46 protein-coding genes and 5 tRNA genes (1 of these 51 only partly in view) are annotated in these 57671 nt (G+C 69.0%); 34 read left to right on the top strand and 17 right to left on the bottom strand.

All coding sequences use genetic code 11. The features are described from left to right. The 4 genes in view from R3I40_RS00550 to R3I40_RS00565 are tightly spaced (at most 3 nt apart) and all read left to right on the top strand, a layout consistent with a single transcriptional unit that may run on beyond the window. On the top strand, positions 1-1047 hold the 3' portion of the coding sequence (locus R3I40_RS00550) for a dihydrolipoamide acetyltransferase family protein (protein WP_285262016.1). Its footprint begins 393 nt before the window's first position; the window shows 1047 of its 1440 coding nt (coding positions 394-1440); its start codon lies beyond the left edge, outside the window; it ends in the stop codon at positions 1045-1047. Between the two features lie 3 nt (positions 1048-1050). Then, the gene (locus tag R3I40_RS00555) at positions 1051-1566 is read left to right on the top strand and encodes a fluoride efflux transporter FluC (protein WP_183376259.1); all 516 of its coding nucleotides are present in this window, start codon (positions 1051-1053) and stop codon (positions 1564-1566) included. Further along, on the top strand, positions 1563-1946 hold the full coding sequence (locus R3I40_RS00560; protein ID WP_239376208.1) for a fluoride efflux transporter FluC: 384 nt from the start codon (positions 1563-1565) through the stop codon (positions 1944-1946). The genes R3I40_RS00555 and R3I40_RS00560 overlap by 4 nt, the downstream gene beginning before the upstream one ends. Beyond that, entirely contained in the window at positions 1943-3631 is a 1689-nt protein-coding gene (locus tag R3I40_RS00565; RefSeq protein ID WP_239376206.1) for a CopD family protein, read from the top strand. The genes R3I40_RS00560 and R3I40_RS00565 overlap by 4 nt, the downstream gene beginning before the upstream one ends. On the opposite strand, the gene R3I40_RS00570 is transcribed toward R3I40_RS00565, so the two are convergent. Beyond that, positions 3589-4794 carry an NAD(P)-binding domain-containing protein gene (locus tag R3I40_RS00570; RefSeq protein ID WP_183376265.1) on the bottom strand — a complete coding sequence of 402 codons (1206 nt, stop codon included), beginning with the start codon at positions 4792-4794 and terminating at the stop codon, positions 3589-3591. The genes R3I40_RS00565 and R3I40_RS00570 overlap by 43 nt on opposite strands. A 111-nt stretch (positions 4795-4905) precedes the next feature. Between R3I40_RS00570 and R3I40_RS00575 the strand changes: the two genes are divergently transcribed. From R3I40_RS00575 to R3I40_RS00590, 4 genes are read left to right on the top strand one after another with little or no spacing between them, the layout of a single operon-like run. Continuing rightward, positions 4906-6186, top strand: a complete 1281-nt coding sequence (locus tag R3I40_RS00575; RefSeq protein WP_317700035.1) for an O-acetylhomoserine aminocarboxypropyltransferase/cysteine synthase family protein — start codon at positions 4906-4908, stop codon at positions 6184-6186. A gap of 9 nt (positions 6187-6195) precedes the next feature. After that, positions 6196-6888, top strand: coding sequence for an HAD family hydrolase (locus tag R3I40_RS00580; protein WP_239376202.1), 693 nt, complete (start codon positions 6196-6198; stop codon positions 6886-6888). Continuing rightward, positions 6881-8806, top strand: coding sequence for a redoxin domain-containing protein (locus R3I40_RS00585; protein WP_239376201.1), 1926 nt, complete (start codon positions 6881-6883; stop codon positions 8804-8806). The genes R3I40_RS00580 and R3I40_RS00585 overlap by 8 nt, the downstream gene beginning before the upstream one ends. Beyond that, complete coding sequence (locus R3I40_RS00590; RefSeq protein WP_285262015.1) at positions 8803-11022, top strand: hypothetical protein; 2220 nt, start codon at positions 8803-8805, stop codon at positions 11020-11022. The genes R3I40_RS00585 and R3I40_RS00590 overlap by 4 nt, the downstream gene beginning before the upstream one ends. 70 nt (positions 11023-11092) lie before the next feature. Here R3I40_RS00590 and R3I40_RS00595 read toward each other — a convergent pair whose 3' ends face one another. Next, positions 11093-13525, bottom strand: a complete 2433-nt coding sequence (locus R3I40_RS00595) for an ATP-binding cassette domain-containing protein (RefSeq protein ID WP_285262014.1) — start codon at positions 13523-13525, stop codon at positions 11093-11095. 110 nt (positions 13526-13635) lie between these two features. On the opposite strand from R3I40_RS00595, the gene R3I40_RS00600 reads away from it, so the two are divergent. Then, a complete protein-coding gene (locus R3I40_RS00600) occupies positions 13636-14901 on the top strand; it encodes a GmrSD restriction endonuclease domain-containing protein (RefSeq protein ID WP_285262013.1) in 1266 nt (421 codons plus the stop codon). Positions 14902-14956: 55 nt separating this feature from the next. On the opposite strand, the gene R3I40_RS00605 is transcribed toward R3I40_RS00600, so the two are convergent. Continuing rightward, a tRNA-Gly gene (locus tag R3I40_RS00605) sits at positions 14957-15030 on the bottom strand. Between the two features lie 84 nt (positions 15031-15114). Between R3I40_RS00605 and dcd the strand changes: the two genes are divergently transcribed. Both dcd and R3I40_RS00615 read left to right on the top strand, forming a co-directional pair. Then, a complete protein-coding gene (dcd, locus tag R3I40_RS00610) occupies positions 15115-15705 on the top strand; it encodes a dCTP deaminase (RefSeq protein ID WP_239375710.1) in 591 nt (196 codons plus the stop codon). After that, the gene (locus R3I40_RS00615; RefSeq protein WP_259922684.1) at positions 15702-16397 is read left to right on the top strand and encodes a hypothetical protein; all 696 of its coding nucleotides are present in this window, start codon (positions 15702-15704) and stop codon (positions 16395-16397) included. The genes dcd and R3I40_RS00615 overlap by 4 nt, the downstream gene beginning before the upstream one ends. A 21-nt stretch (positions 16398-16418) precedes the next feature. Here R3I40_RS00615 and R3I40_RS00620 read toward each other — a convergent pair whose 3' ends face one another. Continuing rightward, on the bottom strand, positions 16419-17798 hold the full coding sequence (locus R3I40_RS00620; RefSeq protein WP_285262012.1) for an MFS transporter: 1380 nt from the start codon (positions 17796-17798) through the stop codon (positions 16419-16421). 72 nt (positions 17799-17870) lie between these two features. Between R3I40_RS00620 and R3I40_RS00625 the strand changes: the two genes are divergently transcribed. Genes R3I40_RS00625 through mnhG form a run of 6 tightly spaced genes read left to right on the top strand, consistent with a single transcriptional unit; the run spans position 17871 to position 24310 of the window. Next, a complete protein-coding gene (locus tag R3I40_RS00625) occupies positions 17871-20750 on the top strand; it encodes a Na+/H+ antiporter subunit A (protein WP_285262011.1) in 2880 nt (959 codons plus the stop codon). Continuing rightward, entirely contained in the window at positions 20740-21333 is a 594-nt protein-coding gene (locus tag R3I40_RS00630; protein WP_183376286.1) for a Na(+)/H(+) antiporter subunit C, read from the top strand. The genes R3I40_RS00625 and R3I40_RS00630 overlap by 11 nt, the downstream gene beginning before the upstream one ends. Next, on the top strand, positions 21333-22895 hold the full coding sequence (locus tag R3I40_RS00635; RefSeq protein WP_239375717.1) for a Na+/H+ antiporter subunit D: 1563 nt from the start codon (positions 21333-21335) through the stop codon (positions 22893-22895). Before R3I40_RS00630 ends, R3I40_RS00635 begins: the two co-directional genes overlap by 1 nt. Continuing rightward, positions 22892-23461, top strand: coding sequence for a Na+/H+ antiporter subunit E (locus tag R3I40_RS00640; RefSeq protein ID WP_239375719.1), 570 nt, complete (start codon positions 22892-22894; stop codon positions 23459-23461). Before R3I40_RS00635 ends, R3I40_RS00640 begins: the two co-directional genes overlap by 4 nt. After that, positions 23454-23756: an MrpF/PhaF family protein gene (locus tag R3I40_RS00645; RefSeq protein WP_183376293.1), complete on the top strand. Its 303-nt coding sequence runs from the start codon at positions 23454-23456 to the stop codon at positions 23754-23756. The genes R3I40_RS00640 and R3I40_RS00645 overlap by 8 nt, the downstream gene beginning before the upstream one ends. Further along, positions 23753-24310 (top strand): monovalent cation/H(+) antiporter subunit G, encoded by a 558-nt coding sequence (gene mnhG / locus R3I40_RS00650; protein ID WP_239375723.1) that lies wholly within the window; start codon positions 23753-23755, stop codon positions 24308-24310. Before R3I40_RS00645 ends, mnhG begins: the two co-directional genes overlap by 4 nt. A 281-nt stretch (positions 24311-24591) precedes the next feature. Here the strand turns inward: mnhG and R3I40_RS00655 are convergent, their stop codons facing one another. Continuing rightward, complete coding sequence (locus tag R3I40_RS00655) at positions 24592-26265, bottom strand: formate--tetrahydrofolate ligase (RefSeq protein WP_239375725.1); 1674 nt, start codon at positions 26263-26265, stop codon at positions 24592-24594. A gap of 302 nt (positions 26266-26567) precedes the next feature. After that, on the bottom strand, positions 26568-27482 hold the full coding sequence (locus tag R3I40_RS00660) for a hypothetical protein (protein WP_239375727.1): 915 nt from the start codon (positions 27480-27482) through the stop codon (positions 26568-26570). A gap of 335 nt (positions 27483-27817) precedes the next feature. Between R3I40_RS00660 and R3I40_RS00665 the strand changes: the two genes are divergently transcribed. Beyond that, a complete protein-coding gene (locus R3I40_RS00665) occupies positions 27818-28597 on the top strand; it encodes a hypothetical protein (RefSeq protein ID WP_239375729.1) in 780 nt (259 codons plus the stop codon). A gap of 99 nt (positions 28598-28696) precedes the next feature. Here R3I40_RS00665 and R3I40_RS00670 read toward each other — a convergent pair. Then, positions 28697-28769, bottom strand: a tRNA-Phe gene (locus R3I40_RS00670). A 164-nt stretch (positions 28770-28933) separates the two neighbouring features. Here R3I40_RS00670 and R3I40_RS00675 point away from each other — a divergent pair. The 3 genes from R3I40_RS00675 (at position 28934) to R3I40_RS00685 (ending at position 31447) form a co-directional block, all read left to right on the top strand. Then, on the top strand, positions 28934-29719 hold the full coding sequence (locus R3I40_RS00675) for a PIG-L family deacetylase (RefSeq protein ID WP_183376305.1): 786 nt from the start codon (positions 28934-28936) through the stop codon (positions 29717-29719). Between the two features lie 80 nt (positions 29720-29799). Next, on the top strand, positions 29800-31017 hold the full coding sequence (locus R3I40_RS00680) for a glycosyltransferase (RefSeq protein ID WP_239375733.1): 1218 nt from the start codon (positions 29800-29802) through the stop codon (positions 31015-31017). A gap of 4 nt (positions 31018-31021) precedes the next feature. Next, the gene (locus R3I40_RS00685) at positions 31022-31447 is read left to right on the top strand and encodes a hypothetical protein (protein ID WP_239375735.1); all 426 of its coding nucleotides are present in this window, start codon (positions 31022-31024) and stop codon (positions 31445-31447) included. A gap of 145 nt (positions 31448-31592) precedes the next feature. Here R3I40_RS00685 and R3I40_RS00690 read toward each other — a convergent pair. Both R3I40_RS00690 and R3I40_RS00695 read right to left on the bottom strand, forming a co-directional pair. After that, positions 31593-31666 (bottom strand) — tRNA-Asp (locus tag R3I40_RS00690). A 94-nt stretch (positions 31667-31760) separates the two neighbouring features. Continuing rightward, entirely contained in the window at positions 31761-32561 is an 801-nt protein-coding gene (locus R3I40_RS00695; protein WP_285262009.1) for an HAD-IIA family hydrolase, read from the bottom strand. Between the two features lie 42 nt (positions 32562-32603). On the opposite strand from R3I40_RS00695, the gene hrpB reads away from it, so the two are divergent. Beyond that, positions 32604-35243 carry an ATP-dependent helicase HrpB gene (gene hrpB / locus R3I40_RS00700; RefSeq protein ID WP_285262008.1) on the top strand — a complete coding sequence of 880 codons (2640 nt, stop codon included), beginning with the start codon at positions 32604-32606 and terminating at the stop codon, positions 35241-35243. Between the two features lie 40 nt (positions 35244-35283). Here the strand turns inward: hrpB and R3I40_RS00705 are convergent, their stop codons facing one another. The 4 genes from R3I40_RS00705 to R3I40_RS00720 form a co-directional block, all read right to left on the bottom strand. Further along, positions 35284-35586 (bottom strand): hypothetical protein, encoded by a 303-nt coding sequence (locus tag R3I40_RS00705; RefSeq protein WP_285262007.1) that lies wholly within the window; start codon positions 35584-35586, stop codon positions 35284-35286. Beyond that, positions 35579-36796: an NAD(P)/FAD-dependent oxidoreductase gene (locus R3I40_RS00710; RefSeq protein WP_285262006.1), complete on the bottom strand. Its 1218-nt coding sequence runs from the start codon at positions 36794-36796 to the stop codon at positions 35579-35581. The genes R3I40_RS00705 and R3I40_RS00710 overlap by 8 nt, the downstream gene beginning before the upstream one ends. 208 nt (positions 36797-37004) lie before the next feature. Continuing rightward, a tRNA-Thr gene (locus R3I40_RS00715) sits at positions 37005-37077 on the bottom strand. 67 nt (positions 37078-37144) lie between these two features. Continuing rightward, positions 37145-38887 carry an alpha/beta hydrolase gene (locus R3I40_RS00720; RefSeq protein WP_285262005.1) on the bottom strand — a complete coding sequence of 581 codons (1743 nt, stop codon included), beginning with the start codon at positions 38885-38887 and terminating at the stop codon, positions 37145-37147. A gap of 126 nt (positions 38888-39013) precedes the next feature. Here R3I40_RS00720 and R3I40_RS00725 point away from each other — a divergent pair, with 126 nt between their 5' ends. The 3 genes from R3I40_RS00725 to R3I40_RS00735 all read left to right on the top strand — a co-directional run bounded on the left by R3I40_RS00725 (position 39014) and on the right by R3I40_RS00735 (position 41211). After that, on the top strand, positions 39014-40306 hold the full coding sequence (locus tag R3I40_RS00725) for a sensor histidine kinase (protein WP_239375748.1): 1293 nt from the start codon (positions 39014-39016) through the stop codon (positions 40304-40306). A gap of 51 nt (positions 40307-40357) precedes the next feature. Then, positions 40358-41047, top strand: a complete 690-nt coding sequence (locus R3I40_RS00730) for a response regulator (protein ID WP_239375750.1) — start codon at positions 40358-40360, stop codon at positions 41045-41047. A gap of 91 nt (positions 41048-41138) precedes the next feature. Continuing rightward, positions 41139-41211, top strand: a tRNA-Glu gene (locus R3I40_RS00735). Between the two features lie 56 nt (positions 41212-41267). Here the strand turns inward: R3I40_RS00735 and R3I40_RS00740 are convergent. Continuing rightward, complete coding sequence (locus R3I40_RS00740; RefSeq protein ID WP_239375752.1) at positions 41268-42209, bottom strand: NAD(P)-dependent oxidoreductase; 942 nt, start codon at positions 42207-42209, stop codon at positions 41268-41270. 97 nt (positions 42210-42306) lie between these two features. Here R3I40_RS00740 and R3I40_RS00745 point away from each other — a divergent pair, with 97 nt between their 5' ends. Together R3I40_RS00745 and R3I40_RS00750 are read left to right on the top strand one after the other, a co-directional pair. Continuing rightward, the gene (locus tag R3I40_RS00745) at positions 42307-42762 is read left to right on the top strand and encodes a Fur family transcriptional regulator (RefSeq protein ID WP_239375754.1); all 456 of its coding nucleotides are present in this window, start codon (positions 42307-42309) and stop codon (positions 42760-42762) included. 43 nt (positions 42763-42805) lie between these two features. Continuing rightward, positions 42806-44260: a catalase gene (locus R3I40_RS00750; protein WP_239375756.1), complete on the top strand. Its 1455-nt coding sequence runs from the start codon at positions 42806-42808 to the stop codon at positions 44258-44260. Positions 44261-44428: 168 nt separating this feature from the next. Here the strand turns inward: R3I40_RS00750 and R3I40_RS00755 are convergent, their stop codons facing one another. Both R3I40_RS00755 and R3I40_RS00760 read right to left on the bottom strand, forming a co-directional pair. Next, complete coding sequence (locus tag R3I40_RS00755; protein WP_239375758.1) at positions 44429-44815, bottom strand: universal stress protein; 387 nt, start codon at positions 44813-44815, stop codon at positions 44429-44431. Continuing rightward, a complete protein-coding gene (locus R3I40_RS00760) occupies positions 44812-45450 on the bottom strand; it encodes a lysophospholipid acyltransferase family protein (protein ID WP_239375760.1) in 639 nt (212 codons plus the stop codon). The genes R3I40_RS00755 and R3I40_RS00760 overlap by 4 nt, the downstream gene beginning before the upstream one ends. A 196-nt stretch (positions 45451-45646) precedes the next feature. Here R3I40_RS00760 and R3I40_RS00765 point away from each other — a divergent pair, with 196 nt between their 5' ends. The 7 genes from R3I40_RS00765 to R3I40_RS00795 all read left to right on the top strand — a co-directional run bounded on the left by R3I40_RS00765 (position 45647) and on the right by R3I40_RS00795 (position 56063). After that, on the top strand, positions 45647-46981 hold the full coding sequence (locus R3I40_RS00765; protein WP_285262004.1) for a Gfo/Idh/MocA family oxidoreductase: 1335 nt from the start codon (positions 45647-45649) through the stop codon (positions 46979-46981). A 368-nt stretch (positions 46982-47349) separates the two neighbouring features. Further along, positions 47350-47610 carry a glutaredoxin-like protein NrdH gene (gene nrdH / locus R3I40_RS00770; protein WP_183377191.1) on the top strand — a complete coding sequence of 87 codons (261 nt, stop codon included), beginning with the start codon at positions 47350-47352 and terminating at the stop codon, positions 47608-47610. A gap of 61 nt (positions 47611-47671) precedes the next feature. Then, positions 47672-48079, top strand: coding sequence for a class Ib ribonucleoside-diphosphate reductase assembly flavoprotein NrdI (nrdI, locus tag R3I40_RS00775; RefSeq protein ID WP_183377190.1), 408 nt, complete (start codon positions 47672-47674; stop codon positions 48077-48079). A 5-nt stretch (positions 48080-48084) separates the two neighbouring features. Continuing rightward, on the top strand, positions 48085-50217 hold the full coding sequence (nrdE, locus tag R3I40_RS00780; RefSeq protein WP_239375766.1) for a class 1b ribonucleoside-diphosphate reductase subunit alpha: 2133 nt from the start codon (positions 48085-48087) through the stop codon (positions 50215-50217). A 34-nt stretch (positions 50218-50251) separates the two neighbouring features. Then, a complete protein-coding gene (gene nrdF / locus R3I40_RS00785) occupies positions 50252-51223 on the top strand; it encodes a class 1b ribonucleoside-diphosphate reductase subunit beta (RefSeq protein ID WP_239375768.1) in 972 nt (323 codons plus the stop codon). 241 nt (positions 51224-51464) lie between these two features. Next, entirely contained in the window at positions 51465-55391 is a 3927-nt protein-coding gene (locus R3I40_RS00790) for a hydantoinase B/oxoprolinase family protein (protein WP_183377187.1), read from the top strand. A gap of 366 nt (positions 55392-55757) precedes the next feature. Further along, positions 55758-56063, top strand: coding sequence for a GlsB/YeaQ/YmgE family stress response membrane protein (locus tag R3I40_RS00795; RefSeq protein ID WP_183377186.1), 306 nt, complete (start codon positions 55758-55760; stop codon positions 56061-56063). Between the two features lie 132 nt (positions 56064-56195). Here R3I40_RS00795 and R3I40_RS00800 read toward each other — a convergent pair whose 3' ends face one another. Next, positions 56196-57593 (bottom strand): MFS transporter, encoded by a 1398-nt coding sequence (locus tag R3I40_RS00800; protein ID WP_259922739.1) that lies wholly within the window; start codon positions 57591-57593, stop codon positions 56196-56198. Between the last annotated feature and the right edge of the window lie 78 nt (positions 57594-57671).

Here is a 57671-nt window from a genome sequence, read left to right on the forward strand (position 1 = left end):
GCAGCGGAGGAGCCGAAGACCCTCGTCGGGTACGGCGCCGCCGCTCCCACCGCCCGCCGGCGCCGCCGCACCGCCCCCAGCGGTGATGACCAGAAGCAGGTGCCGATCGACCGCATCCTCGCCAAACCGCCCGTGCGGAAGATGGCGAAGGACCTCGGCGTGGCGCTGCACGACGTCCTCGCCACCGGTCCCGGCGGCACCGTCACCCGCGCGGACGTCCTCGCTGCCAGCCAGCGCGCCCTCGACGGCGACTTCTTCCCCGATGACGCCCCGCAGGCCCCCGAGGACCTGTCCGGGTCGATGAAGGCGCCCCGCAGTCAGCCGTTCCCCGGCGTCACCAGCGACGACTCCACCACCCGCGTCCCGATCCGGTCGGTCCGCAAGCGCACTGCTGAAGCCATGGTGTCCTCCGCGTTCACCGCGCCGCACGTCACTGTGTTCAACGAAGTGGACATGACCGAGACGATGGAGCTGATCGCTCAGCTGAAGGCGTCCCGCGAATGGTCCGACATCCACATCTCCCCGCTCGCGGTCCTCGCCCGCGCCGTGCTCGTGGCGATCCGCCGCAACCCGGAGGTCAACGCCTCCTGGGACGAGGACGCGCAGGAGATCGTCTACAAGCACTTCGTGAACCTCGGCATCGCCGCCGCCACCCCGCGCGGCCTCATCGTGCCGAACATCAAGGATGCGCACCTGATGACCCTGAAGGAGCTGGCGCAGTCCATCACGGAGCTCGCGCAGACCGCCCGCGCCGGCAAGACCACGCTGTCCGCCACCCGCGGCGGCACCATCACCATCACGAACTTCGGTGTGTTCGGCATCGACTCCGGCACCCCGATCCTCAACCCCGGGGAGTCGGTGATCGTCGGCTTCGGTGCGATCAAGGAGAAGCCGTGGGTGGTGGACGGCCGGATCGAGCCCCGGAGGATCTGTCAGCTCGCCGTCAGCTTCGACCACCGCCTCATCGACGGTGCGCTCGGCTCCGAACTGCTGCGCGACATCTCCGCCGTCCTCGAACGCCCCCAGCTGGGCCTGGTCTGGGGCTGAGGCATGACCGAACGGTCGTCACGCCGCTCCGACCTGATGCACACGGCGGAGTTCCACGCCGTCACCAGCGCGGACCTCGCCGATGACCGCCCCGCCGAGGCGCCCGAACCCGGCGCTGGGCTGACCGCCCTGCTCGTCGGCGTCGGCGGTGCCCTCGGCGCCGCGATGCGCTGGTCCCTCGAACTGCTCTACCCGTTCTCCGTCACGCCGACGCTCGCGGAGATCCCCGTCGCGACCCTCAGCGCGAATGTCATCGGCTGCCTGGTCGCCGGCCTCATCGCCGGTGTCCTGGACGCGCGCCCCGACACCCCCGGGTGGGTGCGGCCGCTGACAGTCGTCGGGTTCTGCGGCGGCTTCACCTCCCTGTCCACGTTCATCATCGGCGTCGGCTCCATCATCGGCGGTCACGCCGCCCTGGTGGCACTGGAGTACGCGTTCCTCACCGTCGGCCTGGTCGTCCTCTCGGTCGTGTTCGGCTTCGTCGTGGGCCGCGCCGGAGCGAAGAGGAGGGTCGCATGATGCCCCTGGCGATGGTCATGCTCGGCGGCGGCCTCGGCGCGCTCGCCCGCTGGTCGCTCACTCTCATCGACCGCGACACCGACGATGAGCGCATCCTGCTCGACTTCCCGTGGGCGACGTTCAGCGCGAACGTCCTCGCCTCCTTCGTGCTCGGCGTGGTGGTGAGGATCCTCGGCTCCTCCACCGACCCGCTGAAGGAATCGCTCCTGCTGCTGCTCGCCACCGGCTTCTGCGGCGGCATGTCCACCATGAGCACGTTTGCGCTCGAGCTGCTGATGCTGGTGCGCCGCTCCTCCACCGTCACCGCTGTGGGGTACCTGACCCTGTCGATGGGCTGTGCGATGGCGGCGTTCTGGGTGGGCACTATGTTGGTCCCATGATCGTCCTCGCCGCCGCTCTGATCCTGGCGCTCGCCGTATCCGCGGCGGGCGCTCTGTTCGCCGAGGGCAGCGCCGCGGTCCTGTTCGACGCCGCCGGCCCCCTCACCCAGTACGGTCTGCCGCTGGTCGGCACCGTGGTGGACACCGCCATGCTGCTGGTGCTCGGCGGCTGCGTCCTCGCCGCGTGGATCCTGCCCGCTGCGGCACCCGTCGGCCCTCAGCGCACCCGCATCCTGCAGATCGTCGCCGGCGCCGCCGTCGTGTGGACCCTCGGGGACATCGCCCACCTGCTGCTGTCCTACTCCCTCGCCACCGGGCAGTCCCTCGGATCCGGCCGCTTCGGCTCCGACCTGCCGGTCTACCTCGCCTCCGACCTCGGCCGCTGGCTCATCGTCGGCATCCTCCTCGCTGCTGCCGCCAGCGTCACCGCCCTCACCGGCACCAGCCGCAGCACCGCCGTCATCACCGGCGCCCTCGCGGCCCTGGCCCTGTTCGGCAAGGCCATGACCGGCCACGCCTCCGGCGGCTCCGACCACGAGACCGCCACCAGCTCCCTGCTGTTCCACCTCGCCGCGGTCGCCGTCTGGGTGGGGCCACTGCTGCTCCTGCAGCTCATCCGCGTGGACGATGCCGCCCTGCGCGCCCGCATCATCCGGCGCTTCTCCGCCGTCGCCCTGATCGCCTGGACGGTCCTCGCCCTCTCCGGTGTGTGGGCGCTCTGGGTGCGGATCACCTCCGTCAACGACCTGGTGGCGGCCCCGTACGGGCAGCTCGCCACCGGCAAGATCCTGCTGCTGCTCGTGCTCGGGGCAGCCGGCTGGGGGCAGCGCCGCCTCATCGCCCAGCGGGCCGACGGGTTCATCGCCCTGGCCCGGCTCGAGGCCGTGCTGATGATGCTCGCGGTCGGCCTCGGCGCCGCCATGAGCTCCTCCCCGCCGCCCGCCCCCGAAGCGGAGGTCGTGCCCGGCCCGGCGGGCCTGCTCACCGGGTTCCCGCTGCCGCCGAACCCGCAGTGGGGGATCCTCACCGAGCTGCGGCCGGACGTGTTCGCGATCTTCACCGCCGGCATCCTCATCGCCGTATGGCTGTGGGCGGACCTTCCGCACCGCCGAACCCTCGTCACCGCAATGGTCCTGTTCGCGCTGATCCAGTCCAGCAGCATCGCCGTGTACGGCAAGGTCCTGTTCTCCGCGCACCTCATTCAGCACCTGGTGCTGCTGGCCGCCGTCGGCCTGCCCCTGTCGCGCCTGCTGCCGTCGGCGTGGATCGCACGGATCACCGGGCGGCGCCGCTGGGTCCTCACCGCGGCGCCGCTGGCGATCATGGTCCTCTGGTACCACTGGCCGGCCGCGCTGTGGGCAGCGCTGGACACCCACACCGCGCACCTGGCGATGGTCCTCTCCGCCGTCGTCGCCGGTGTCATCTGGGGCGCCGTGTCACGGGCATGGGCCCCGTCGGTCCTCATCCTCCCGGCGCTGTTCGCCGCATGGGGCTTCGCGCTCACCATCAGCGACCGCGTGCTCGCGCCCTCCTGGTTCGGCGCCACCGGCCGCACCTGGCTGGCCGACGCGCTCGCAGATCAGCGAAGCGCCGCACTGGCCCTCGTGACCGGTGCGGCGCTCATCGCGATCGTGCAGGTGCTTCAGCGGCGCACGCGGCCCCGCGCGAAGATCGACCGGGCCTGATCCAGGCCCTCCTCGAGGCCGGCGCGGGACGACGTCCGCACGCGCGCGAACTCCTCGGCTGCGGCCGGGTCGATCGCCTGGGCGCGCAGCTGCAGGGCAGCGATCTCCGCCTGCGACTGCAGCAGCGGGATCGTGCCCGTGGTGGCGCTGACCTGGCCGAGGACCGCAAGGTCTCCGCGGTCGCGGGGGAACGTGTCGAGGTACATGTCCGCGGTCAGCGCTGGGTCGATGACATCCACCCCGGCTTCGTGGCCGGTCGCGAACACGACCAGGTCGAACGACTCCAGCGGCAGGTGGCGGCCGTCGAGTGCGAGGGCGATGCGGTGGTCCCGCACCAGCGGCAGCAGCTCATCGGACACCACCGGTTCGGACTCCAGCAGCGGCGTGGACGGCAGCGGCAGACCCGCCGCCTCCTGGTCGCCCTGCAGAGCGGACACCGCCTTCGCCGCGATCTTCTCGTTGAGGCGGCCGAGGAACCCGGGCTTCGCCGAAGCGATCGCATCCGCCGGGACGGGGCCGATCGAGCGGGGCACCACCCAGCGGCGCTCCTCCCACAGCATCGTGATGCGGCGGTCCGGGTCTCCAGCGAGATCCACGGCGACATCGGCGGCGGACTGCGTGGAGCCCACCACGAGGACGCGACCCTCCGGGGTCTGCTCGGAGCCGGCGTAATCATCGGAGTGGATCCAGCGGACACCCGCGTCCTCCACATCCCAGCGCAGCTGGGTGGGCAGGATGCGGCGCGTCGACGCCCCGGTGGCGACGATGACCGCGCTGTACGGGCGGACCTCACCGGTGGAGAACTCCACCTCCCACAGCCCCTCCTTCAGCGAGCGAGCGGAGCGCACCTGCGTGTTCGGCTCGAACTCCTCGGACAGGTCCGCGTGCGCCACGAACGCCCGCAGGTACATGCCGTACTGCTCCGCGGTCGGGAACGTCGGGAAGGAGACGGGCATGCGCAGGCCGTCGAACTCCGTCATCGACTTCGAGGAGTGCATCCGCATGCCGGGCCATGCCGGGGCGTCGGGCGCCTCGGTGCACCACACGCCGCCCACCTGAGGGCGACCGTCGACCAGATCGAACGGGAGGCCGGCCCGCTTCAGATAGGACGCGGCGGCCAGGCCCGCGGGGCCGGCGCCGATCACGAGCGTCTTCTTGGGCATAGGGAAAACCTTCCGTGCAGAGGCTGAGCTGAAGCCATCCTAAACGGGCGCCCCTGTCATGTTCCTTCACGGACCTCGACCCGCTCGCGCCTGCGCTGCGAGGATCGCTCCATGACCCACAAGTTCAGCACCCTCGCCATCCACGCAGGCCAGACCCCTGATTCCGATCACGGCTCCCGCGCCCTGCCCATCCATCAGACCACCAGCTACGTGTTCCCCGACCAGAACACCGCCGCCGCTCGCTTCGCCCTCGCCGAACCGGGCCAGATCTACACCCGCATCACCAACCCCACCCAGGGCACCGTGGAGGACCGCATCGCCGCCCTCGAGGGCGGAGCGGCCGGCCTCCTCGTCGCCTCCGGGCAGGCCGCCATCACGTTCGCCGTGCTCAACGTCGCCCGCGCCGGCGACTCGATCGTCGCGTCCCCGTCCCTGTACGGCGGCACCGCGAATCTCTTCACCCACACTCTGCAGCGGCTCGGCATCACCACCCACTGGGTGCAGAACCCGTCGGACCCCGAGTCCTGGCGCGCCGCAGCGGACGAGACCACGAAGCTGTTCTTCGGTGAGACGATCCCCAACCCGAAGCACAACATCCTCGACATCCGCGCCGTCGCCGACACCGCCCACGACATCGGCGTCCCCCTCATCGTGGACAACACGGTCGCCACCCCCTACCTGCTGCGCCCCCTCGAGCACGGCGCAGACGTGGTCATCCACTCCGCCACGAAGTTCCTCGGCGGCCACGGCACCGCCATCGCCGGCGCCATCGTCGACGGCGGCACCTTCGACTTCACCGCCCACGGCGAGAAGTTCCCGAACTTCACCGAACCGGACGAGTCCTACAACGGGCTGCGCTTCGCAGACGTCCCCGCGCCGTTCGCGAGCCGCGCCCGCGCGCAGCTGCTGCGCGACATCGGCGCCGCCGTCTCCCCGTTCAACGCGTTCCTCATCGCCCAGGGCATCGAGACGCTGCCGCTGCGCCTGGACCGGCATGTGGAGAACGCCCGCGCCGTCGCCGAGCACCTGGAGGGCCATGCGGGCGTGAAGTCCGTGACCTGGGCGTCGCTGGACTCCTCCCCGTACAAGGAGCTCGCGGACCGGTACGTCCCCAAGGGCGCCGGTGCGGTCCTCGGGTTCGAACTGGAGGGCGGCCTCGAGCAGGCCGCCGCGTTCGTCAACGCCCTGGAGCTGTTCTCCAACCTGGCGAACATCGGCGATGTCCGCTCCCTTGTGGTGCATCCCGCCTCCACCACCCACTCCCAGCTGACCGCTGAGGAGCTGGAGGCGCTCGGCATCTCGTCCTCGTTCATCCGCCTGTCCGTGGGGCTGGAGGACATCGACGACATCATCGCGGACCTGGAGAGGGGGTTCGCGGCCGTGGGCGCCTAGAGTGGAGGGATGCTCCCCGATTTCACGCCCCGAGCCCTCGTCTTCGACTGCGACGGCCTGCTGCTGGACACGGAGTCCCTGTGGAACCGCACCCAGCAGGCCGTCCTCGCCGATTACGGCACCACTCTCACCGACGAGCAGGAGGCCGCCATCATGGGCACCACCCTGCACGACACGGCCACGATCATCGCCGGTGCAGCCGGCCGCTCCGTCGAGCAGGTGAAGAGCGATGTGTCCGAGCACTTCACCCGGTCCCTGCACGGCAGCATCGAGGTGATGCCCGGTGCCCGCGAGCTTCTCGCCTCCCTGCACGGCCGCATCCCGATGGCAGTCGCATCCAACTCGTCCCCGGACGAACTGCAGCTGAAGCTGGAGGAGGGCGGCCTGATCGGCTTCTTCGACTCCCTGCACTCCGCCGGCAGTGTGGAGCGGCCGAAGCCCGCCCCGGACATGTACCTCGCCGCGGCCCGCGACCTCGGGGTCGAACCGGAGCACTGCCTCGCGTTCGAGGACTCACCCGTCGGCGGCCGCGCCGCGAAGGCCGCCGGCATGCGCCTGGTCGGCATCCCCTCCACCGCGCTGCCCGTGGACGTCGCCGACGTGCAGGTGCAGTCGCTGTGCGACCCCAGGCTGATCGAGTACCTCGCCGATAGGCTGGGCGCTGTTCCTTTCACCGCCGAGGAGACCCCTGATCATGACTGACACCCTCGCCACGCCCGAGCGGCCCGACGCCCCGGAGCTGCGCGGCCGCTCCTGGCTGAACACCGGCGGCGCCGCCCTCACCCTCGATGACCTCCGCGGCAAGGTCGTGGTGCTGGACTTCTGGACGTTCTGCTGCGTGAACTGCCTGCACGTCCTGGACGAACTGCGTCCCCTGGAGGAGGAGTTCGGAGACGTCGCCGTGGTGGTCGGCGTGCACTCCCCGAAGTTCGAGTTCGAACGCGACCCGGACGCCCTGGCCGCCAACTGCGAGCGGTACGACGTCCACCACCCCGTCCTCGACGACCCGGAGCTGCGCACCTGGACCGCGTACGGCGCGAAGGCATGGCCCACCCTGATCGTGCTGGACACCCACGGCCGCATCGCCGCGTCCATGTCCGGTGAGGGCCACCGCGAGAACCTCCGCGGCATCATCGAGCGCCTCGCCGCCGAAGGCAAGAGCGACGGCTCCCTGCGCCGCGGCCCGGCCCCCACCGTCATCGAGGAGCGGGAGCTGCAGCCGCTGCGGTTCCCCTCGAAGGCGGTCCGCCTCAACGACGGCCGCTGGGCCGTCTCCGATGCCGGCCAGCACCGCGTGGTCATCACCGAAGCGGACGGCTCCACGGTCTCCGAGGTCATCGGCACCGGTCAGCGCGGCTGGGCCGACGGGGAGGCCGGCGAGGCCCAGTTCGCCGAACCGAACGGCATTGCCGTGCTGCCGCCCGAGGTCGCCGACGAGTGCGGCTACGACCTCGTCGTCGCGGACACCGCGAACCACCGTCTGCGCGGCATCGCCCTGGGCCATGCCCGCCTGCTGCGCTCCCGCACCGCGTCCGTGGTGCGCTCCCTCGCCGGCACGGGCCGCCAGTGGATGCAGGGGGAGCCGCTGGCGTCGTTCTCCGGCAGCCCGCTGGCGTTCAGCCTCTCCACCCCGTGGGACCTGCAGTACGATCCGGTGTCCCGCCAGGTGCTGATCACCATGGCCGGCATCCACCAGCTGTGGGCGTACACCCCGGCCGTGGTCGACGACAACGGCGAGTTCGGCGACACCGGCGCCATCGGCGTCATCGCCGGCACCACCCAGGAGGGCTCCGTGGACGGCCCCCTGCACGACTCCTGGTGGGCGCAGCCGTCCGGCATCACCGTGGACGGCTCCGGCTCCCTGTTCGTTGCGGATTCCGAGACCTCCGCCATCCGCATGGTCGACCATGAGCGCCAGGCCGTCACCACCCTCGCGGGTGCTGGCCTGTTCGACTTCGGATACGTGGACGGCCCGCTGGAGACGGCGCGCTTCCAGCACCCGCTGGGCATCACTGTCATGACCGATGGCCGCATCGCCGTGGCGGACACGTACAACGGCGCGATCCGGATCGTGGATCCGTCGCAGGACTCCGTGGTGACGATCGCGACGGGCCTGAACGAACCGTCGGATGTGCAGAACGCCGACCCGATCGACGGGGTCGCGCAGCTGATGGTGGTGGAGTCCGGTGCGCACCGCATCAACTGGATCTCCGCCGCCCCCGCCGCAGAGCAGCACATCGACACGGGCGCGCAGGAGACGCAGCGTCCCGTCACAGATGTCCCGGCCGACGGGCGCCTGCGCGTAGACGTGCTCTTCACCCCGCCGGAGGGCCACAAACTGGATGACTCCTACGGCCCGGCCACCAAGGTGTCGATCACGACGACACCGCCGGAGATGCTGCTCAGCGGCGGCGGTGACAGCACGGACCTGTCCCGCACGATCGAACTGGACCCGTCGATCCCGGAGGGTGTTCTGCATGTGAACGCCCGCGCCGCCAGCTGCGACGCGGACCCGGCGAACGAGTTCCCCGCCTGCCACATGCACCAGCAGGACTGGGGTGTGCCGATCGCGCTGGCCGACGGGGCCCCTGACCACCTCGACCTCTCACTGCTTGGATGATGCCCGACTTCTCGCTCGGAACTGATGTCCTCTGGTCCCTGATCGCGCTGGCCGTGGTGTCGGCGGCGCTGATCGTGGTGCCGCTGGTGCTGGAGCGCCGCGGCGCGGCCCGTCCCGATTCCACGCTGCGGCTGGCGCTCGCGGACCTGCTGAACGCAGCCGCTCGTCCCGCGCTCATCGGTGGCGTCATCATCGCGGTGCCACTGCTGGTGGTGCCCGGCGGGATGGACGTGCGGTTCATCCGCGCGGGTGCTCTGCTCGTCGGCATCCTGGTGGGTGTGCTCACCACCTGGCGGATGATCACCCCGCTGGCGTCGGCGGTCCCGCCCGTGGACGCCGCCGATGCACCTGAAGGCGGCTCCGGCGAGCCGGGCACCGCGGCCGCGGAGACGGCAGCGCCGGACACGTCAGCACTGGGTGCTGCCGGTCTGCTCACCGCGATCGCCGTGTTCCTGCTGCAGGCGAGCGCGGGCATCCCGCTGATCACCGCGGCGGGCGGCCTCGCCCTGTTCCTCGCCGCCCTGCAGGCGGTGCGGTCGGTGACGGGCGTCGGAGCGATCAGCGCCCACCTGCTGGTGGGGGTCCTGGAGCGCGAAGAAAAGGTCGCGCCCGGCGCCTCCGCGGAGCGGGCCGACGCCGCACTCGACCGCGCGTCCGGCACCCTCCTGCGGGCCGTCCTCGCGCTGCTGCTGCCGGGTGCTGTGATCACTGCCGGCGGCCCCCTCATCGGTGTGCACGCCGTCATCCTCGGCCTCATCGGTGTGATCGCGATCCAGGTGGCGGCTGTCCTGCCGCACCTGCTGGGCCGCCTGTTCCCGCAGTCGGCGGTTCTGCGCACCGCGATCGGTGCCGGGATCCCGCTGGCCGGCCTCATCGCCGGACTGGTGCTGTGGCTGCCGAGCCGGTACTCCCAGCTGCGGATGGCGCAGGCCGGGCACGGCTTCTACGACGATCCGCTGCTGCTGTCGATGTTCGTCTCCCCGAACCCCGACGGGTCCCCGCCCGCCCCGCTGAACCGGGATGTGCTGGAGCCGCAGATGGAGGAGATGGCGCGGAACTTCCACCAGTTCCAGGAGGGCCTCGATGATTCCCCGGCGGTGCAGCGCGTCGCCGACGAGATCGTGCTGCACGGGCAGAACCCGTCGGCCCTCATCGGCATCGCCCTCGGCATCGGCGCGCTCTCCGCTCTCGCCATCGCCGTCCTCAGCCACCGCATCACCGCGGGAGAGCTGGTGCAGCGGCAGGCCCGCACCGGCCGCACCGGCCACATCGGCGCGCAGCTCGCAGGGTTCGGCACCACCGCCCTCGTCGTCACGGTGAGCGGCGCGGTCCTCGCCGCCGCCGGCACCGGTCTGCTGGTGCTCACCACCGGCAACCGGGAGTTCGCGCTCATGCTCACCCTCGCCGCGGCGCTCGCCGCCGCTGTGGTGCTGTCCGCTCTCGGCGAGGCGCGCTCACGGGTGCTGACGGGGGCCGTCCTCGGTGGTGCGCTGATCGGTCTGCTGGTGCCGATCTCGAACGTTCTGGGCGGCACGAAGCGCCTGCCGGTGCTGTGGGAGGACCGCGCCCTGCGCAGCGACGCCCTCTCCTCACCGACGATCCTCGCCGGTGGCCTCCTGGGCCTGGTCAGCGCCGCGATCCTCGCCGGGCTGCTCGCGGAGGCGCTGCGCCGCACCACCGCGGACTCCGTTCTCGATGCCCGCGACGCCGCTGACTCGGGCGCTGACGCGCCGCTGGAGTCCCGCGCGGTCCGCGGCCGCACGCTCGCGCTCGTGCCGGTGCTGCTCGCTCCCGCGGGCATCAGCGTGGCGGCGTTCGGCATCGGCGGCGCCGCCCTGCAGTCCTACGTCGCGGTCCTCGCGGCCGCGGCCGCGACCCTCACCGTGGTGGCGGCGGTGCGGGAGCGCACCGCGGTGGCGGCGCTCGCCGAGTACCACGCGGACCGCTTCGGCGGCCGCGGCTCCTGGGGCCATTCCGCTGTCACCGTGGATGCAGCATCCGCCCGCGTCACGGCGCTGATCGCGCAGGCGACCGCTGCGGGCGTCGCCGCGGCGGCGATCCTCGCCGCGGTGCTGGCGCCGTTCGTCGCCCAGGTGGGGTCCGATGGGTCCAGCCCGATCCTGCGCCTGCTGATCGCGGTGTGCGGTGTGCTGGTGATCGTCGGCATGTGGGCGCAGGTGCGCGGCGTGAAGGAACCGGACCTGCGGGACGACTGACCCCGTCGGCCCGCCCTGCCGCTGAGGCCCGGCGGGATGCACGGGAGCGCCCCGGCTGGAACGGCGCGAGTCAGAGGCAGTCGCCGGTCGCAGTTCCCGAGGCCGCCACGACAGCGGGAGTGCCCTCGGCGACGATCCTGCCCGCGTCGAGGTCGATCACGTGGTCGCAGCCGGCGACCACCCGCATGTCGTGCTCCACCACGATCACGGTGGCGCCCGCGTCGACCAGGCGGTTCAGCTCCGCCACCAGCAGGTCCACATCCGCCGGGTGCAGGCCCGTGGTCGGCTCATCCATCAGGTAGACGGTGCGGCCGCGCGCCGTGCGCTGCAGCTCCGTGGCCAGTTTGATCCTCTGCGCCTCGCCGCCGGACAGCTCCGTGGCGCTCTGCCCGAGCCGCAGGTACCCCAGCCCGATCGCCTGCAGGGCCCGCAGCGCCCGCGCCACCCGCTGGTCCTCGGCGAACACCTCCACTGCGTCATCCACGGTGAGGGCGAGGACACCGGCGATGGTGAGGCCGTTCCACTGCACGTCAAGGGTGTCGGGGGCGTAGCGCTGCCCGTGGCAGGTGGGGCAGGTGGTGAAGCTGCCCGGCAGGAAGATCAGCTCCACTTCGATCTGGCCGACTCCGGAGCAGTCGGGGCAGCGGCCCTCGGGGGAGTTGTAGGAGAAGCGGCCCACGCCCCAGCCGCGTCGCTTCGCCTCCTCGGTTCCGGCGAACAGCTGCCGCACCCGGTCGAACAGGCCGGTGTAGGTGGCGAGGCAGGACCGTGGCGTGCGGCCGATCGGCTTCTGCGTGATGTGCACGAGCCGGTTCACCCGGTCCGCGCCGGTGACGCCGCCGAGCACCGGGGCGGAGTCGTCCGTGTCGGGGCCGACGGGGTCCGCGGCATCAGCGGGGTCGTCGTCGTTGACGGTGGTGCGGACGTTTTCGCTGAGGGCCCGCCCGATCACCTCCGTCAGCAGGGTGGTCTTGCCGGCGCCGGAGCGGCCGGTGATCGCCGTCAGCGTGCCCAAGGGGACGCGGACGGTCACGTTCTGGAGGGTGCGGGCACTCGCGCCGGTGATGACGAGTTCGCCCGCCGCGGCCCGGACGTCGCCGGGTCCGGCCGGCTGGGGCTTCTCGGCCCCGAGGTAACGCGCGGTCTGGGATGCGCCGACGGACTCCAGCTCATCCGTCGGGCCGGAGAACAGGACCTCGCCGCCGCCTTCACCGGCGCGGGGCCCCACATCGACGATCCAGTCCGCCTGCGCAACGAGGGACATGTCGTGCTCCACGATGAGCACGGAGTTCCCCTGCTCGATGAAGTCGGTGAACAGGTCCTGCAGGATCCCCTTCTCACTGGGGTGCAGGCCTGCTGACGGCTCATCCAGCACGTAGGCGACGCCGAACAGGCCGGAGCGCAGCAGGGCGGCCAGGCGCAGGCGCTGCAGCTCGCCGGTGGAGAGGGTGCGGGCCTGCCGGTCCATGCTGAGGTGTCCGAGGCCGAGGCCGGTGACGGCGTCCAGCACCGGCAGGACGGTGGGCAGCAGGATCCGCTCCGCCTCCTCCTGCGGGGTGGTGGGGTCACCGGCGCGCTCGGCGCGGTCCGTGAGGAGGGCGCGCAGGTCCTCCAGCGGCATAGCGGTCATGTCGACGATGGAGCGGTCGAGGTACCGGAAGCGGAGCGCTTCGGGGGTGAGGCGGTGGCCGCGGCAGTCGGGGCAGGTGCTGCGGTTCATGTGCTTGAGGGCGCGGGCGCGGGTGTGCTCGGACTTCGAGTTCGCGGCGGACTTCTTCAGGTGGTCGGCGGCGCTCATCCACTGGCCCTGGTAGGTGCGCTGCGTCTGCGAGGGGGAGCGCTCCGGGGTCACCGTCACCACGGGGGTCTCATCGGTGAACAGGACCCAGTCGCGGGTGTCCTGCGGGAGGTCCTGCCAGGGGGCGTGGACGTCCACGCCGAGGACGGCGAGGATGTCGCGGAAGTTCTTGCCCTGCCAGGCGCCGGGCCAGGATGCGATCGCGCCGTCCATGATGGACAGGGTCGGGTCCGGGACCATGGAGGACTCCGTGGGCTCCATGAGGTAGCCGGCGCCGTGGCAGCGGGGGCACTGCCCCTCGGCGGTGTTGGGGGAGAAGGAGTCGGAGTAGAGCTGGAGCCCGTCCGGATGGGTGCCCACGCGGGAGAACAGCAGCCGGATCGAGTTCGAGAGGTTCGTCAGGGTGCCGACTGTGGAGCGGGCGCCCCCGGCGGCGGTGCGCTGCTCGAGGGCGACCGTGGGTGGGATGCCGTCGATGTGCTCCACCTGCGGGTCCACCGCTGAGCCGATGAGGCGGCGCGCGAACGGCGCCACGGACTCCAGGTAGCGGCGCTGCGACTCGCCGTGGACCGTGCCGAACGCGAGCGAGGACTTGCCGGAGCCGGAGACCCCGGTGAACGCCACGACCTTCCCGCGGGGGAAGTCGACGTTCACGTGGCGGAGATTGTGCAGGTGGGCGTCGCGGACGCGGACGAGATCGGACATGCGCTCACGGTAGCAACGGCACGTGAGCCCACTGCGGCGCGGCAGTCCGATCCGCGCCGCACAGCGCAGTACGCTGGTTCCTCACTGCTGCTTCAATGATCGGACGGTTCGTGTCTCTTCCCCCTGAAACCCGCCGCCTCATCGGCTGCGGCACCGGCTGCTGCACTGCGCTGATGGTCCTCCTCATCGGCCTGCTGGTGGCGATCGGCGTGATCGCCGGCGACACCACCGCGAGCCCTGAGCAGACCCGCCCCGGCATAGAACTGAGCGAAGCCCCCACCGGCGAGCCCAGCACGGCGACGCCTGCGTCCGAGGCCCCGTCGGCCTCCCCGACGCCGTCGGCCACCGCGACCGCGCAGCCGACCACTCCCGCCGCCTCGAGCGCGGCCCCAACCCCGGCGGCGAAGCCGTCCACCGCGCAGACCCCGTCGGCCGCCCCCGCTCAGAAGGGCACCCCCGCCCCGGCTGACGGGACCGCGCTCGCGACCCTGCGCACCCTCGAGGTGAAGGGCCGCGCACCCGAAACCGGGTATGACCGGGACGACTATCAGTGGCGCCAGGACACCGACCACAACGGCTGCGACACCCGCAACGACGTGCTGCGTCGCGACCTCCAGGCCGTGATCCTCAAACGCGGCACCAGGGGCTGCGTGGTAGCGGCCGGGCAGTTCACCGACCTGTACTCCGGGAAGGTCATCACCTTCGACGAACCCTCCGACGCGGACATCGACCACATCGTGGCCCTGCAGAACGCGCACGTCACCGGTGCGTTCCGCTTCGGTAGTGCGAAGCGTATGGAGCTCGCGAACGACCCCCTCAACCTGATCGCGGTGGATGCATCCCTCAACCGGCAGAAGGGCTCTGCTGACGCCGCGACCTGGCTGCCGCCGAACACGGCGTTCCGCTGCGAATACGTGGCGCGGCAGATCTCCGTGAAGAAGAAGTACGGTCTGTGGGTGACCCCGCCGGAGCGCGACGCGATGGAGCGCATCCTCACCTCCTGCCCCGACCAGAAGACCTACTCCAGCGCGTCCCTGGCGTGGCCGGGCCGCGGTGAGGGGGACGTGATCGGCGAAGGGGAGCGCCCGAAGCCTGTCAGCGGCAGCGATTCGACGACCAGCGAACCGAAGAAGAAGCAGCCCGCTTCGTCGCCGAAGCCGGCCGCTCCGAAGAAGGAGCAGAAGCAGGGCGTCGTCGGCGACTCCCAGAAGAAGCCCGGCTCCGGGCGGGAGCCGAGCGGCGGCTCGGTGCGGTTCAAGAACTGCCGGGAGGCATGGGATGCGGGCGCCGCGCCCCTGCGCCGCGGCGACCCCGGCTACGAGTCGAAGCATGACGGCGACGGCGACGGCGTCGCCTGCGAGAAGCGCCCGCGCTGATACCCGCGGCAACGAGTGAACCCCAGGCCAGCCGGGACTGGGACCTGGGGTTCCGTGGAGCGGGTGACGGGAATCGAACCCGCGCTGTCAGCTTGGGAAGCTGAAGTTCTACCATTGAACTACACCCGCGTACCCCGTCAGCTTAGCCCCGGCACGCCCCGTCGGCCAAAACGAGGGGGCCGCAATCACGGCCGGGCCGGGTAGTCTGGGGGCGTGTTGCTTTCGGATCGCGATATTCGCAGTGAGATCGAGCAGGGCCGCATCCGCCTGACCCCGTTCGATGACCAGTTCATCCAGCCGGCGTCCGTCGATGTGCGCATCGACCGGTTCTTCCGGCTGTTCGACAACCACAAGTACGCCATGATCGACCCTGCCGAGCAGCAGGATGAGATGACGCGCCTCGTGGAGGTGGACCCGGACCAGCCGTACATGCTGCATCCCGGGGAGTTCGTCCTCGCCTCCACCTACGAGACCGTGGAACTGCCCGACGACATCGCTGCCCGTCTCGAAGGCAAATCCAGCCTCGGCCGCCTCGGCCTGCTCACCCACTCCACCGCCGGGTTCATCGACCCCGGGTTCGACGGCCACATCACCCTCGAACTGTCCAATATGGCGACCCTGCCGGTGGCGCTGTGGCCCGGAATGAAGATCGGGCAGCTGTGCTTCTTCCGGCTGTCCTCCGCCGCTGACAAGCCGTACGGCAGCGCCGGCAACCTCAACCGCTACAAGGGGCAGCGCGGACCGACCGCGTCCCGCTCCTACCTGAACTTCCACCGCACCCACATCCCCAAGGAGACCGCATGAGCCACCGCCTGCTGGCCGACGACCCGATCGACCTCGACGCCGTTCACTCCCTGGTGCGCTCCCGCTACCCCGAAGCGACCCACAACCTCGACACCATCGAGATCGGTCAGGGCGCATCCTTGACCTCCGCGGGGGAGCGCGAACTCACCCTCGAGCCCGGTGACGCGGAGGGGATGGAGGATCTGATCGTCGCGATCGCCCGCCGCATCGGCGGGAAGGCGGAGCTGGAGGGCGGCCACGAGATCGAGCCGAGCCGCTTCGACGTTCCCGCCCTCGACGTCATCTCCCCGTACGCACTGGAGGAGGACGACACCCTCGCTGTGGTGAAGGGCCTCATCCGCGAAGCCGTGCTCGATGAGGGCCCCCACGCGAACGGAGCCGCCCACCAGATCTCCGCCGCCGTGTTCCCCTTCGCCGATGTCATCGTGCGGGCCCGGCCCCTCTTCGAAGGCGAAGTGATGACGGTGGCGCACGTGGACTGGGTGAAGGAGGGCGCGGTCCGCTACCACGTGTCCCTCACGCAGCGGCCCGACCGCGAAGAGGGCCAGGGGCTCGATGACGCGGCCCGCCGGCGGATGGAGCGCGAGGCCTACCTCGCGTGCGCGGCGGTGGCCAAGCAGCTGCACGAGAAGGTCGGCGGATTCATCGTGGACGGCGACGGCTTCCTCGTGAACCCCGACGACATCCACTGACGACGCCTCACCGCGCGGGCATCACCCGTCGGCCTCCCGCTCCTCGGCGGGGGAGGGGCCGACGGGTGCCCGCCCCGCGGCACCGAGCCTGACCGGCAGGAACAGCACCAGGCCCAGCAGCAGCACCGCCACGATCCCGAGGATGCCCATCGTGACCCCGCCCAGGTGCGTCACCGCGAGGGTGAACGCGCCGGTGCCGAGGAATCCGAACGCGCGCCCCGAGGTGGCGTACAGGCCGAAGTTCTCGGTGTAGCGGTCCGGGTCGCTCAGGCGCGTCAGCAGGGTGCGGCTGGAGGCGTTGATCGGTCTCACGAAGAAGCACAGGGCAAGACCCGCCGCCCAGAACGCGGCTGCTGTGCCGGCTACGAGGATCACGCAGCCCAGCACGATCACCGCCACCAGGGACGCGACGATGACGGCGCGCGGACCCACCCGGTCCTCAACACGCCCACCGATGAAGACACCCACACCGGCGATGAGGTTTGCGGCGATGCCGAACACGATGATCATGACGGTGGAGAAGCCGTAGGCTCCCGCGGCGATCACACCGGCGAGGGTGAACACGGCGCCGAGCCCGTCGCGGTACACCGCTGACGCCACCAGGAAGTGCAGCATCTGCGGTTCGTCGCGCCACGTTCGCACGAGCCGGCGCCCGATCTGCCGGTAGCCGTCCCACGGGGTCCAGCGCGGGGCCGACGGGTCCCGCGGTGACGGCGGCACCCACCGCATGATCGGAAGGGTGAACACGATGATCCACAGGGCCGTGAACAGGGCGATGGCGCGCAGGTTCCAGCCGCGCTCAGAGGTGATGCCGAGCAGACCGGTGCCGGGCATCACGAACAGCACCAGCACCAGCACCATGCAGAGGATGGAGCCCCAGTAGCCGAGCGCCCACGCGGTGCCGGAGATGCGCCCCCGGTTCTGCTCCGTGGAGATCTGCGGCAGCACCGAGTTGACGAACACCAGCGCCAGCTCCGAGGTGACCACGGCGGCGGCGATCAGCACGCAGCCCCACAGCACGAAGGCGGGGTCCATCGCGACCGTCACCATCAGCGCCACCAGCACCCCCGTGGCGAGGGTGGTGATGCGCAGCAGGGTGTTGCGGTGGCCACCGGTGTCGGCGAGGGATCCGAGCAGAGGGGCGAGCAGTGCGACCGCGACCGCGGCCCACATCTGGGTGCTGGACAGCAGCGCGGAGGCGCGGTCCGTGGCGGCCTGCGCCGCGGCGGGGTCCTCGATGCCGGCGGTGGCGACCCCGGTGGTGATGTACGCCGCGAACACGAAGGTGAGGATGACCGACGAGAAGGCGGAGATTCCCCAGTCCCATAGGCCGAACGCCCGGATCTGCGCGGCGAGGGCGGAACGGCGGGGCGTGAGTGGGCCCTCCTGAACTGCGGTCATGATTCCAGAATAGGCGGCGCGGTCGTTAGACTGGGCCCATTCCACCCTTCCCCGGCCAGGACGGAGAACGCCGTGTTCACAGCTCTCGCCGTCCACTTCGCCGCGGCGGCGCTCGCGCCGGCCCTCGTGCGCCGCCTGGGACGCGGAGCCTTCTACCTGCTCGCCCTGGTACCGGCCGCCACCGCCGTGTACGTCGCGGTGCTGGGTCCGCAGGTGATCGCCGGCTCCCCCGTGGTGGAGGCGCACCCGTGGATCCCGCAGTTGGGCATGACGCTCACGCTGCGGCTCGATGCTCTTTCCTGGGTGTTCCTGCTGATCGTCTCCGGCATCGGCGCCCTGATCTTCGCCTACTGCGCCCGCTACTTCAGTGACTCCGAGCCCGGGCTGGGCCGCTTCGCCGGCGTCCTGCTGGCGTTCGCCGGTGCTATGGCGGGTCTCGTCATCGCCGACGACATGATGCTCCTGTTCATCTTCTGGGAGCTCACCACGATCTTCTCGTACCTGCTGATCGGGCACTACCTGACGAAGCAGGCGTCGCGTCGCGCCGCCATGAACGCACTGATCTCCACCACCATCGGCGGCCTGGCGATGATGGTGGGGTTGCTGATCATCGCACACGACGCGGACTCCATGCTGCTCTCGGACGTGCTTCAACGCCCGGAATCCGTCGGCGTGGTGGCCCTCGTGCTGGTGCTGGTCGGCTGCGCCACCAAGAGCGCGCTCGTGCCCGGGCATTTCTGGCTGCCGGGCGCGATGGCCGCCCCCACCCCGGTGTCCGCGTACCTGCATGCCGCTGCGATGGTGAAGGCCGGCATCTACCTGCTGCTGCGGATGGCGCCGTCACTGGAGCTCTACGATTCGCTGCGGATCGCGGCGGCTGTTCTCGGTGTGGCCACGATGGTCCTCGGCGGCTGGCGGGCCCTGCGCCAGTTCGACATCAAACTGCTCCTCGCCTACGGCACCGTGTCGCAGCTCGGCTTCATGGCCGCGATCGCTGCCCTCGCCACCGATCAGGCCGTGTTCGCGGCGGTGGCGCTCGTGATCGGGCACGCCCTGTTCAAAGCGCCCCTGTTCATGGTGGTCGGTGCGATCGACAAGTCGTACGGCACGCGTGACCTGCGGCGCCTGCACGGCGTGTGGAAGGACGCCCCCGCCCTCGGCATCATCGCGATCCTCGCTGCCGCGTCGATGGCGGCGATCCCGCCGCTGTATGGGTTCATGGCGAAGGAAGCGGTGTTCACCGCGATGCACGAAATGGGCGGCTGGGGCCTGCCGGTTCTGGTCGGCGTCACCGCCGGTTCCGTGCTCACCGTCGCCTATTCGTGGCGGTTCATCGCCGGGGTGTTCCCCGGTGAGGGAGGCATCCTGGAGCGGCCCGTCCCCGTTCTGTTCTGGGCCCCCGCGGCGCTGCTCGTGGCAGTCTCTGCTGCTCTGATCCCGCTGGTGGGAGCTCTGAACACTGTGCTGCACGCGATCGTCACCGGCCCGTTCGACCTGCACGTCGTCCCCGTGCTCGGTCTCCCGCTGCTGGCCAGCGGCATCGCCATCGTCGGCGGTGTCCTCCTCGCGCTGTGGGCCGACGGGTTCGAGGCGCTCCAGAAGCGCGTCTCCCCGCTGGAGCGGCCGTGGGGGAAGTATGTGGACGCCGAACGCGGCTTCCGTTCATTCATGCGCGGCATCGACCTTGTGTCGGTGAAGACCACCGCCCAGTACCAGAGGGGCTCCCTGCCGCTGACGGTCGGCACGATCCTCGGTGTGATGATCATGCTGGCTGGTGTGCTGATCCTGACCCGCGGCTTCTGGCCGCAGAACGTTGTGGCGTTCCACCACTGGAGCGAAGCAGCGATCGCGGTGCTCGCCATCGGCGCCGGCATCGGCGCGGCGAGGAGTCGCCGGCGCCTGCGTGCCGCGCTGCTGCTGACCGGCAGCGGCTACGCCGTGGCGCTGCTGTTCATGGTGGCGGGCGCCCCCGATGTTGCGGCCACGCAGCTTCTGGTGGAGACCGTGGTGACGGTGGTGTTCGTGCTCGTGCTGCGCCGCCTGCCCACCCACTTCTCCATCCGGCCCCTCAAGCGGGACCAGTGGTCCCGGTGGATCTTCGCGATCGGCACCGCGATCGTGGTGTGCCTCGTCGCCGTGTACGCGGCGTCCGCGCGCAGCGCCGATCCGACGGGACCCGACCTCATCGACGCGGGCTACGAGATCGGCGGCGGCCACAACACAGTGAACGTGACGCTCGTGGATGCCCGCGTGTGGGACACCATGGGCGAGATCGCGGTGCTGCTCGTGGTGGCCTCCGGGGTGGCGTCCCTGCTGTTCGTCACCAAGAGCGAGAACCATGTGATCCGCGTGCGGGATGTGAACCAGACCGTGCCGGTGTGGCGCCGCAGCCAGGACGCGGACCTGCCGGACAACATCACCCACTTCGACGCCACCCCGGAGGAGGCCGACGGCAACCGCTGGCACACCTGGCTGCACGCCTCGAAGACCCTCGCCCCGGAGCGCCGCCTCGTGATGATCGAAGTGATCACCCGCGTGGTGTTCCCGCTGCTGATGGTGCTGTCGGTGTACCTGCTGATGGCGGGCCACAACCACCCCGGCGGCGGCTTCGCCGGCGGTCTTGTGGCCGGTCTCGCCGTCACACTGCGCTACCTCGCCGGCGGCCGGTTCGAATTGGCGGAGGCGATGCCGGTGCAGGCTGGGCATGTGCTCGGCGCCGGCATGGCGATCGCTGTGCTCTCCGGCGCCGCGCCCCTGCTGTGGGGCGGCGGCATCTTCGACTCCGTGGTCCTGCACCCCGTTGTGCCGGTGATCGGCGAGGTGGAGCTCGCCAGCGCCCTCGTGTTCGACATCGGCGTGTACCTCGTGGTGTTCGGCATGGTGCTGGACTTCCTGCGCACCCTCGGTGAGCAGATCGATCGACAGCAGGAGGCTGAGCTCAGTGCCCATTAGCCTCACACTCGTCATCGTCTCCGGTGTGCTCATCGCCTGCGGTGTGTACCTGGTGCTGGAGCGCACCCTGACCCGCATCATCATGGGGTTCGTGCTGCTGTCCAACGGCATCAACCTGCTGTTCCTGATGGCGATCGGTGTGCCCGGCAGGCCCCCGTTCCAGGGGGCGGCGCCGGTGGAGGAGATGAGCGACCCGCTGCCGATGGCGATGGTGCTGACCGCGATCGTCATCTCGATGGCGCTGTCCGCGTTCGGGATGGCGCTGGCGCACCGCGCCTGGCAGCTGTTCGGCCACGACGAGGTCCCCGACGACGTCGAGGACCGACGGGTCCGGGCGCGCACCCGTCGGCGCCGCTCCTCGAAGGCGACCGGGACGCCGACAGGCCCCCAGCGGGCCCTCGTGGACCTCGTCGGCGCCGAGGCCGACTTCCCCGACGACGACCATGACGAGATCTCCGACGACCTCACCTCCGACGACCACGTCGAAGGCCCGGAGACGGAGGCTGATGAGGAGACCGTGCGCACCGTGATCATCCCGCCGAAGGGCCAGCGAGGCAGTCGGCCGACGGGAGGGGAGTGCTGATGGATCCGGCAACCCTCATCGCCCTGCCGGTCATGCTGCCGCTGCTGGGCGCGGCCGTGGCCCTGCTGACCCGCCGACGCCACCGCCTGCAGCTGTGGGTCACCATCTCCACTCTGGTCGCGATCCTCGCGGTCGCGGCCATGCTGGTGTTCTACGCCCACACCGGTGACGTGATGGTCCTCCAGATCGGCCGCTGGACCCCGCAGCTCGGGATCGTGCTGGTCGTCGACCGCCTATCAGCGCTGATGCTGCTGGTGTCCTCCATCGTGACGCTCGCGGTCCTCGTCTACTCCAGTGCGCAGTCGAACGCGGGGCGCGCCGAGCGGACACCCGTGGCGATCTTCCACCCGTCCTACCTGGTGCTGGTGGCGGGAGTGTCGATCGCGTTCGTGGCGGGCGACCTGTTCAACCTGTACGTCGGGTTCGAAGTGCTGCTGTCGGCATCGTTCGTGCTGCTCACCCTCGGCGGCTCGAAGGAACGAGTCCGAGCCGCCACGGTGTACGTCATCGTGTCGATGCTGTCCTCCATGATCTTCCTGGTGGGGCTCGCCGCCGTCTACATGGCCGTGGGCACCGTGAACTTCGCTGAGATCGCTGTGCGCATGGACCACATCAGTGAGAGCACGCGGCTGATGATCGAGTTCGTGCTGCTCGTGGCGTTCGGTGTGAAGGCGGCGATCTTCCCGCTGTCGGCCTGGCTGCCCGACTCGTACCCCACCGCACCCGCTCCCGTCACCGCCGTGTTCGCGGGTCTGCTCACCAAGGTGGGCATCTACGCGATCATCCGCCTGGAGACCCTCCTGTTCCCGTTCTCGGAGATCTCCACCCTGCTGCTGGTGGCGGCCGGTCTGTCACTGATCATCGGCATCTTCGGTGCGATCGCCCAGACGGACCTGAAGCGCGTGCTGTCCTTCACCCTGGTCAGCCACATGGGGTACATGCTGTTCGGCATCGGAGTGTCCACCCAGTTGGGGATGACCGCGACCGTGTTCTACGTGGCGCACCACATCACCGTGCAGTCCACCCTGTTCCTCGCCGCCGGGCTCGTGGAGTACAGGGGCGGGTCCACGAATCTGGCGAAGCTGGGCGGGCTGGCGAAACTGTCCCCGGTGATCGCGATCCTGTTCTTCATCCCGGCGATGAACCTCGCCGGCATCCCGCCGTTCTCCGGCTTCATCGGGAAGGTGGGGCTGATCCGCGCCGGCATCCAGTCGGACACCTGGCTGTCCTGGACCCTCGTGGCGGTGTCCGTGATCGCCAGCCTGCTGACACTGTACGCCATTGCGAAGGTGTGGAACCGCGCGTTCTGGCAGTCGGCGCCGCCCGAGGTGCTGAAGCAGAACCCGGACATCCCCGAGGCACCGTACGCCGCGACCGCCGCCCTGGTGGCCGTGACCATCGCGCTGACGGTGGTGGCGGGTCCGCTGATGGGCTACGCCGAGGAGGCGGCGAAGTCGCTGCAGGCGCGCGCCCCGTATGTGAGAGCGGTGCTGGGCGATGAGGGCGTGGACCGCATCGTGTACCGGCTCGGTGAGGACGGGCAGCGGGTGGTGCAGCGATGAGCGAGCTCAGCAGGCGCCTGCGCGGCCTTCCCGAGCATGTGATCGGCATAGCGGTCGCACTGATCGTGTGGTGCGGTCTGTGGGGCGGGCCGACGCTTCTGAACGTAGTGGGAGGGGTCGCTGTCGTCCTCCTGCTGGAGCTGATCTTCCCGATGCCGGCGATCGGTCGCGAGCTGACTGTGCGACCGGTGGCGGCGGTGGTGTTCCTCGCCCGGTTCTTCTTCGACATGTTCCGCTCCGGCCTGGAGGTGGCCTGGGCGGCGATCCGGCCGCGGCCGGTCCCCGACTGCTCGGTGGTGGGGGTGCAGCTGCGGTCCAGATCGGACCTGTTCCTCACCTTCACCGCGATGCTCGCCACCCTCATCCCGGGTTCCGTGGTGGTGGAGGCGCAGCGCTCCAGCGGAACGGTGTTCCTCCACGCCTTCGACGTCACCACCCCCGAGGAGGTGGAGGAGTTCCGCCAGTCCATCCTCGACCAGGAGGAGCGGGCCCTGCGGGCATTCGCCCGGCGCGAGGTCCTCGAAGGGGCCGGCTTCAGCGTCCGGAAGGGAGGGCGCGATGCCTGACTGGGTGATTCTGGTGGCGGGCATCATCCTGTCCCTGTCCACGATCCCGGTGATCTACCGGATGGTGGCGGGCCCCACGATCCTCGACCGGTCGGTGGGGGCGGACATGCTGATGGTGTTCGTGCTGCTCGCACTGGCGCTGTTCACAGCGGCCACGCATTCCACCTTCGCCATTGTCGGGATGTTCGCGATCACTGCGCTCGGCTTCATCGGCACGATGGCGGTTGCCCGTTTCGTGTCCCGTGAGGAGACGTCGCAGGCGAAGGACAAGAGTGACGGGGTGAAGCAGCTGTGACGGCGTTCCTCTCCAGTGCTCTTGTGCTCGCCGGCGCGATCATCGCCGGCATCTCCACCATCGGACTGCTGCGCTTCCCGGATGTCCTCACGCGGATGCATGCGGCGTCGAAGCCCCAGACGGTGGGGATGATCCTGTTCCTCGTGGGCGTCGCAATCGATGTGGGCTCCGTCAGCGTGGCGGCCCTGCTGGCGATGGTGGGCCTTGCCCAGATGGTGACCGTGCCGGCGTCCAGTGCGATGGTGGGCCGGGCCGCGTTCCGCCGCGGCTTCATCCACGACGGTGAGTATGCGGTCGATGAGCTGTCGCCCCGCCTGGCGATGGGTGGGGAGCCCGATGATGACGACGACGGGTTCATCGACGAGTACGCGGGGCCGGGGGATGCCGATCCGGCGAGCGCGGAGTCGCTGCCGGACAACCGGTTCATCCACACCTCGGGCATGGACCTGGCGGAGCTGAAGAGCTGGGCTGCAGACTCCGGCACGGACGGCCGCGTGGATCTCGGTCCCGAGGACGACCGGACCGACCGCGACGCGCCGAACCGCCCCGCCTGAACCGGCGCCCGGAACCGGCACCCCTCGCTTCCGCGAACTTCAGGTGAATCATCCACCTCAGGACGGCCCGTGAGGTGGATGATTCGCCGCACGTTCGGAAACAGGTGGGGGCGGGGGAGAGAGGGTGGGGCGGCCCACGCCGCCGGGCATGACAAAGCGGCCGACGTCCACCGGCCCCATCTAGGGCCAGCAGCCGTCGGCCGCCGCTGTCAGGTGATCAGGGCTCCCGGCCGGTCGGGCTCAGCTGAGCCGACTCGGACCGGGTGCCTGACCTGATCCGATCAGAACAGACCGAACGCCTCACCGTTGTCGTCCAGGCCCATGCGCAGAGCTGCAGGCTGCTTCGGCAGACCCGGCATCGTCATGACGTCACCGGTCAGCGCGACGACGAAGCCGGCGCCGAGCTTGGGGATGAGGTCGCGGATGTGCAGGACATGGCCCTCGGGAGCGCCGAGCTTCGTCGGGTCATCGGAGAAGGAGTACTGGGTCTTCGCCATGCAGACCGGCATCTTGTCCCAGCCGTTCTTCTTCAGGCGACGCAGTGCGGCCGGAGCCGAACCCACGTACTGCACCTCGGACGCGCCGTAGATCTCCTTGGCGATGGTCTCGATGGCGTTCTCGATGCCGTCCTCGGTGTCGTAGATCGGAGCGAACTTCACCGGCTCGTCGATCGCCTTCAGCACCTGGTCGGCGAGCTCGAGTGCGCCCTCGCCGCCCTTGGCCCAGACCTCGGACAGAGCAGCCTTGAAGCCGTTCTCCTCAGCCCAGTCCAGAGCCGCCTTGATCTCCTTCTCGGTGTCGTTCGGGAAGCGGTTCAGGGCGATGACGGGCTCCACGCCGAACTTGCGGACGTTCTCCACGTGCTTGCGGAGGTTCGAGGTGCCCTCGAGCAGTGCGTCCACGTTCTCGGTGTTGAGGTCGTCCTTCTTGACGCCGCCGTGCATCTTGAGAGCGCGGACGGTCGCGACGATGACGACCGCGTCCGGGCCGAAGTCACCGAAGCGGGACTTGATGTCCATGAACTTCTCGCCGCCGAGGTCCGAGCCGAAGCCGGCCTCGGTCACGGCGATGTCGCCGAGGGAGCGGGCGAGGTTGGTGGCGATCATGGTGTTGCAGCCGTGCGCGATGTTCGCGAACGGGCCGCCGTGCACCAGTGCCGGGGTGCCGCCGAGGGTCTGCACCAGGTTCGGGTTCAGCGCGTCCTTCAGCAGCAGGGTGATGGCGCCCTGCACCTCGAGCTCACGCACGGTGACGGGCTCGCGGTCGTAGTTGTAGGCCACGACGATGTCGCCGATGCGCTTCTCGAGGTCCTTGAGGTCGGTGGCGAGGCAGAGCACGGCCATGATCTCGGAGGCGACGACGATGTCGAAGCCGTCCTCACGCGGGACGCCCTGGGCGGGGCCGCCGAGGCCGACGACGATGTTGCGCAGCTCGCGGTCGTTGACGTCCACAACGCGCTTCCACTGCACACGACGCGGGTCGATGTTCAGCGGGTTGCCCTGGTGGATGCTGTTGTCCACGAGGGCCGCGAGGGTGTTGTTCGCGATCTGGATGGCGTGGAAGTCACCGGTGAAGTGAAGGTTGATGTTCTCCATCGGGACGACCTGGGCGTAGCCGCCGCCGGTCGCGCCGCCCTTAACGCCCATGATCGGGCCGAGGGCCGGCTCGCGCAGGGCGACCATGGTGTTCTTGCCCTTGAGGCTGAAGGCGTCCGCCAGACCGACCGTGGTGGTCGACTTGCCCTCGCCGGCGGGGGTCGGGGAGAGAGCGGAGACGAGAACCAGCTTTGCGGGCTCCTTCGGCTCACCGATCTTCTTCATGTCCACCTTGGCGATGTGCTTGCCGTAGTGGATGAGGGCGTCCTCGGGGATGCCGGCCTTCTCGGCGATCTCGCCGATGGGCTTGAGGGTGTGCGCCTGTGCGATCTTAAGATCCGGGTTCTCAGAAGCCGTCATTCGAATCTCCTTTGACGATGTAGAAGTCGAACTGTCCGCTGCCAGGGCTCATTCGTTCAGCCCGGGCGGGGCCAGCTGATGTTCATGCTAAGCCCGCGCATTGAGCGGTTGCTGTGCGGAACCGGTGCCGTATGGCCCCCGTCACGAACGGGGGCGTGCCCGTTATGGGCGGCTGTGAGGACGCTCCCATCTGGGCCCGTCGGCGCCGAGGGGAGGCCGGCCGACGGATCCCGGCGAACAGACGGGGCGGGGCGGAACCGGTTGGTCCTGCCCCGCCCCGTCAGTGGGCGGCTGCTGGTGGGTCAGCGGCCGTCTGGGCGGCCTTCGTGGCGACCGTGGCGATCACCGAGGTCGTCCTGGGCGTCCTGCGAGAAGTCCTGGTAGCCGGAGTCGTCCACCTGGGCGTCCTGCGAGAAGTCCTGGTAGCCGGCGTCGTCCACCTGGGTGTCCTGCGAGAAGTCCTGGTACCCGGAGTCGTCGACCTGGACCTCCTGCGAGAAGTCCTGGTAGCCGGCGTCGCTGCCCGCGCGGGTGTCCACGTCGATGTCGCCCTGGCGTGCGTCGCCGGGGCCGCGGTCGTACAGGCGGGGGTCATCGGTCTGCGAGTAGTCTTCGTAGCCGGAGTCGTCGCGGTGATCAGTGCGATCCTCGACGCGGTCAGTGCGGACCTCTCGGTCCTCGTGGCGCTCGAGGCGGTCATCACGGCTGTCCTGGTCGGCGCCGACGACGGCGGCGGGGCGGCCCTCGGAGCGGTGCTCCACGTGCTCCTCGTCGAGGCGGCGGTCATGGTCGACCGCGTCGCGGTGGTCAGCATCGGCGGCGGGGCGGTCCGCGCGGCGGCGGCCGGTGGCATTGGTGTCCGGGTCGAGCTCATCGGCGCGGCGCAGGCGGTCATCGAGGTCCTCACGGGCCTGGACGGCGTCGCGCTTCTGCTGAGCGGCGCGCTCAGCCTGCTCGTCAGCGGCGCGCTTCTGGCGCTCGGCCTCGAGGCGGGCACGGTCGGCCTGCACCTCGGACTCGCGGGCTGCGAGCTCGTCCTCCTCGATGCGGGTGCGGTCCTGGGCAACGCTCTGGCGCAGCTCAGCTGCCTCGCGGCGGTCGGCTTCGGCCTGTCGCTGCTTCTTCTTGGAGCTGAGAACGGAGATGAGGATGATCAGGGCGAGCAGGACCAGCGCGATGATGATCGCGGGAATGACCCAGCCGGGAAGATTGTCCATGGTGTGCTCCTTCGGTCGGTCCGAGCCAGCGGGCCCGGGTGGTGCGCCGACGGGGGCGGCGGCGTCACTTGATTCAATCAGATGCATGTGGCGCCCGCCACGATCACCGGGAGGAATGTCACGGTGAGGTCACGGGCAGCTCCCCGGGCACAGCGGCCAGCGGTGCAGGCCATCCAGAGTCTGCGGCATGGACACCGGTGCCCGGGCACTGGTGCTCGGGGATGGAAGCCCAGGTCGCGGTGTCCTTCGGTGCCCATCGTGTCGGTGCCCGGGTATCCGTAGCGTCGGGGTCATCGGCCGTTGGCGATCAGCGGCCCCGTTGAAGGCGACGCATCATGACCATCAATCGTCGACGATTCCTCACCCTTGCCGGCTCCGGCTTCGTCCTCGCCGCGGCGACCGGCTGCAATCCCTCTGAGCTGTTCGGCGGCGACGGCGACAACGACACGAACGGGGACGACCAGGACCGCAGCAGGAAGGACGCCAAGGGCGACGGCAGCGACGGCCAGAGCAGCGATGGCGACGACGGCCAGAGCAGCGATGGCCACGACGGCCAGAGCACCGATGGCCAGAACCAGGGCAGCGATCCGTTCGGCGGTGACGACTCCGGCGACACCGTCCCGAGCGGTGACGGCAACGGAGACTTCCGGCAGGAGAAGGCCTCCGGTGCTCAGGCCGCCACGGGCCGCTTCCAGTACACGGTGCCGAAGACGTGGACGCCGGTGCAGAAGAGCCGCTTGGACAGCCGCGACGTCGCCGGGTACGACATCAACAACGGTCGCCACGGCTACCTGCGGATCACCGACGTGGTGAAGCTGCGCGGCGGCCCGTACACCCAGGCATCGAACTGGGAGAAGGACATCAAGAACGCCTCCGATCTCGAGTTCGTCGAGAGCCGAGCGGTGAAGCAGTGGGACATCTCGACCGGTCAGAAGGCGTTCACGAAGCTGATCGCCGTGAAGATCAAGAAGACCGGCGCGAAGGCGGTGTCGATCCTGATGATGATCGAAGTGGAGGAGCACAAGGCGTACCACGTGATGCGCGGCATGGTGACGCCGAGCTATGCGCAGAGTGCGGAGTTCAAGTCGTTCGTCAACAGCATCCGCCTGTCCTGACGGCGGTGGTGGCTGGGGGCCGCTCTGACGCTGCAGCTTCGTGCATGCCCCCGGGCATGAAGGAACCCCCGCGATGTAGAAGCTACGCGGGGGTTCCAGTGGCTCCGACCGGCGTCGATCCGGTGACCTTTCGATTTTCAGTCGAACGCTCTACCAACTGAGCTACAGAGCCGTGTCACGAACACTCAGTGGTGCTCACGAACCAGATCAGAGTAGCAAGAACCGATGCGCGGCGCGAATCCGTCGGCCCCACTGAGAGGGAGGCCACGCCCGAACCCGGGTGGAGGCGCACCCACTACGCTGAGGGCACCACCCCCGAACCCCCAGGACGACCCGTTGAGCACCTCTTCCGCGCTGATCGCCGCCCTCACCAGCAGTGACGTCCGAGCAGATCAGCACCGCCTCCTGTTCATCCACGCCCACCCCGACGACGAAGCGGCCCAGACCGGTGCACTCACCGCCTGGGCCACCGGCCGCGGCATTGCCGTCGCCGTCCTCACCTGCACCCGCGGGGAGGAGGGCGAATACGTGCCGGGGACGCTGGCCGACGGGGACGACCTCGTCACGGTCCGCGCCCGCGAACTCGCCGGCTCGCTGCGGGAACTGGCGGTCGATGCCCACGCCTACCTCGGCACTGAGCCGGCCCTGCGCGAGGGCGCCCAGCCCCGCCACTACCGCGACTCTGGCATGCAGTGGGTCGCACCGGGCGTGGCAGGCCCCGCCGACACCACCGATGAGCGCACCTTCACCGCCGCGCCGATCGCGGAGGCGGCCGCGGATGCCGCCGCCTTCGCCGCTGACTTCGGCGCGACCGCGATCATTTCCTACGACCAGTACGGCAGCTACGGCCACCCCGACCATGTGCGGGCGCACGAGGTCGCGGTCGAAACGGCGCGCGTCACGGGCCTGCCGATGCTGGAGGTGCTCTCACCCGTCGGCCCCGAGAGCGACGCCGGGTTCACCCGCCTGGACGCCTCAGACGGGTTCCGGGCAGCGCAGCGTGCGCTCGCCCACTACCCGACGCAGATGCGGGTCGACGGCGACGAGCTCGTCCACGTGGGCGGGCAGCGCACCCCGATCGAGACGAGCGTGGGGCTGCGCGGCGTCGAGGTCGGTGCATGAGTGGGGCACCCGTCGGCCGCCCCGCTCCAGATTGCCGTCCCGCACCCGGCGGCGCTGCCCCCGCGGGGCGCCGCGTCGTCATGGTGACCGTCCACACCTCCCCGATCGCGGGCCCCGGCTCCGCGGACGCAGGCGGCATGAACGTGATGGTATCCAGCATCGCCGCCGCCCTCGCCGACCGCGGCTGGCAGGTCGACCTCGTCACCCGCCGCACCGCCCCCGACCAGCCGGACCGACGCGACGTCCACCCCGGCGTCACCCTCCACCACCTGCCGGTGGGGCCGCCCGTCACCGTTCCGAAACCGCAGGCGGAACGCCTCATCGCCCCGTTCGCCGACGCGTTCGACACCTGGTGTGAGGAGCACGGCGACGGCGTGGACATCATCCACTCCCACCACTGGTTCTCCGCCGCCGCGGTCCTCGACATCGCCCGCCGCCGCAGCATCCCGCACGCCGTCAGCTACCACTCCGTGGCCGCGGCCGTGGGCGAGGACGGCCTCGACGCCGGCGAGCAGCCCGAATCGGACGGCCGCCGGGCAGGGGAGCAGCGCGCCGCCGCAGAATCGGATCTCGTCATCGCCGTCTCCGACACCGAGAAGCAGATGATCATCCAGCGGTGCGGCGCCGACCCGGATGCGATCGACGTGGTCCGCCCCGGGGTGGACCTCGACCTGTTCCACCCCCGCAAGGCCGTACCGAGCGGGCCGACGGGTGCCGCGCCCACCGCCGCAGCACAGGGGGAGGGGCCCCATCGCCTCGCCTGCGTGGCCCGCCTCGAACCCCTCAAGGGCATCGACCAGGCGATCCGCATCCTCGCCGCCCTCCGCGACGAGGACGTCACGCTCACCATCGCCGGAGCCGCCGCCGAGGACTACCGCGACTACGAACGCCGGCTGCACGCCCTGACGGCCGAACTCGGCGTCAGCGACCGGGTGCGGTTCGTCGGCGCTGTCGACCGGGAGGACCTCGCCGCTCTCCTCGCCGGCAGTGACCTGCTGATCAACCCGTCCTATTCGGAGACCTACGGCATCATCAACATCGAAGCCGCGGCCTCCGGCACCCCCGTGATCGCGCACCGCTCCAGCGGCATGCGCGAATCCGTCATCGACCACGTCACCGGGATCCTGATGGACACCCGGGACCCGTCGGCCTGGGCCGACGGCATCCGCACCCTCATCACCAGCCCCGCCGCCCTCGAGTCACTGTCCCGCTCCGCCGCCGAGCGGGCGCAGCGCCGCACCTGGGCATGCGCCGCCGAACAGTTGGAGGACTCCTATGAATCAAGCGCTCTACGATGACCGCGTGCCGAGCTTCTCGGCCACCCTCACCGGCCACATGATCTCCGGCGCCATCAAGGCAGTGTTCGTGGCGCTGATGCTGTTCGCCACCTCCGCCACGGGCGCCATCAGCGAGATCACCCTCTCCCACGCGCTGACCTTCGCGTTCGTCGCCATGATCCTGGTGGAGACCGTCAGCGCGGTGATGTTCCACGTGGTGGCGCTGCGCCGCCGCCACCCCCGCCCCGGCAGCACTGCCGTGACGGTGGTGGACCTGGCGCTGCCGCCGCTCGCGGCGCTGCTGTTCGGCACGATCCTGCTGGGCGGCGGGATCGTGATCGCCGCAGCGATCTGCTTCACCATCGTCTTCTGGGTGTTCACCCTGCTGGTGGAGAAGCCGTGGCGGGAGGACGACGCGGCCGTGGAGGCGATGGAGAAGTCCCGCTGGTGAGGGCGCTCACTCGGTCATGACCTGCGGCACAGTCAGCGCAGCCGGCCCCGCCTGAACGCGGACACCGTTCAGCGCGGAGCCGCTGCGCGTCCGCGTCCGCACAAACAACAAGAGCCCCACCGAAGTGGGGCTCTTGTTCGTCCTGCGACCCTGACCGGGCTTGAACCGGCGACCTCCGCCGTGACAGGGCGGCACTCTAACCAACTGAGCTACAGGGCCTCATTTTTTCCGCCCCTCTCGGAGCGACAAGAAATACTCTACGCGACCCCAGGGCCGAGCGCCAATCCTGGGGCTGTGACTCTGATCGCACAGGTCAGGTCAGGTCCTTCAGCTCCTCCAGCAGCTCCGCCACACCGTCGAAGTCCTGGTCGGGACGGAACGGGAACTGCTCCAGCGTGCCCGGCTGCGTGATGCCCGTGTAGACGAGGATCGTGTGCATGCCGGCTTCCATCCCGGCGACGATGTCGGTGTCCATCCGGTCGCCGATCATCGCGGTCGTCTCCGAGTGCGCCTCGATCTGGTTGAGGGCGGAGCGGAACATCATCGGGTTCGGCTTGCCCACCACATACGGGTGACGGCCCGTCGCCTCCGTGATCAGCGCCGAGACCGCGCCGGTGGCGGGCACGATGCCCTCTCGGGACGGACCGGTCGCGTCCGGGTTGGTGGCGATGAAGCGGGCGCCCTCGGAGATCAGACGGATCGCGCGGGTGATCGCCTCGAAGGAGTAGGTGCGCACCTCGCCGAGCACCACCACGTCCGGCTTCGTGTCGGTGATGACGAACCCGGCGTCGTGCAGCGCGGAGGTGAGGCCCACTTCGCCGATCACGTAGGCGCGGCCGCCGGGCAGCTGCTTCTTCAGGAACTGCGCGGCCGCCAGCGCCGACGTCCAGATCGACTCCTCCGGGATGTCGATGCCGGAGGCCTGCAGGCGCGCGTTGAGGTCGCGCGGGGTGTAGATCGAATTGTTGGTCAGCACCAGAAAGCGCTGCCCCTTCTCCCGCCAGTGATCGATCAGCTCCGCCGCGCCCGGCAGCGCATGGTTCTCGTGGACGAGGACGCCGTCCATATCGGTCAGCCAGGTCTGGACGTCAGCGAGCGTGCGGTCGATCTTCATGTGACCATGATCGCTCATCCCGGCAGTGGGCACAATGGGTGCGTGCACCTCCCCGAGACTCCCTTCGACCTGACCGCCATCGGCTCCGGCCTCGTCTTCGCCGACGTCCTGGACGACCTCGCCCGCGCCCTCACCGCCGAGGACGCCGCCGCGGTCGTGCAGGCCCCGCCCGGCACCGGCAAGACCACCCTCGTCCCGCCGCTGGTCGCGAACCTCGCGGGTGGGCGCGTCATCGTCATCCAGCCCCGGAGGGTGGCCGCGCGCGCCGCCGCCCGTCGCCTCCACCAGCTCTGCCCCGACCTGCCGACGGGCGCCGTCGCGTTCAGCGTCCGCGGTGAGTCCACCACCCGTCCCAGCACGATCATCGAGTTCGTCACCCCCGGCATCCTCATCAACCGCCTCCTCGCGGACCCGGAGCTCACCGGTGTCAGCGCGGTGATCCTCGATGAGGTCCACGAACGCGCCCTCGACTCCGACCTCGCGCTCGCCATGCTGCTGGATGTGCGGGAGCTGCGCGGCGACATGCGCCTGCTGGCCCTCTCGGCCACGCTCGACGCCGCCCGCTTCTCCCGCCTCATGGACGGCGCACCCGTCATCGACTCGCCCACCGCCCTGCACCCCCTCACCGAACAGTGGGCGCCGCCGCCGGGGCCTCGGCTCGATGACCGCGGCGTCACACCGGCATTCCTCGAGCACGTCGCCGCGACCGCCGCCGACGCCCACCGCACCCATCCGGACAGCGATGTACTGGTGTTCCTGCCCGGGGCACGGGAGGTCAGCCGCTGCGCCGACGGGATCCGCGACCGCCTCACCGACTCAGGCGTGGAGGTCCTCGAACTGCACGGGCAGGTGCCGCCTCGCGAGCAGGACCGCATCGTCTCCGGCGGTGACGCCCCCGGCCGCCGCATCATCGTCTCCACAGCCCTCGCGGAGTCCTCCCTCACCGTGCCCGGTGTGCGCGTGGTGGTGGACAGCGCCCTGGCACGGGAGCCGCGCCGCGACTCCCTGCGGCGCATGACCGGACTGGTGACGCTGACGGCATCCAAGGCGTCGATGACGCAGCGCGCCGGCCGCGCCGCACGGCTCGGCCCCGGCACCGTGATCCGCTGCTGCGACCCGTCGACCGCTGCGGGCGCCGCCCAGGCCGCCGCTGCGGAGGTCACCACGGCGGACCTCACCGGCGCGATGCTGACCGCCGCTTGCTGGGGCGCCCCGGGCGGGGAGGGACTGCGGATGCTCGAGCCGTTCAATCCGCGCGCCGCCGCCGATGCTCGCACTGACCTCACCGCCATCGGCGCGCTCATGGAGACCGGGCACGCCACGGAACTGGGCCGGATGCTCGCCGCCGTCCCCACCGATCCGCGCCTCGCCCGTGCCCTCCTCGACTCGGCGTCCGCGGGGGAGGGGGAGCTCGCCGCTGACGTCATCGCGCTGCTGGGGGCCGACGGGCGCCCCGCGTCCCTGGAAGCGGACCGCGCGCTCGCCGCCGCCCGCGGTGACAGGAAGCATCAGCGGGAAGCGGAGCGCCTGCGCCGCATCGCCGCGCGATCCGCAGGCACCGGCACAGGCTCAGGCTCAAGCTCGGGCTCAGGAACAGGCGGGGGTGCGGGTGAGTCGGGCACTGACCCGGACGCCGTCGGGCGGGTCATCGCTCGCGCCTTCCCGCTGAACATCGCCCGCCGCATGGTCGATGGGCCCGACGGAGCCGCATCCTTCCTCCTCGCCTCCGGCACCCGTGTGGGCGTGCCGGCCGGTCACCTCGCGACCCAGGAGTGGATCGTGGTGGCGCACTCCGGCCGGTCGCAGGCCCGCGCCGCCGCCGGAACCGGTGCGGTGGCGCGGCTCGCCGCCGCGATCTCGGAGGAGACGGCGCTGAGCATGGGAGAGCACCTGCTGGCCGACCGCGTCACCACCCGATTCACCGAGCAGGGTGCCCAGGCGCGGCGCATCCGCTCCCTCGGCGCCATCACCCTGTCCAGTGCACCGGCACGGCCGGAGGGGCCTGAGGCGCGCGCAGCCGTCATCGACGGGATCCGCGAGCAGGGACTGGGCGCATTCCGCTTCAGTGACGCCGCCCGCTCCCTGCGCGAACGGGTGCAGTTCCTCCACCGCACGCTGGGGGAGCCGTGGCCTGACCTGTCGGACGCAGCGATCATCGCCCGGCTCGACGACGTCGCGGCGCCGGAACTGGACCGCCTCGCGGGGATCGGCGGGAAACCGGTGCGCCCGTCGGCCATCGATATGCTGCCGATCCTGCAGCGCCTGCTGCCCTGGCCCGCCGCAGGCCGCCTGAGGGAGCTGGCGCCGGAGCGGCTGGAGGTGCCGTCGGGCTCCGCCATCCGGCTCACCTACCCGCCGCTGGAGGAAGCCGACGGGGCCGACGCGAGCGACGGGGCCGAGCATTCCGCCCCGGGCCGGGTCGTGGCGGAGGTGAAGCTGCAGGAGATGTCCGGGCTGGCTCAGTCACCGCGGATCGCGGACGGCGCGGCATCGATCCAGTTCCACCTGCTGTCGCCGGCGCGGCGGCCGCTGGCGGTGACCGATGACCTGGCGTCGTTCTGGGACGGTGCGTATGCACAGGTGAGGGCGGAGATGCGGGGGCGCTACCCGAAGCATCCGTGGCCGGAGGACCCGTGGAGTGCGGAGGCGACGGCGCGGACCAAGCGCCGCCCGCCCCGCTGAGGACCGCCCCGCTGAGGACCGCCCGGCTGTAGCGCGTCCCCTACGGGACGATCCGTTCGCCCTCCAGGTCGCGGGCGCTCGCGGCCCGGCTGCGGGCGGAGGCGCCGGAGGCGATCACGAAGCTCGCCAGCAGCCCCACGGAGAACACGGCGGAGCCGAGCAGGCACACCGCCCAGCCGAGCACGAACAGGATCCCCACCCAGGCGCTGGTGGCGCCGTAGAGGGACATGAGGTGGCCGTTCCACAGGGCGGCGGCTGCGATGATGCCGACGCCGACGGCGAGGATCCCGATCCCGGTGAGGATCGCGATCATGCCGCTGCAGCCGCGGGGACGATCAGGCAAGGGGGACGGCGCCCTTCAGCGACGCGGGATCCTGCACCGGCTCGGTGACGGTCCGCTTGATCAGGCGGCGCGCCTGATCCATCTTCCCGTACACGTTCCAGGTGAGGACTCCGCGCACCACCCCGTCCTTCAGGTAGTAGACGGCGGCGGTGTCGAGGTCGTCGTTCCCGGCGTCCACGACGGTCTGCAGCGACGAGTCGATCTCGCCGACCGCTTCGTACCCGTCCTCGAAGAGGTCGGACCAGAACATGGGGGTGCGGGTGTAGTTCACCTCGGCGCCGGTCATCGCCTTGCCGGCGGCCCTTCCCATCCGCTCCGCCTGATCGGCGTGCTCCACGCGGCGGACACCGAGCGCGGAGTCCTCGTAGGTGGCGATGTCGCCGGCGGCGAAGATGCTGTCGTGGGAGGTGCGCAGGCCCGCGTCGACGCGGACGCCTTCCGTGGCCTCGTCGATGTGGAGACCGGCCCGCTTCGCCAGCCCCACGTTGGGGAACGCGCCGATGCCGATCACTGCGCCGTCACCGGCGACGGACTGACCGTCCTCCAGCTGCACGCGGACGCCGTCGGTGGTGTTCTCCGCCGTCTCCACACGGCCGGTGACGAGCTGCACGCCCGCCTTCTCGAAGCGCCGAGTGATCCGATCGGAGAGCTCAGCAGGCAGCATATGGCCCAGCAGCGGCAGCGACGGCGTCACGAACGTGACCGTCACACCATCCTGCTGCACGAGCGCGGCCGCCATCTCGGTGGCGATGTAGCCGCCGCCGGCGACCACGAGGTGCGCACCGGGCTTCGCGAGCTCCCGCACCCTGTCGTAGTCGCCTTCGGTGCGGAAGAACGCGATCCGGTCCGACGGCGCCATGCCGTTCTTCACCGGCGACATCCCGGTCGCCAGCAGCAGGGCGCCGTACTCGACCTCGGTGCCGTCCTTCAGCGTCAGCAGCTTGGCCGACGGGTCCAGGGACTCCACCCGGGTCTGCAGATGGACGAGGTCCTCATCGCCGGCGGGGACGAGGTGGTTGCCCTCAGCGGTCTCCTCGCCGTCCAGCCACAGGTCCTTGGAAAGGACGGGCCGGTAGATCGGCGGGTTCTTCTCGGCGCTGAACAGAGCACAGGTGGCGTCGGGGTCGAGTTCCCGCAGGCGCGCCAGGGCGTTTGCGCCGGCGATGCCGCCGCCGATGATGACGTAGTCGAACGACTGCCGCTCGGTCATGTCTCCTCCTCGCCGGGCGGCTCAGACAGCCGCCCCTGGGATTGGTCCTCTCCCCACGGTAGGCCCGCGCGCTGGGTGCGCGTTCAGCTTCACCGCCGGCCTCCCAGCGGAGGCTCGGACTCGGCGGGCGGCGGCACCCGTCGGCCCCCTCACTGCACAGCGAAGCGGCCCGCCCAGCGTGTGTGCTGGAGCGGGCCGCTTCTCTCGGAGCCCCCTGCCGGAATCGAACCGGCGACCTTTTCATTACGAGTGAAACGCTCTACCGACTGAGCTAAGGAGGCAACGCCTCCCTAATCTACACAGCGCCTCAACGGGTGGGCAAAGCGGTCGGGGGAACTGTCGCTCAGGTCACGAGCAGGTCAGGCCGTCCTGCGGCTTGGTGCCGTTGAGGAAGAACTCGTCCACCGCGTCCTCCACGCAGCCGCCGGAGGAGCCGTAGGCGGTATGGCCCCAGCCGTCGTAGGTGATGAGGGTGGAGTCAGCGAGCTGCTCATTGAGGCTCACCGACCACTCGTACGGGGTGGCGGGGTCGTTCTTCGTGCCGATCACCACGATCGGGCCGGCGCCCTCGGCGTCGATGGTGGCGGCCTGCCGGACCGGCTTCTGCGGCCAGGACCCGCAGATGGCTCCGGTGTAGGCCATCTGATCGCCGACGGCGGGGTACGCCTTCTTCAGGCGCTCGGACTCCTCATCCATCCACTTCTGGTCCGTCACGTACTGGCGGTCCAGGCAGTTGACGGCGTTGATCGACCAGGTGGAGTTGCCCTTGTAGGTGCCGTCCTGGTTCCGTTCGGTGGCGAAGTCCGCCAGCATCATCATGGTGGTGGCGTCGCCGTTCTTCATGGCCTGGTTGAGGCCGTTCTGCAGCGGCTGCCAGTTCTGCGTGTTGTACATCATCGAGATGATGGTGGTGCGTGCGAGGTTCGGGGTGAGGGAGCGGCCGTCGGGGCCCTTCAACGGCTTGTCCTCGAGGCTCGAGGCCCAGTCCATCATCTGCTGGGCGCCCTCTTCGGGGGTGCCGGTCAGCGGGCATTCGGAGCCGCTGTCCATGCAGAACTTCGCGAACTTCTCCAGGGAAGCCTGGAAGCCCCGCGCCTGCCCGGCGGCGATCTCGTCGCCGGTCAGCTGCGGGTCGACCGCGCCGTCCAGCACGAAGTGGCCGGTGGTGTCCGGGAACAGCTCGGCGTAGGTGGCGCCGAGGAAGGTGCCGTAGGAGAAGCCGAGGTAGTCGAGTTTGTCCTCGCCGAGCGCCGCGCGGATCACGTCCATGTCGCGGGCGGAGGAGAAGGTGTCCATGTACGGCAGGATGTCGCCGGAGTTCTGGGCGCACTGATCGAACGCCTCCTTCATCTCCTTGGCCTGCCCCTCGACGTCATCGGGGTCGGAGGAGAAGTAGGTGCCGTCCATCCAGGCGTCCATCTTGTCATCGCCGATGCACCGAATGCCGTGGGAGTCGGCCACACCGCGCGGGTCGAAGCCGACGATGTCGAAGCTGCTGCGCAGGGTGTCGGTGACGACATAATCACCGTAGCTGCCGACCATGTCGGCGCCGGACCCACCGGGCCCGCCCGGGTTGATGAGGATCGAACCCTTCCTCTCACCATCGGCGGCGGCGCGCCGCGTCAGCTGCAGCTCGATGTTGCCCTTGGACGGGTCGGACCACTGCAGCGGGACCGTCACGGTCGCGCACTGCGCCTGCCGCCATTCGGGCTTCTCGCAGCCCTTCCATTCGATCTTCTGCGAGTAGTACTTCGCGTAGGCCCCGTCGGTGCGGGGGTCGACCGTGAGCTTGAGGGCGTCGGAGTCGGTGGCGACGGGGGAGGCTCCGGTCAGCTGTGCCATGCCGTCGGTGCCGGGGCCGATCGGGGAGGCGCCGTCGAGGCTGCGCGGCTCGTCGAGCTTCGCGTCGGTGATGCCGGGAGCGGTTCCGGGCTTGGTCGTGTCCGTGTCGCCGTCGCCGCTGAGGGAGGAGATGAACCCGCAGCCGGACAGCGCGAGCACGGCTGAGGCGATGAGGGCCGCGGCGCTGCGGCGTCGGCGAGGCGAATGCACTGTCATGGTGTCCTTCGTGTCCGGTGTCGTGCCTGCCATTGAACCACCCGAGCGGCCCGGAGGAGGCGTTCAGGCATCGACTGTCTGCCATGACGGGTACGACTTTGGGCCAGCGGTGGTCCTCGGAGCTGGCGGCGAGCAGTCACGAGCCGCCACACTGGGGTCGTGAACACCGACGCCCCCACCGCTTCCGCTCTGGATGACGCCGCCCTGCGCTTCGTGCGCTTCGTCCGGCCCCGACTGGGAACGATCGTCATCTGCATCCTCTTCGCACTGGAAGTGCTGGCCATGCTTCTGGTCCTGCAGTTCCTCACCGTGACGTGGCGACAGGTGATGGGGTTCGTCATCTCCACGGTGTGCTTCGCGCTCCTCTTGACCCGGCACCGCACCTGGCGCTGGAGCCTGCCGCTGGTCATGCTGCTGAGCTTCGGCCGCTTCCCGTTCGCCCACATCGCGATGTACGGGTACGCGAAGCGCCAGCCCAGCCGGATGCGGACGGGCGCCTGGCTGGGCGGCACGATCACCGCGCACGTGGCGTGGAACGTCGGCTCCTACTTCCTGACGGGCGAACGCGAGCGGCTCATCAACGACCCGGAGTTCGCGAACGACCCCATCACCCCTACCTTCGAAGCGGTGATGATCACCTCCCTGGAGCTGATCGCCCTGCTGTCGCTCAGCCTGGCGATGGCGATCGGCATCTATGTCGCGATGCGGCGGGAGAGGACCGCGGCGATGGAGGATCGGCTTCGGATCGCGCAGGAGGGCCGCAGAGCCGCCGTGGAGCAGGCCCGGGCATCGGAGCGCACCCGCATCGCCCGGGAGATGCACGACATCGTGGCGCACAAGATCTCCCTGATCGCGCTGCAGGCCGGTGCGATGGAGGTGAACGATTCGCTCACGCGCGAACAGATGGCGGAGGGGACCGCGCTGATCCGGTCGACTGCATCGAACGCGCTCACGGAGCTGCGGCAGGTTCTCGGGGTTCTGCGGGACGAGGACACCAGCGCGCCCCTGACGCCGCAGCCGGCCTGGTCCGATGTCATCGGCCTGGTGGAGACCTCCAACAATGCCGGCGCCCGGATCGAACTCGACAACCGCCTCGGCGACGATGCGGTTGTGCCCGAGGCGGTGGCTCGCACCGCCTACCGGGTCCTGCAGGAATGCCTGACGAACGTCCACAAGCACGCGCTGAACCGCGCGGCACTGGTCGTGATCGGCCGGTGCCCGCTGGAGGGGGCCGACGGGTCCGAGGCCGCGGGGCAGCGCGCCCTGTGCATCGAGGTGCACAATCGGATCCCCGACCACCCGAACCATTCCCTCCCGGGTGCGAGGATGGGACTGGTCGGGATCGAGGAGCGGGTCAAGCAGGCCGGCGGCACGTTCCGTGTTCTCCCGTCGGCCCGTGGGGACTTCACCGTCCGCGCTGAGATCCCCTGGGGCGCCTGCCCCACCTCCTGACCCCGATCCGCCCGCCGCCCGCCCCGCCTTGCTGACGATCCGAGGAACGCTATGACCGCTTCTGATTCCGCACCCGCCGACCGCCCCACCCGGGTGGTCCTCATCGACGACGACTCCCTGGTCCGCGCCGGCCTCAGCATGATCCTCGGATCCGCCCCCACGATCACCGTGGTGGGGGAGGGGGCCGACGGGGCCGACGCCGTGGACCTGGTCAACCGCCACTACCCGGACGTGCTCCTGATGGACGTGCGGATGCCGAAGGTGGACGGCCTGACCGCGCTGCGCAGTGTGAAGGCGCTGCCGAAATCGCCGCGAGTCATTATGCTCACCACCTTCGACCTGGACGAGTACGTGTTCGCTGCCCTGGAGGCCGGGGCCGCGGGGTTCCTGCTGAAGGACACGCCGCCACGGGATCTGATCAGCGCGGTGGAGGTCGTGGCGCGCGGCGATGCGATGCTGTCGCCGGCGGTGACCCGCCGCATGCTGGAGCACTTCACGCACGCGAACCCCGCGCAGGCCGCGCCGGAGGTGCCGGGCCTGGACAAGCTGACGCAGCGGGAGACCGAGGTGCTCGCGAACGTGGGCGCCGGCTTCTCCAACGCGCAGATCGGACAGCGCCTGTTCATGAGTGAAGCAACGGTGAAAGCGCACATCTCGAAGATCTTCGCGAAGCTCGAATGCACCAACCGGGTGCAGATCGCGATCGTGGCGCACGAGGCGGGGCTGACGGTCGACCTCTGATACGGCCGGGCGTTCGCGGAGACATCGCTCACGCGCGACGGAATCCCAGGTTGGCCGCGGTGGCGCGGTGCCGCTATAGTCGGACCGGTACGCCCCGTTCGTCTAGCGGCCTAGGACACCTGCCTTTCACGCCGGCAACACGGGTTCGAATCCCGTACGGGGTACACAGAGCAGAAGCCGTCTTCTTCGGAAGGCGGCTTCTTCGCTTCTTCAGGGGCCCTCAGGCCAGGTGCACAGCGGTCGGCGGCTCCTCGCCCCGCTCGAACGCCAGCACCGCCTCATGCAGAGCGGCGGCGATGTCCACGGGCCGGGTCTGCGCCGAGATGTGCGGCGTGATGTGGATGCGCTCATCGCCCCACAGCCACGAGTCCTCATCCAGCGGCTCCGTCTCGAACACGTCCAGTACCGCCCCGCTCACTCGGCCCGCATCCAGTGCCCGGCGCAGCCCCGCCTCATCCAGGCTCACACCGCGGCCCACGTTGATCAGCAGCGCCTCGTCCAGGTGCGAGAACAGGTCATCGTTCAGGATCCCCGCTGTCTCCTCCGTGCCCGGCAGGGCGGAGACGACCACGCCGGCGCGCTCCAGCTCCGGATGGATCTGCCTGAGCGGTGCGGTGCGGGAGAACCCGTCGGCGTCCCGACCGGAGCGGTTCGCGCCCACCACTGCGATGCCGAGCGACTCCAGTGCTCGTGCGACCCCTGCGCCGATCGGGCCGGTGCCGAGGACCACCGCCCGCTCGGGCAGCGGGGCGGTGCGGCGCGGCTCCCACGTGCGGCGGTCCTGCGCACGCACATAGTGAGCGGTGTGCAGGCAGTGGTTGAGCACCCACGCCTGCGCGTACCGGCCCATCTGCTCGGGCATCGTGCCGATCGTGCGGGTGAGGACCTCGAAGCGGTCCGTGTACGGCGCGAAGGCGTCGAGACCGGCGCTCATCGTGTGCGCCCAGACGTAGCGGCCAGTGCCGTCCGGATCGGGGAACGGCCAGCCGGCGACGGAGTCCGCCCAGCTGAGGTCCTCAGCCGACGGCTCGGCTGCGTGGCGCAGCCGGATGGGCGTCCCCCAGGATTCGAGGTGCTCATGGACCCGCCGGGCGAAGCGTCCGGTCAGCAGGAGCCGCGTGGGGCGGATCGGGGCGCGGGTCTCAGGAGAGCTGGTGGTCATGGTCCTACCCTAGGTCGGGCCCACGAGGTGAACACCAAGTGAATGGAGGCAGTCATTTCCTGGACTGTGTCCAGAAAATGTTGCTACTGTTATCGCCATGACAGCATCCCTCACCGCCGCAGAGCGCGCCGGGACCGATTGGGTCCAGGCGCTGCGCGACGCTGGGCTGCGCGTCACTGCACCGCGCATCGCCGCACTCGAGGTCCTGGCCTCCAGCGCCCATGTGGACGCCGAGGTCATCGCCGCCGAGGTGCGGGCCAAGCTCGGGGCCGTCTCCAAGCAGGCCGTCTATGACGTTCTCGCAGCCCTGACCGACGCGGGACTGGCCCGCAAGGTCAGCCTCGACGGCCGCCGCGCACTGTACGAGCTCCACCGACACGACAACCACCACCACCTCGTGTGCCGCCGCTGCGGCCGCCTGGAGGACGTGCCGTGCGCCGTCGGTGAGGCTCCGTGCATCCCCGTCGCCGAGAGCGAGTCCCACGGATTCGCTGTCGACGAAGCCGAGGTGACCTACCGGGGCCTGTGTCCCGACTGCGCAGCTCGCTCCTGACCCACCGAACCGATCGTTCATCACAGATCCCCAAGGAGGAATGATGACCAGCTTCGATCCGAAGGCCAAGTCCACTACTGAGAACGGTGCTCCCCGCGAGTCCGACCGCTTCTCCCTCAGCGTCTCCCACGACGGCCCGCTGCTCCTGCACGACATCGCCCTCGTTGAGAAGCTCGCCCGCTTCGACCGCGAGCGCATCCCGGAGCGCAGCCCCCACGCCAAGGGCTCCGGCGCCTTCGGTGAGCTCGAGGTGACGGAGGACGTCTCGCAGTACACCAAGGCGGACCTGTTCCAGAAGGGTCGCAAGACCCCGATGCTGGCCCGCTTCTCCACCGTGGCCGGTGAGCTCGGCTCGCCCGACACCTGGCGCGACGTCCGCGGCTTCGCCCTCAAGTTCTACACGCAGGAGGGCAACTACGACATCACGGGCAACAACACCCCGGTGTTCTTCCTCCGCGACCCGATGAAGTTCCCCGACTTCATCCACTCGCAGAAGCGTCTGCCGGACTCCGGTCTGCGCTCGGCCACCATGCAGTGGGACTTCTGGACCCTCATGCCGGAGTCCGCTCACCAGGTCGCCTACCTGATGGGCCCGCGCGGTCTTCCGAAGACCTGGCGCCACATGAACGGCTACGGCTCGCACACCTACATGTGGGTCAACGAGTCCGGTGAGAAGTTCTGGGTGCGCTACCACTTCCACACGCAGCAGGGTGTGGAGTACCTGTCCAACGAGGAGGCCGAGCGCATCGCCGGTGAGGATGCCGATGCCCACCGCCGTGACCTCTTCGAGGCGATCGAGAGCGGCGACCACCCGAAGTGGGATGTGCACGTGCAGGTGATGCCGTACGAGGACGCGAAGACCTACCGCTTCAACCCGTTCGACCTCACCAAGACGATCTCCAAGAAGGACTACCCGCTGATCAAGGTGGGTCACTTCACGCTGAACCGCAACCCGAAGAACCACTTCGCGGAGATCGAGCAGGCTGCGTTCAGCCCGTCGAACCTGGTGCCGGGCATCGGCCTGTCGCCGGACAAGATGCTGCTGGGCCGTTCCTTCTCCTACCCGGATGCACAGCGCAACCGCCTGGGCACCAACTTCAACCAGCTGCCGGTGAACGCCCCGATCGTGCCGACCAACTCCTATGACAAGGAGGGTGCGATGCAGTTCCACCACAGCGGTGACGCTCCGGTGTACAGCCCGAACTCGTTCGGTCGCGCCTACCAGGAGGGCGAGGTCGTCTCAGAGACCGGCTGGGAGGCCGATGGCGAGATGATCCGCGCCGCGTACACCCTCCACGAGGAGGACAGCGACTTCGTGCAGCCGGGCATCCTGGTGCGCGAGGTGTTCTCCGAGGAGGAGCGCGAGGGCCTCATCGAGACCGTTGCCGGTGGTGTCGCCGACATCCCGGAGCCGGTCCTCAGCCGCGTGTTCGAGTACTGGAAGAACATCGACCAGGAGGTCGGTGAGCGCATCGAGGCGAAGGTCAAGGGCGCGTGAGCTTCTGAGCCGCGTGTCCCGCAGGGCCCACCCGTGACCGCCGGGTGACCGGTGGCCCGGGTGGGGGCCTGGGGAATGCACGACGACCCGTCCAGCATGATGCTGAGCGGGTCGTCTGCTGTCTGTTCGGGGACGTGAGGGTGCAGCGCTGGGAAGCTGTGCTGGGGCTCAGGCGACGAGGACGTCGCAGGGGGCGTCGAGCAGGATGTGCTGCACCGTGGAGCCCAGCAGGTGCGGCGCGAACTCGCGGTTGCGGCGCACCCCGATGGTGAGCGAGTCGGCGCCCTCCTCCTCCACCAGGCGGATCAGCGCGGTGGAGGTGGAGACGTCCTCCGGCACCTGCACGGTGCGCACCGCGACGGACAGGCCGGCCTCGGTGCCGCGGGCGCGGGCCGACTCCAGCTGGTCCGCAGTGGCGTGCCGGGGATCGGGGGAGGAGCCGCGCTGCAGGTTCGCGATCACGACGGACGAGCCGGAGCTCTCCGCCCAGGCGAGGGCCGCGCCCAGGGCGGCGTCGCCCTCAGCGGTGGGGATGTAGCCGACGACGATGCTCATCGACGCTCCTGTCCGGACAGTGCCTGAATCTCATCCATGATGCGCTCGGTCATAGCGCGGCGCCGGGCGGCCTCACTGGGGATCTCTTCGAGGTCGGAGAAGTCGATCGGCGCGCCGAAGGAGACGGAGAAGCGGTGCAGGCGCGGCAGGATCTGCCCCTTGTTCCACAGCTTCTCCGTGCCCTTCAGGCCGACGGGGACCACGGGCGCACCGGACCTCTGCGCCAGCCACGCTGCGCCCTGCTTGCCCTTGCCGAGCAGGCCGTCCTTCGACCGTGTCCCCTCGGGGTAGATCGCGAACACGTCCCCGCCCGTGAGGACCTCGAGGGCGGCCTCGAGGGAGCCGCGGGCGGACTTCAGGGTGCCTCGGTCCACGGGGACGGAGCCGATCGACTCGAAGAACCTCTGCTGGATGCGGGCCTTCAGGCCGGTGCGCTTCCAGTATTCGTCCTTGATGATGAAGCGGACCTTGCGGGTGGCGATCACGGCGATCACCAGGGAGTCGATGTTCGCCAGGTGGTTGGAGGCGAGCAGCACGGGCCCGCTGGTGGGGACGTTCTCGAGCCCGGCGATGCGGGGCCGCCAGAGGAGACGAACCACGGGGACGAGGAGCCGTCGGGCGTTTTCGTAGAACACGGGGCGCGCATCCTTTGCGGCGTGGGGGAGCGGGGACCTCTCTACTGTACGCCCGCATGGGCGGGACGGGGCGCCTGGGATGCGAGGCTTCCGCTGGGCGTGCGTTAATGTGGCGGGACATGCTGAGAGCGCGCACCCGTCGGCCCCGACTGCCGAGACCGGGGCGGTGCGGCGCCGGCCGACCCCGGGAGGACCAATGGCGGACAACATCCGCGTCGCTGTCGTGGGGCTGGGCTCGATGGCCCAGTCCGTGCACCTGCCCATGATCCTGCGCCGGCACGACCGGTTCGAGACCGTGGCGATCGTGGACATCTCCGAGCGCCGCCGTCAGGACGTGGGGGAGAAGTGGCGCCTCGGCGAGGACGCCCGCTTCGCGTCCGTCCAGGACCTGATGGCGGCGGTGCGCGCCCGCGACCTCGCCGTGGACGCCGTGGTGTACGCGGCCGACGGGGTCAAGGCCGACGACGTCCTCGCCATCATCAAGCGCGGCATCCACGTGCTGCTGGAGCCGCCCGTCGGCTACGGCGCCGAGGAGATCAACCGGATCGCGGAGTTCGAGCGGATGACCGGGCGGTCCCTCGTGACGGTGGCGAACGCGCAGGCGCATGACCAGGCGCTCGTGGAGATGGAGGACGACAACACCGCCCGCGACCTGCGGATCATCGAGTTCGAGACGCTGATGCCGGCGATGAACGCCCTCTACGGCAACCACCACGTGACGTCCGCGGCGTACGACCTGCCGTTCGAGGAGCGCACCCACCGCCGCGAAGCGATGGATGCGGCGCTGGAGGCTGCTGCCGGCCCGGGCGCGAACCAGCGGGACCGCGACCTGCTGCTCAAGGGCATCCTGTCGGGTCTGGCCGTGCAGCTCGGGGTGCTGCGCTCGGTGTACGGCGCGATGACCGAGCTGCACGCGGTTCGGCAGTGGCCCGAGACCGTCACCCCCGGGTCGTTCGAAGTGCTCGGCGCCCTGGAGGACGGCGCGCGGGTGCGGATGGTGTGGCACTATCTGCCGTTCGCGCCGCAGCTGCGGGATTCGATCCGGTTCGTCGGCGTGCGCCGCCAGGGCCGCGTGGACCTGCCGAACCCTGCTGACCTCGACGTGTGCGGCCGCTATTCGGTGACGCAGAAGACCAGCGGCAAGGTCGTCACCACCGAGATCGACTCGGAGCACTCGCCCGCGTACGCCATGTACGAGGCGTTCGCCGCGACGATCACGGAGGGGGCGGCGCCGCGCTGCACCGTGGAGGACGCGCTGCTGGACGCCGAGGTCGCGCGCACGCTCCTCGCCCAGATCGCGGAGGCCGACGGGCGCGACATCGACCACGACCCCGACGCTGACTCGGCGGACGACCCAGCGGACGGCCGGGCAGACAACCAGATTGGTGACGGAGCGGACGACGCCGCCGAACCGATGCCGGCAGTCGAGGACGTGCCCGAACCGATCGATGCCCCCGAGAACGCTGACGATTCTGCCCCCGCGGACGCGGCCCCTGAGGCGAGCGAGTCTCCTCGCGGGACCGAGAGCTGAGTGCTCCGTTCTCATCCCAGTGCGTGACACGCCCGGGCGCAGACGAGTTCTGCACCCGGGCGCTCTGCTTCCTGAGAGCTTTCCCACCGGTTCTCTGAACGAGATATCCACCGTCGTGACCGGCCCGCTCCGCTCGTCCACAGGGTTATCCACGGCCGGCCTGCGGGTTTGGGCGGGAGAGGCGCGGACTGTGCACACAGGGTCCACCTCCATCCACAATGCCTCCACACCACATCCATGTAATTCAGTACATCTAGTGGTCTGGCAAAGCCTCAGACACTAGGTGTAGTGTTGTCCCCGTTGGTCATCCACAAGGAGACCAGCCCCCTCAGCTCTTCCCGTCCCTCAGCGAAAGGCAGCTTGTCACCATGGAGATCACCGTCTACTCGAAGCCGATGTGCGTGCAGTGCGATGCGACCAAGCGCGCGTTCACCAAGGCCGGCGTTGCCTTCAACGTCGTCGACCTCACCGAGGACGCTGACGCCCTCGCCACGGTCAAGGCCCTCGGCTACCAGCAGGCGCCCGTCGTGATGACCTCGACCGATCACTGGGCCGGCTTCCGCCCCGACAAGATCAAGGCCACCGCCGCACAGATGGCGGACACCGCGGCGCATGCACGCGCAGTCTGACCCCGTCGGCCGGGCAGGCCGCACCCACCACATCGAGCAAGAAAGGGCAGGGAAGCGCGCAATGGGCAGCCTCGTGTACTTCTCGTCCGTCTCAGGCAACACCAAGAGGTTCGTCGACAAGCTCGACTACTCCGAGGACTCGGTCCATCGGATCCCTCTGCGACGCACGGAGGATCCTCTCGTGATGGAGGATGAGTTCGTGCTGGTCGTCCCCACCTACGGGGGCGGCACCGTCAAGGGCGCTGTTCCGAAACAGGTCATCACCTTTCTGAACGACAAGCGCAACCGCACTCTGATTCGCGGTGTCATCACGGGTGGCAACACCAACTTCGGCGAGGCCTACTGCAAGGCGGGAGACATCATCTCCGCCAAATGCCAGGTCCCGCACATGTATCGATTCGAGCTGTTCGGCACCCCGCAGGATGTCGACCAGGTGAAACAGGGATTGGAACGGTTTTGGCACAACTGACTGACATGCCGGCTCACGAGCACTCCAAGGCGCTCGACTACCACGCGCTCAACGCGATGCTGAATCTCTACGACTCCAACGGTCAGATTCAGTTCGACAAGGACCGGGAGGCGGCACGGGAGTACTTCCTGCAGCACGTCAACCCCAACACGGTCTTCTTCCACTCGCTCAGCGAGAAGCTCGAGTACCTCGTGGACAACGAGTACTACGAGAAGGAGGTGCTCGACCAGTACGACTTCTCGTTCATCGAGTCCCTCTCCGCCCAGGCCTACGCGCACAAGTTCCGCTTCAAGACCTTCCTCGGCGCCTTCAAGTACTACACCTCGTACACGCTGAAGACCTTCGACGGCAAGCGCTACCTCGAGCGCTTCGAGGACCGCGTCATGATGGTCGCGCTCACCCTCGCCCGCGGCGATGAGGAGCTCGCTCGCAGCATCGTCGATGAGATCCTCACCGGCCGCTTCCAGCCCGCCACCCCGACGTTCCTCAACGCCGGCAAGGCGCAGCGCGGCGAACTCGTCTCCTGCTTCCTCCTGCGCATGGAGGACAACATGGAGTCCATCGGCCGCGGCGTGAACTCCGCCCTGCAGCTGTCCAAGCGCGGCGGCGGTGTGGCCCTCCTGCTGAGCAACCTGCGCGAGTACGGCGCGCCCATCAAGCAGATCCAGAACCAGTCCTCGGGCGTCATCCCCGTGATGAAGCTGCTGGAGGACTCCTTCTCCTACGCCAACCAGCTCGGTGCCCGTCAGGGCGCCGGTGCGGTGTACCTGCACGCCCACCACCCGGACATCCTGCGCTTCCTCGACACCAAGCGCGAGAACGCCGACGAGAAGATCCGCATCAAGACCCTCTCCCTCGGCGTCGTGATCCCGGACATCACCTTCGAGCTCGCTCGTAACAACGAGCCGATGTACCTGTTCAGCCCGTACGACGTCGAACGCGTCTACGGAAAGCCGTTCGCCGACGTCAACATCTCCGAGCACTACCGCGAGATGGTCGATGATCACCGCATCGCCAAGAAGAAGATCAAGGCGCGCGAGTTCTTCCAGACCATCGCGGAGATCCAGTTCGAGTCCGGCTACCCCTACATCCTGTTCGAGGATGCGGCGAACCGTGCGAACCCGATCGCCGGCAAGATCACGCACTCCAACCTGTGCTCGGAGATCCTGCAGGTCTCGACTCCGTCGGAGATGAACACCGACCTCTCCTACTCGGAGCTCGGCCGCGACATCTCCTGCAATCTCGGCTCCCTCAACATCGCCTACGCGATGGACTCCGAGGACTTCGCCAAGACGATCGACACCTCGATCCGCGCCCTCACCGCGGTCTCGGACACCTCCGACATCGATTCGGTGCCGACCATCGCCAACGGCAACGCGAAGTCCCACGCCATCGGCCTCGGCCAGATGAACCTGCACGGCTACCTCGCCCGCGAGCACATCCACTACGGCAGCGAGGAGGGCCTGGACTTCACGAACATGTACTTCCTCACGGTGACCTACCACGCCATCAAGGCGTCGATGGGCATCGCGAAGGAGCGCGGTGAGAAGTTCTACGACTTCGAGAACTCGAAATACGCCTCCGGTGAGTTCTTCCAGAAGTACATCGAGAAGGAGTGGGCCCCGCAGACCGAGAAGGTCCGCTCCCTGTTCGAGAAGTCCAACGCGCATCTGCCCACGCAGGAGGACTGGAAGCAGCTCGCCGAGGATGTGAAGACCCACGGCATGTACAACGCGTACCTGCAGGCCGTTCCGCCGACGGGGTCGATCTCCTACATCAACCACTCCACCAGCTCGATCCACCCGATCGCGTCCAAGGTGGAGATCCGCAAGGAAGGCAAGATCGGCCGCGTCTACTACCCGGCTCCGTTCATGACGAACGAGAACCTTGAGTACTTCCAGGACGCGTACGAGATCGGCTACGAGAAGATCATCGACACCTACGCCGTTGCCACGCAGCACGTGGACCAGGGCCTGTCGCTGACCCTCTTCTTCCCGGACACCGCCACCACTCGTGATCTCAACCGCGCGCAGATCTACGCGTGGCGCAAGGGCATCAAGACCATCTACTACATCCGTCTGCGCCAGATGGCGCTCGAGGGCACCGAGATCGAGGGCTGCGTCAGCTGCATGCTGTGACGCCCGCCCTCCCTTGCTGCCGAAAGGACATCGCATGAACACCGATCATCTGAAGACCTCGGTGCAGGCCATCAACTGGAACCGCATCGACGACCCGAAGGACCAGGAGGTCTGGGACCGCCTCACCGGCAACTTCTGGCTGCCCGAGAAGGTCCCGGTCTCGAACGACATCCAGTCCTGGAACCGCCTCAACGAGTTCGAGCAGACCCTCACCATGCGGGTCTTCACCGGACTCACGCTCCTGGACACCGTGCAGGGAACCGTCGGCGCGATCTCCCTGATCCCCGACGCCGTCACCCCGCACGAGGAAGCCGTCTACACGAACATCGCGTTCATGGAGTCGGTGCACGCCAAGAGCTACTCGCAGATCTTCTCCACCCTCTGCTCCACCCCGCAGATCGATGACGCGTTCCGCTGGAGCGAGACCAACGAGAATCTGCAGAAGAAGGCGCAGATCATCATGTCCTACTACAAGGGCGATGATCCGGATAAGCGCAAGGTGGCCTCCACCCTGCTCGAGTCGTTCCTCTTCTACTCCGGCTTCTACCTGCCGATGTACTGGTCCAGCCGCGGCGAGCTCACCAACACCGCCGACATGATCCGCCTCATCATCCGCGACGAGGCAGTCCACGGCTACTACATCGGCTACAAGTTCCAGCGGTCCGTGGAGAAGCAGTCCGCTGAGCGCCAGGCCGAGCTGAAGGACTACACCTACAGCCTCCTCATGGACCTCTACGACAACGAAGAGGAGTACACCGAGGACCTGTACGACCCGGTCGGCTGGACCGAGGACGTCAAGATGTTCCTGCGGTACAACGCGAACAAGGCCCTGATGAACCTGGGCTACGACGCGCTGTTCACCCCGGACCAGACCGAGGTGAACCCCGCGATCCTCGCGTCCCTGTCGCCGAACGCCGACGAGAACCACGACTTCTTCTCCGGCTCCGGCTCCTCCTACGTCATCGGCAAGGCCGAAGAGACCGAGGACGACGACTGGGACTTCTGATCCCCGAAGATCCGCTCTGATCATCCGGCGCACGAGCCGCCGCGGCGTTGTGCCGGGTGACCAGGGACGAAGGCCGGGCCCCACGCAGCAGCGTGGAGCCCGGCCTCACTCCTTAACTGAACAGTTTTCCCAAAACGCTTGTCGCGTTGCTACCCCGTCTGTAAGGTTGCTCACTAAGCAACTCCTGTGGCTCAGGCCACAGAGGAGCTTCAGTCGAGAACTGTCTCAGAAAGGTCCAATCATGAAGCGCATGGGCGTTGACGTCGGCGGAACATTCACCGACCTCTACTTCAGCGAAGACTCCACCCGACGCGTGGTGATCGAAAAGGTCCCCTCCACCCCTGACGATCCCTCCCGCGCCGTCATCAACGGGCTCCAGCGCCTGTCCGAGAAGGCCGGCGTGGACCTCAGCGAAATCGACCAGCTGGTGCACGGCACCACGGTGGCCACGAACATCGCGCTCACCCACAAGGGCGCCAAGGTGGGCATGATCACCACCGAAGGCTTCCGCGACATCCTCCACATCGCCCGCCACAAGAAGCCGTACAACTTCTCCCTCCAGCAGAACCTGCCGTGGCAGGAGTACCCGCTGGTCAAGCGCCGCTACCGCCTCACCGTCAAAGAGCGCCTATCCGCTCCGAACGGCGATGTGCTGATCCCGCTGGATGAGGACTCCGTCCGCGCCAAAGCCCGCGAGCTGAAGGCAGCCGGAGTGAAGTCCGTGGCGATCTGCTTCCTGCACTCCTACCTCAACCCGGTGCACGAGCTGCGCGCCAAGGAGATCGTGCTCGAGGAGTTCCCGGAGGCGTTCGTCTCCACCTCGCACGAAGTGGTGCCGCTCTACCGCGAGTTCGAGCGCTTCTCCACCACCGCCCTCAACGCCTTCGTGGGCCCGAAGGTCTCCAAGTACCTCAAGCGCCTCAACAAGGCCGTCACCGAAATGGGCTACAAGCGCGAAATGCTGCTCATGCAGTCCAACGGCGGCATGGTGCCGATCATGAAAGCTGCCGAGCAGCCGGTGAATCTGCTCATGTCCGGCCCCGTCGGCGGCCTCATCGGCGGCATCTGGTCCGCCAAGAAGTCCGGCTTCGAGAACGTGGTCACCCTCGACATCGGCGGCACCTCCGCTGACATCGGCGTGGCGCACAAGGGCCAGATGCGCATGCGCCACCTGCTGGACACCAAGGTGGGCGCCTACCAGGCGATGGTTCCGATGGTCGATATCGACACCATCGGCGCCGGCGGAGGCTCCATCGCGTTCGTCGATGACGGAGGCGTGTTCCGCGTGGGCCCGCAGTCCGCAGGCGCCACCCCCGGCCCCGCCTGCTACGGCCACGGCGGCGAAGAGCCCACCTCCACCGACGCGCAGCTGCTGCTCGGCCGGATGCGCGCCAAGCGCATGCTCGCCGGTGACGAGATGGAGCTGGACATCGACGCATCCCGCAAGGCGATGGAGCCGGTGGCAGAGACCCTGGATATGTCCATCGAAGAGGCCGCCATGGGTGCCCTGCAGATCCAGAAGTTCGGCATGACCCAGGCGATCGAGCAGAACTCGGTGCGCCGCGGCTATGACCCGCGTGACTTCACCCTCGTGGCCGGCGGCGGCGCCGGCGCACTGTTCGCCTGCGAGATCGCAGCCGAGCTGGACATTCCGAAGGTGCTGATCCCCGCTCACCCGGGCATCATCGCCGCCACCGGCCTGCTCGCCTCGGACCAGAAGTACGAGTTCATGAGCACTGCCCGCTTCACCTTCCCCGATGAGTCGTTCAAGATCTCGCAGCTCGACGAACTGTTCGCCGATCTTGAGAAGCAGGCCGCCGACCAGCTCGATGACGACGGCGTCAGTGAGGACCGCCGCACCCTCGAGCGCCTCGCCGATGCCCGCTATGTGGGTCAGGGCTACGAGGTGCGGGTGAGCGTCCCCGAGCTGAAGGGCAGCTCCGAGAACTGGCAGAAGGCCATGATCGCCGCGTTCCACGAAGCGCACGACGCCGAGTACGGGCACCGCTTCGAGGAGGGCCATGTGGAGATCGTCAACATCCGCGTGGTCGCCCACGGCCGCATCGACGACCTGCCCGCCCCGAAGAACGAGGCGACCGGCACCGACCTCACCTCCGCGGAAGTGGCGCGCCAGGAGACCTTCTTCGACGTCGACGGCAAACCGCAGGGCATGCAGACCCCGTTCTACGACCGCGAGAAGCTGAACGTCGGCATGCGGATCGACGGCCCCGCCGTCATCGAGCAGTACGACGCCACCGTGGTGATCCCGCCGAAGTTCATCGCCGAGATCGACGACGCCAACAACATCGTCATCTCCACCCCGTTGCACGAGGGCAAGAGCGACGCCGAACTGGCCGAGCCGATCCTGATGCGCGTCATCGGCGGTGCTTTCACTGCGGCGGCGAAGGAGATGGCGTCGGTTCTGTTCCGCATGTCGTACTCCTCCATCATCCGCGAATCCGAGGACCTCGGCGCCGGCATCTTCGACATCGACGGCAACACCCTCGCCGAATCGGACTCCACCCCGATGTTCATGGGAGCCATGCCGAAGATCGTCAAGGCGATCATCCGCCTCGCCGGCGACGACATCAACGAGGGCGACATCTTCATGCACAACGACCCGTATGAGGGGAATACCCACTCGCCGGACGTCGCCATCATCACCCCGATCTTCCACGACGGGAAGCGCATCGGCTTCGCCGGTGCCTCCGGTCAGCTGCTGGACATCGGCGGCGCCTACCCGGGCCTGGCCGTGGACCTGGTCGACAATCAGGCCGAGGGACAGATCTTCCGGGCACTGAAGATCCAGGACCGGGGAGTGCGCCAGGAGGTGCTGCTGAAGCAGATCTTCTCCAACACGCGCACACCGACGCAGAACGAGGGCGACATCGAAGCGATGATCGCCGCCTGCACCCTCGCTTCCAACCGGGTCCTGGAACTCGTGGAGCGCTACGGCGTGGAGGCCGTGGACCGCGCCGGCCACCACTGGCTCACCTACTCCGAAGCGATGCTGCGCCAGGAGATCGCGAAGATCCCCGACGGTGTCTACGAGGCGCCGATGGGGTACCTGGACGACGACGGCAAGAACTACGGCCGGAAGCTGCCGCTGAAGGTGACCGTGGAAATCCGCGGAGACGAGATCATCTACGACCTCACCGGTTCCGCGGCCCAGGTGGAGACCTCCTACAACTGTCCGTTCGAGGGCACCACGGTCTCAGCGTTCAGTTTCATCACCCGCATGATCTTCCTCGATGAGGCGGCGCACCCGGTGTTCGTGCCACAGAACGAGGGCATCCTGCGTCCGATCACGGTGATCGCGCCAGAAGGGTCGATCTTCAACCCGAGCTACCCGGCTGCGTGCGGCGCCCGCTTCGGCCAGGTGCAGCGCGTGGTGGACCTCGCCCTCGAAGCGCTCGCCCCGGTCATCCCCGAGAAGGTCACTGCCGGCAACTCCGCCCACATCCACTTCATGTCCTACTCCGGCTGGGACGAGAAACAGGGGGAGTACTGGGTGTACCTCGAGGTCAACGAGGGCTCCTACGGCGCCCGACCCGACGGGGACGGCCTCGACTCGGTCGACAACCTCATCGCCAACACCCGCAACAACCCGATCGAGGAGCTGGAGTTCCGCTTCCCGATGCGGACCGACCGGTACGAGCTGCGGGCGGACGTCCCGGCTGCGCCCGGCAAGCACCGCGGCGGCATCGGGGTGGTGCGCGAGAACCACTTCCTCGGTGACACGGTGATCACCGCGGAGGCGGACCGCCAGGAGTCGGATGCTCCGTGGGGTGTGTTCGGCGGCCATGACGGTGCGAACGCGAAGCTCACGAAGAACCCGGGCCGCGAAGGGGAGGAGTCGCTGCCGTCGAAGGTCACGGCCAAGATGTTCCGTGCGGGTGACTCCCTGGAGATCACCGTCCCCTCCGGCGGCGGCTACGGCGACCCGATCGAGCGCACGCCGAAGGCCGTGCTCAACGACGTCCTCGACGGCTTCACCACGGAGGAGCAGGCCCGCGACGTGTACGGAGTGGTGCTGGACGTGCAGGCCGGCAAGGTCGACAAGGACGCGACGAAGGAGCTGCGCCGCACCATGGCGGCCGACGGAGCCCGCAAACCGGTGAGGCAGGAGCTGGTCGTGGATGAGGAGCACCTCGCCGCGACCATCTGACACCTCTGGTCGAGGTGCATCAGCCTCCGAGGCAGGAGCCCCTCCACAAACGTGGAGGGGCTCCTGCCGTCTTTGTGTCCGTTACCGCCGGCATGAGCGGAAGGCGCTTGTGTGTATCACGGGAGAATTTCAAAGGACATTTCGGACCTTTTATTCTCGGTGGGGCGTCTCTCGGGTCGAGATGATGGCGCTCTGCAGGGCGTTGTCCAGGGGAAACGCGGCGCCGGGCCCCGGAAAAAGCTGAGTGGGCGAGACGTGCTTCGGATGCGATGGGTGCGTCGCTGAAATCGACACATTTGACCGATGGTCACGGTTTGATATAATTCAAGAGTCAATCGGTTTCCCTTCCCTCTAAAGGAGAACATCATGGGCCTTCTGTGGGCAATCATTTCCTGGATCATCATCGGTGCCATCATCGGCCTCATCGCCCGTGCGATCATGCCGGGTCGTCAGGCCATGGGCCTGGGCGCCACCATCGTCCTCGGCGTCGTCGGCGCCATCGTCGGCGGTTTCATCGGCGGCCTCTTCGGTGGCAACGGCGTTGCCGGCATCATCAACAACCCGTGGAGCATCGGCACGATCATCCTCGCCGTCATCGGCGCGCTGATCGTCATGTTCGTCTACGGTCTGATCACCAAGAACTCCGCTGGCGACCGCAACACCGCCCGCTGATCACCGTGATCTGACCAGCCGCACCCCCTGCGGCGGTTGAGCACCAGGAACGCCCCCTCCGCTGCGGAGGGGGCGTTCCTTCGTCTCTGCCCGGGTGCGGCGGCACGAGGAGCCGTGCTGTCGGGTCAGCCCTCAGTGATGTGGGGCACTGTCGTCCGTGGTCTCATCCGCTGCGACCACCGGGATGTCGCCCGTCATGGTCAGCTGCTCCGCGAGGGGTCGGCCGCTGGTCTCCGGCATGAGGCGGATGGCGATCAGGCCGAGTGCGCAGATCACCGTCAGGTAGACGGCGGGGGAGATGGCGCTGCCGGTGCGGTCCACCAGATAGGTCGCCACGTAGGGTGCGGTGCCGCCGAAGATCGCGTACGCCACGTTGTAGGTGATCGCGGAGGCGGTGTAGCGGCTCGCCGTCGCGAATGCTTCGGACAGCAGCACCGCCGTCACCACGTTCGCTGACACGGCACCCAGCGACAGCAGGATCTGGCTGGACAGCGCAGTGACCAGCGTTCCGTTCTGCGCTAGGAGATATGCCGGGATGGCGAGGCCGCCCAGGAGGAGCGCCGAGGCGTACATGATCGGTCTGCGCCCCACGCCGTCGCAGATGATGCCGATGACCGGTGCGAGCGCCGTGGCGAACACCAGGGCGAGCACGTTGGACAGCAGCACGGTGTCCGAGGACATGCCCACCACCTGCTGCAGGAAGGTGGTCATGTAGGTGGAGAACATGTAGAAGCTCAGGCCGGTGATGGAGATGTAGCCGGCGAGCACTGCCATGGCTCGCCACTCTCTGCGGACCACGGACCGAATCGACGGCTGCTCCGCCTCAGCGGAGTCCCGCTCCGCCTGCGCCTTCTGGAACTCCGGGGTCTCGTCCAGCTTCTGTCGGATGAAGAACGCGACCAGACCCAGCGGCGCGGCGATGAGGAACGGGACGCGCCACGCCCAGTCCTGCATGCCCTGCTGGCCGAACAGCTCCGTCAGGATCCAGGTGATGGTGGCCGCCGCCGCGAACGAGCCGAATGTGGCGGCGGGCATGGCGGATCCGTAGCGGGCGCGCCGGTCATCGGGGGCGTGCTCGATGACGTACGCGGCGGCCCCGGCGTATTCGCCGCCGGCGGAGAGGCCCTGTGCGCAGCGGGCCACGGTCAGCAGGATCGGTGCCCAGATTCCGATGGTGGCGTAGGCGGGCAGCAGGCCGATCGCGGTGGTGGCCACTGACATCAGCATCACCGTCATGGCCAGCACCTTCTTGCGGCCGATGCGGTCGCCGAGGCGGCCGAAGACCGCGCCGCCGAGGGGTCGCAGGGCGAAGGCGACCGCGAAGATCGCGAAGGTCTGCAGGAGGGCGGTGGCTCCTTCGGAGTCGGGGAAGAAGGTGGTGGCGATGATCGGGGCGGTGAAGCCGTAGACCGCGAAGTCGAACCATTCGACCACGGTTCCTGCGCCGCCGGCGAAGGTCACCTTGTTGAGGGTCTGCTGCGAGACCTTGGCGGGCGCGGCGTCGGGAGGTGAATCGGATGCGGTGGACATGGGTGCTCCTAGAGCTGGGGGATTCGGAGGAGGCGGCACGGCCCGTGCCGCGACATCGGGCAGATGCTGCGGCACGGG

This window comes from Helcobacillus massiliensis, assembly GCF_033106145.1.
Classification (GTDB): domain Bacteria; phylum Actinomycetota; class Actinomycetes; order Actinomycetales; family Dermabacteraceae; genus Helcobacillus; species Helcobacillus massiliensis.

Bases quoted from the DNA above. Each gene is read 5' to 3' on its own strand.
- R3I40_RS00555 (WP_183376259.1), top strand. From the start codon at position 1,051: ATGACCGAACGGTCGTCACGCCGCTCCGACCTGATGCACACGGCGGAG.
- R3I40_RS00560 (WP_239376208.1), top strand. From the start codon at position 1,563: ATGATGCCCCTGGCGATGGTCATGCTCGGCGGCGGCCTCGGCGCGCTC.
- R3I40_RS00565 (WP_239376206.1), top strand. From the start codon at position 1,943: ATGATCGTCCTCGCCGCCGCTCTGATCCTGGCGCTCGCCGTATCCGCG.
- R3I40_RS00570 (WP_183376265.1), bottom strand. From the start codon at position 4,794: ATGCCCAAGAAGACGCTCGTGATCGGCGCCGGCCCCGCGGGCCTGGCC.
- R3I40_RS00575 (WP_317700035.1), top strand. From the start codon at position 4,906: ATGACCCACAAGTTCAGCACCCTCGCCATCCACGCAGGCCAGACCCCT.
- R3I40_RS00580 (WP_239376202.1), top strand. From the start codon at position 6,196: ATGCTCCCCGATTTCACGCCCCGAGCCCTCGTCTTCGACTGCGACGGC.
- R3I40_RS00585 (WP_239376201.1), top strand. From the start codon at position 6,881: ATGACTGACACCCTCGCCACGCCCGAGCGGCCCGACGCCCCGGAGCTG.
- R3I40_RS00590 (WP_285262015.1), top strand. From the start codon at position 8,803: ATGATGCCCGACTTCTCGCTCGGAACTGATGTCCTCTGGTCCCTGATC.
- R3I40_RS00595 (WP_285262014.1), bottom strand. From the start codon at position 13,525: ATGTCCGATCTCGTCCGCGTCCGCGACGCCCACCTGCACAATCTCCGC.
- R3I40_RS00615 (WP_259922684.1), top strand. From the start codon at position 15,702: ATGAGCCACCGCCTGCTGGCCGACGACCCGATCGACCTCGACGCCGTT.
- R3I40_RS00620 (WP_285262012.1), bottom strand. From the start codon at position 17,798: ATGACCGCAGTTCAGGAGGGCCCACTCACGCCCCGCCGTTCCGCCCTC.
- R3I40_RS00635 (WP_239375717.1), top strand. From the start codon at position 21,333: ATGGATCCGGCAACCCTCATCGCCCTGCCGGTCATGCTGCCGCTGCTG.
- R3I40_RS00640 (WP_239375719.1), top strand. From the start codon at position 22,892: ATGAGCGAGCTCAGCAGGCGCCTGCGCGGCCTTCCCGAGCATGTGATC.
- R3I40_RS00645 (WP_183376293.1), top strand. From the start codon at position 23,454: ATGCCTGACTGGGTGATTCTGGTGGCGGGCATCATCCTGTCCCTGTCC.
- R3I40_RS00655 (WP_239375725.1), bottom strand. From the start codon at position 26,265: ATGACGGCTTCTGAGAACCCGGATCTTAAGATCGCACAGGCGCACACC.
- R3I40_RS00660 (WP_239375727.1), bottom strand. From the start codon at position 27,482: ATGGACAATCTTCCCGGCTGGGTCATTCCCGCGATCATCATCGCGCTG.
- R3I40_RS00665 (WP_239375729.1), top strand. From the start codon at position 27,818: ATGACCATCAATCGTCGACGATTCCTCACCCTTGCCGGCTCCGGCTTC.
- R3I40_RS00680 (WP_239375733.1), top strand. From the start codon at position 29,800: ATGGTGACCGTCCACACCTCCCCGATCGCGGGCCCCGGCTCCGCGGAC.
- R3I40_RS00695 (WP_285262009.1), bottom strand. From the start codon at position 32,561: ATGAAGATCGACCGCACGCTCGCTGACGTCCAGACCTGGCTGACCGAT.
- R3I40_RS00710 (WP_285262006.1), bottom strand. From the start codon at position 36,796: ATGACCGAGCGGCAGTCGTTCGACTACGTCATCATCGGCGGCGGCATC.
- R3I40_RS00720 (WP_285262005.1), bottom strand. From the start codon at position 38,887: ATGGCAGGCACGACACCGGACACGAAGGACACCATGACAGTGCATTCG.
- R3I40_RS00730 (WP_239375750.1), top strand. From the start codon at position 40,358: ATGACCGCTTCTGATTCCGCACCCGCCGACCGCCCCACCCGGGTGGTC.
- R3I40_RS00740 (WP_239375752.1), bottom strand. From the start codon at position 42,209: ATGACCACCAGCTCTCCTGAGACCCGCGCCCCGATCCGCCCCACGCGG.
- R3I40_RS00745 (WP_239375754.1), top strand. From the start codon at position 42,307: ATGACAGCATCCCTCACCGCCGCAGAGCGCGCCGGGACCGATTGGGTC.
- R3I40_RS00750 (WP_239375756.1), top strand. From the start codon at position 42,806: ATGACCAGCTTCGATCCGAAGGCCAAGTCCACTACTGAGAACGGTGCT.
- R3I40_RS00755 (WP_239375758.1), bottom strand. From the start codon at position 44,815: ATGAGCATCGTCGTCGGCTACATCCCCACCGCTGAGGGCGACGCCGCC.
- R3I40_RS00765 (WP_285262004.1), top strand. From the start codon at position 45,647: ATGGCGGACAACATCCGCGTCGCTGTCGTGGGGCTGGGCTCGATGGCC.
- nrdH (WP_183377191.1), top strand. From the start codon at position 47,350: ATGGAGATCACCGTCTACTCGAAGCCGATGTGCGTGCAGTGCGATGCG.
- nrdI (WP_183377190.1), top strand. From the start codon at position 47,672: ATGGGCAGCCTCGTGTACTTCTCGTCCGTCTCAGGCAACACCAAGAGG.
- nrdE (WP_239375766.1), top strand. From the start codon at position 48,085: ATGCCGGCTCACGAGCACTCCAAGGCGCTCGACTACCACGCGCTCAAC.
- nrdF (WP_239375768.1), top strand. From the start codon at position 50,252: ATGAACACCGATCATCTGAAGACCTCGGTGCAGGCCATCAACTGGAAC.
- R3I40_RS00790 (WP_183377187.1), top strand. From the start codon at position 51,465: ATGAAGCGCATGGGCGTTGACGTCGGCGGAACATTCACCGACCTCTAC.
- R3I40_RS00795 (WP_183377186.1), top strand. From the start codon at position 55,758: ATGGGCCTTCTGTGGGCAATCATTTCCTGGATCATCATCGGTGCCATC.
- R3I40_RS00800 (WP_259922739.1), bottom strand. From the start codon at position 57,593: ATGTCCACCGCATCCGATTCACCTCCCGACGCCGCGCCCGCCAAGGTC.